The sequence below is a fragment of the Nocardioides sp. REDSEA-S30_B4 genome, assembly GCF_001627265.1.
GTDB lineage: Bacteria > Actinomycetota > Actinomycetes > Propionibacteriales > Nocardioidaceae > Nocardioides.
In genome coordinates this window covers 1-57671 of the sequence record NZ_LUPI01000005.1, presented here as the reverse complement: position 1 = coordinate 57671, position 57671 = coordinate 1, and the positions used below count along the sequence as shown (strand labels likewise).

Genomic DNA, 57671 nt, shown 5'->3' with positions numbered 1-57671 from the left:
CACGGCCGCGGGTCGGGGCATCAGCGTGGACTTCACGATGCCCGAGGACCGGGTCCCGGTGCTCGCCGACCGCGCCATGCTGGGGCGGGCGATGCTCAACATCTTGTCCAACGCGGTGAAGTTCAGCCTCGACGGGGGCAAGGTCGAGGTGGACATCGTCGCCGCCGCACGCCATGTCGTGGTCCGGGTGCGCGACCACGGCATCGGCATCCCCGCCTCGGAGGTGGAGCGTCTGGGGACGCGCTTCTTCCGGGCGTCCAACGCCGTGACGAACGAGATCGCGGGCACCGGGCTGGGCCTGCGCATCGTGCAGACGATCGTCGACAAGCACGCGGGTGAGATGCGCATCGACTCCGAGGAGGGCCGGGGCACCACGGTCTCGGTGCGGCTCCCGCTGCTGGGGGACCCGGACGCCCTGGAGCCGAGCGGTCGCCCCGCCTGGCAGCCCGAGCAGCCGGCCGACGAGCCGGCCGACGAGCAGGCCGATGACCGGGACGACGACCCGGACGACGACCGGGGCGAGCAGGAGCCGGTGGAGGCGAGCGTGGGCGAGCACCCCCGGAATTAGCACCGGGCAGCCGCTGTTGGGCACAATGTCCTGGCTCGGCCCCGGTTCACGCTGCCGCCTCCGACGGCGACCCGGGTCCATCGACGAGAGGAACACCCATGAAGAAGGACATCCACCCGGAGTACGTCGAGACCCAGGTGACCTGCACCTGCGGCAGCACGTTCACCACCCGCAGCACCGCGACCTCCGGCACCATCCGCGCCGACGTGTGCTCGCAGTGCCACCCGTTCTACACCGGCAAGCAGAAGATCCTCGACACCGGCGGCCGCGTCGCCCGCTTCGAGGCCCGCTACGCCAAGGCTGCCAAGAAGTAGCTGTCACCGAGCGCCGGTCCACCCCAGGAGGGGTGGGCCGGCGCTCGTGCTGTCCCCACCCGATCTTCCCGTCCAGCACCGAGGAGCCCGCCCGTGTTCGAGGCCGTCGAGGGGATGCTCGCCGAGCACGGCGACCTCGAGCAGCAGCTCGCCCGTCCCGAGACCCACGCCGACGCGCGGCTGGCCAAGCGGCTCAACCAGCGCTACGCCGCGCTGTCGGCCATCGTCGACACCTGGCGGGAGTGGCAGGGCCTGGGTGAGGACCTCGAGGCGGCGCGCGAGCTGGCCGGTGAGGATCCCGCCTTCGCCGAGGAGGCCGAGGAGCTGGCCGAGCGACGGGTGGTGACCGAGGAGCGGCTGCGCCGGCTCCTGGTGCCCCGCGACCCGGCCGACGACAAGGACGCCCTGCTCGAGGTCAAGTCCGGCGAGGGCGGGGAGGAGTCGGCCCTCTTCGCCGGCGACCTGCTGCGGATGTACACCCGCTACGCCGAGCAGCGCGGCTGGACCGTCGAGGTGCTGGAGGCGACCGAGTCCGACCTGGGCGGCTACAAGTCCGTGACCGTCGCGGTGAAGGCCAAGGGCACACCGGCGCCCGGCGAGGCGCCGTACGCGCTGCTGAAGTTCGAGGGCGGAGTGCACCGCGTGCAACGCGTGCCCGTCACCGAGTCGCAGGGCCGGGTGCACACCAGCGCCGCCGGCGTCCTGGTCCTCCCGGAGGCCGAGCAGGTCGACGTGAGCATCGACGAGAACGACCTGCGCATCGACGTCTTCCGCTCCAGCGGCCCCGGCGGCCAGAGCGTCAACACCACCGACTCGGCCGTGCGCATCACCCACGTCCCGTCGGGGATCGTGGTGTCCTGCCAGAACGAGAAGTCCCAGCTGCAGAACAAGGAGCAGGCGCTGCGCATCCTGCGGGCCCGCTTCCTCGCGGTGGCGCAGGAGGAGGCCGACGCCGCGGCGGGGGAGGCCCGTCGCAGCCAGGTCCGCACGGTCGACCGCTCCGAGCGCATCCGCACCTACAACTACCCGGAGAACCGCATCTCCGACCACCGCACGGGCTACAAGTCCTACAACCTCGACCAGGTCCTCGACGGGGCGCTCGAGCCGGTGCTGGCATCCTGCGTCGACGCCGACATGGCCGCGCGCCTCGCCGCGCTCGAGGAGTGAGGGTGGCCCTCCGACGGGCCCTGCTCGCCGACGCCGCACGCACGCTCGAGGCGGCCGGTGTCGCTAGCCCCGGACCCGACGCTGCCACCCTGCTCGCGCACGTCCTCGGCACCTCGCGCGCCGCGCTCGTGATGGTCGAGGAGGTGGGGGAGGAGCAGGCCAGGACGTACGCCGGACTGGTGACCCGTCGCGCCGCCCGCGAGCCCCTGCAGCACCTCACCGGCACCGCGGCCTTCCGACACGTCGAGCTGGCGGTCGGGCCGGGGGTCTTCGTGCCTCGTCCCGAGACCGAGCTGCTGGCCGGGTGGGCGGTGGAGCGGGCTCAAGCACTCGCCTCGCCGGTGGTGGTGGACCTGTGCACGGGCTCCGGGGCGATCGCGGCGGCGCTGGCCGACGAGGTGCCGCACGCGCGTGTGCACGCGGTGGAGCTGAGCCCGCAGGCGCACGCCTACGCCGAGCGGAACCTCGCCGGGACCGGGGTGGACCTGCGGCTCGGTGACGCGTTCGAGGAGCTTGACGACCTCCTCGGGGCGGTGGACGTGGTGGTCTGCAACCCGCCGTACGTCCCCCTCGAGGCGTGGGAGTCCGTGACGGTCGAGGCACGCGACCACGACCCGCACCTCGCCCTCTTCTCCGGCGACGACGGGCTGGACGCGATCCGGATCCTGGCCCGCCGCGCGGCCGAGCTGCTCCGCCCCGGCGGCGTCCTGGGAGTCGAGCACGCCGACGTGCAGGGCGAGAGCGTCCCCTCGGTGCTGGCGGCGACCGGACGGTGGACCGACGTGCGCGACCACGTCGACCTGGCCGGGCGTGCGCGGTTCGCGACGGCTCGACTGGCACGATGACCCCCATGGAGCGCTACGGCACCGACGGGGACGAGGATCGCGAGAGCGCCATCGAGGCGGCCGCCCTGGCCCTGCAGCGCGGCGGACTGGCCGTCATCCCGACCGACACCGTCTACGGCATCGCCGCCGACGCCTTCGACCCGGCGGCGGTCCGAGCGCTGCTCGCCGCCAAGGGGCGGGGGCGCGAGATGCCCCCGCCGGTCCTGGTCTCGGCGGCCACGACGCTGGACGCGCTCGCCGTCCGGGTGCCCGGCTACGCCCGAGCGTTGGTCGAGGAGTTCTGGCCCGGTCCGCTCACCCTCGTCTGCCACCAGCAGACCTCCCTGCAGTGGGACCTCGGCGAGACGAGGGGCACCGTCGCCGTGCGGATGCCCGACCACGCGCTGGCGCGCGAGGTGCTCGAGCGCACCGGTCCGCTCGCGGTGTCCTCGGCCAACCGGACCGGGATGCCGGCCGCGACCGACGCCGACCAGGCCGAGGACGTGCTCGGCGAGGTCGTCGACGTCATCGTCGACGACGGCGAGTCGCCGGGGGGCGAGGCGTCCACCATCGTCGACGTGACCGGCGGCCAAGGGCGCGTGCTCCGCCTGGGCGCGCTGTCCCTCGAGCAGCTCAACGAGGTCCTCGAACCGCTCGGGGCCACGCTGGTGCTGGAGGGTCCCGACGAGCCGGAGGACCCGGACGACGAGCACAGCGGGGCCTGAGGCGGGTGCGCGAGTACGTCGTCGTCTTCCTCGTCGCGATGGCGGTCAGCTACCTGCTGACCGTGGTCGCCCGCGAGATCGCGTTGCGGACGGGGGCCGTGGCCCGCGTCCGCGACCGCGACGTCCACGACGAGCCGATCCCTTACCTCGGCGGCCTGGCGATGCTCGGCGGGCTGGTCGCGGCCTACCTCGTGGCGCGCGAGCTGCCGTTCCTGTCCACCGGAGCGGGGGAGTTCGTCTTCCGCGACGCCGGTGTGGTCATCGGCGCCGGGGCGCTGATCTGCGCCGTGGGGGTCCTCGACGACCTCTTCGAGCTCGACGCGCTCACCAAGCTGGGCGGCCAGCTGCTGGCCGCGGGGTTCCTGGTCGCGTTCGGGGTCCAGTTCTACTTCTTCACCGTCCCCGGGGGAGAGGTCTTCTCCCTGGACGCGGCCCAGGGCGCGCTGCTCACGGGGTTCCTGGTCATCGCGACTGTCAACGCGGTCAACTTCGTCGACGGGCTCGACGGGCTCGCGGCGGGCGTGGTCGGCATCGGCGCCCTGGCCTTCTTCCTCTACTGCTACCAGCTGACCTCGATCAACGACACCTCGCGGGCGACGACCGCAGCCCTGCTGACGGTCGCGCTCGCCGGGGCGTGCGCGGGCTTCCTCCCGCACAACATCAACCCCGCCCGACTGTTCATGGGCGACTCGGGTTCGATGCTCATCGGGCTCGTGCTGTCGGCCGGCGCCGTGACCCTGACCGGCCAGTTCAACGAGGTGGACCTGTCCCAGGGGAGCGGCTCCGGCGGCGACGCCAGCCTGGTGCTGCTCCTGCCGATCCTGCTCCCGGTCGCCATCTTGGTGGTGCCGCTCCTCGACCTGGTGCTCGCCGTCGTGCGCCGGACCAGGGCCGGTCGCTCGCCGTTCGCCCCGGACAAGCAGCACCTGCACCACCGTCTGCTCGAGATCGGGCACTCCCAGCGTCGCGCCGTCTTCATCATGTGGCTCTGGGCCGGCCTGGTGGCCTTCGGCACCGTCCTCGTCAGCCTCTACTCCGGGCCGGTCGTGGTCGGCGGGGTCGTCGCGGGGACGCTGCTGACGGTCGCGTTCACCTTCCTGCTGCCGAGGCTGCACCGCCCGGGCGTCGAGGCTTGAACGATCCACTTGCCAGCCCTCAGGGGCGCTTGTGATAGTTTTCACGAGCGTTCGGGGGTCCCCTCCGGGCCCGCTCGCCGGGTTCCGGCAGACCCCCTCCCCGACAACGACAAGGCCGCCCCCATGACGACCCCGTCGCAGCGTCGCCCCAGCCCCGTGGTGATCCACGGCGCCGTGGCGATCGCGGCTCTCGTGCCGGCCTCACTGGTCGTCGCGATCGCGGGTCTCGCGGAGGGGGCCGACGCCGCCCTGGCGGTTGCGGCGGGCGCCGGTGTCGTCGCGATCGTGCTGCTGTTCGGGTCGACCACCGTCGACCTGGTCGCCGGAGCGATGCCGTCGGCCTCGCTGCTCGTGGCGATGATGACCTACGGCCTCCAGCTCGCCGTGCTCACGGCGTTCCTGGTCAGCGCCAGCGCCGCTCCCTTCTTTGCCCCGGCGGCGCAGCGTCGCTGGCTCTTCGCCGGTCTCGGCGCCGTCCTCCTGGCCTGGATGGTCGGCCAGGTGGTCGCGGCGATGAAGGTGCGGATCCCCGTCTACGAGCTGCCCGAGTCCGGCGCGGAGAGCGGTTCGGGGACCGCGATGGACCGGACTGGGTCGGCATGAGCAGCGGCTGCTATCGTCCGGATCGCCATGGCGCCGCACGACACGTCCCCCGACCGCACGGTCGAGCCGTCGCCGGACCCCTGGCAGGCGTTCGGCTCCCTGGGAGCGGGCGTCCTGCTGTACGGCGGGGCCGGCTGGCTGGCCGATCGCTGGTTGGAGACCGGGTTCCTGCTGCCGCTGGGGCTCGTGCTCGGGGCCGTGCTCGGGTTCTACACGGTGATCAAGCGCTTCGGTGGCAGCCCGGCTGGCACCGCTCAGGACAGCACGACCCAGACCCAGGACCGGCCGTGACGGCCGGGACCCCGCAGTTGCACTCCGCGGCCGGCCTGCCGGTGCGCACGACGACGGACACGAAGGAGACAGGGCGTTGAACGCTGGCACCCTCGCGGTGATCAAGGCTGAAGGCGGGTTCACGCCCCCCGGGCCGGCTGACTTCGATCTGCCGCCCATCTTCGCCGAGGTGACCAAGCCGATGGTGATGATCAGCCTGTCTGTGCTGCTCATCTTCGGTCTCTTCTACGCGATGTCGCGTCGCGCGGAGGTGGTCCCCGGCCGCCTGCAGTTCGCGGGTGAGTTCGTCTACTCGGGCGTGCGCAACTCCGTGGCGCGCGAGTCCATCGGGTCCGAGCACTTCATGAAGTTCGTGCCGTACCTCTTCTCCCTCTTCCTGTTCGTCCTGGTGAACAACTACTTCGGGATGATCCCGCTGGTGCAGTTCCCGACGTTCAGCCACTCCGGCTACGCCTACGGGCTCGCCGTGCTGTCCTGGCTGCTCTACAACGGCGTCGGGATCTGGAAGCACGGCGCCCTGGGCTACCTCAAGCACGTGGCGGTCCCCGCCGGCGTCGGCGGCGCGATGCTGCTGCTGATCGTCCCGCTGGAGATCCTGTCCAACATCGTCGTGCGGCCCGTGACGCTGGCGCTGCGACTCTTCGCGAACATGTTCGCCGGCCACCTGCTGCTGATCCTGTTCGCCCTCGGCGGGGAGTACCTCCTCTTCGAGGCCGACGTCACGGCCCTGAACCTCCTCGGCGGGGTCGGCGCGATCGTGATGTTCTTCCTGGTCAGCGCCCTGGAGCTGCTGGTGATGTTCCTCCAGGCCTACGTCTTCACGCTGCTCACCGCGATGTACGTCGCCGGAGCGGTCTCCGAGGAGCACTGAGCCGGGTCCCACCCGCTCGACTCCCCACCGAACCCCACAACTTCATATCGTCAGCACCACCCCTACGAGTCCCATCGACGCACCCATGCGTCACGACGAAAGGAAAGCTGTGACCGGCTCTCTGAACATGCTCGGCTACGGCGTCGCCACCATCGGCCCGGCCATCGCCGTGGGTCTGATCTTCGCCGCCTACATCAACGGCGTCGCGCGTCAGCCCGAGGCGCAGGGTCGCCTGCAGTCGATCGCGATCCTCGGCTTCGCGCTCGCCGAGGCGCTGGCCATCATCGGTATCGCGCTCGCGTTCGCGATCTCCTGACCTTCTCGCTCGACCGGACCGACCTCAACGAGGTGACACATGACTGACTCCATCCGTGCCGCGGAGGAGCTGAACCCGCTGGTCCCGCACCTGTCGGAGATCATCCTGGGAGCCGCGTGGTTCCTGATCCTCCTGGTGCTCATCTGGAAGTTCGTCGTGCCGAACTTCGAGAAGGCCTACGCCGAGCGCACCGCCGCCATCGAGGGCGGCATCGCCCAGGCCGAGACCAAGCAGGCGGAGGCCGACGCGAAGCTCGCCGAGCTCGAGTCGCAGCTCTCCGAGGCCCGGCACGAGGCCGCGCGCATCCGTGAGGAGGCGCGCGAGCAGGGTGCGGCGATCATCGCCGAGATGCGCCAGCAGGCGCAGGAGGAGTCGGCTCGCATCGTCGAGCACGGCAAGACGCAGATCGAGGCCGAGCGCCAGCAGGCGGTCACCTCCCTGCGTGCCGAGGTCGGCGCCCTCGCCACGGGTCTGGCGGGACGGATCGTCGGGGAGAGCCTGGACGACGAGGCTCGCCAGAGCCGGGTCGTCGAGCGCTTCCTCGCCGACCTCGAGTCCGGGACGCCGGGGGTCAACTGACATGACCTCGGACTTCCGCGGAGCATCGGCAGACGCCGTCGCGACGCTCACCGGTGAGCTGGAGACCGCGGTCTCCGGCTCGCCGGAGTCCGCCCTGCGGGTCGCGGGCGACCTCTTCCAGGTCGCCTCGACCCTCCGGGCGGAGGGCGCCTTCCGCCGCTTCGCCACCGACGCCTCGATCCCGGTCGAGGCGAAGGGTGGCCTCGTGGCCGAGGTGCTGGGCGGCAAGATCGACGACGCCAGCCTGGCGCTCGTGCGCTCGGCCGTGGGTCGCAGGTGGACCGCCACGCGCGACCTCGCCGACGCCCTCGAGCACCTCAGCGTGGTGGCCACCGTCCGCTCGGCGGCCTCCGACTCCCACCGTCTGGCCGACGAGCTGTTCGCCGTCGCCCAGACCGTCAAGGACAACCCCGCCCTGCGCGATGGTCTGTCCGACCCGGGTCGCTCGGTGGCCGACAAGTCACGACTGGTCGACGACCTGCTCGCGGGCAAGGCGTTGGCCTCGACGGTGTCGCTGGTCAAGCAGGCCCTCCACGGCACCTACCGCACCGTCGGGGTGGCGCTGAACGAGTACCAGAAGGTCGCGGCCTCGGTCGCCGGGGAGAACGTCGCCACCGTCCGCGTGGCCCGTGCCCTCAGCGACGCCGAGCGGCAGCGTCTCGCCGACACCCTGTCGCGCCAGTACGGCCGGCCGGTGCACCTGAACACCATCGTCGACCCGGACGTCCTCGGCGGCATCCGCGTGGAGATCGGCGACGACGTCATCGACGGGACCGTCTCGGCCCGCCTCGACGACGCCCGTCGTCTGCTCGCCGGCTGACCCCACCCACTCCAGGACCACCCAGACTTCCGCCCGCACCGGGCACGAGCACACAAGAGAGAAGGCACGAGAATGACGGAGCTCTCCATCCGTCCGGACGAGATCCGCGACGCGCTGCAGAAGTACGTCGCCGACTACCAGCCCGACGCGGCCAGCCGCGAGGAGGTCGGCACCGTCGCCCAGGCCGCTGACGGCATCGCCCGCGTGAGCGGCCTGCCCTCGGCGATGGCCAACGAGCTGCTGGAGTTCGAGGACGGCACCCTGGGCCTGGCCCTGAACCTCGACACCCGCGAGATCGGCGTCGTCATCCTCGGTGACTTCGACAAGATCGAGGAGGGCCAGACGGTGCGTCGCACCGGCGAGATCCTCTCGGTCCCCGTCGGCGACGGCTTCATGGGCCGCGTCGTGGACCCGCTGGGCAAGCCCATCGACGGCCTCGGCGAGATCGAGTCCGCCGGCCGCCGCGCCCTTGAGCTGCAGGCGCCCACCGTGGTCCAGCGCAAGTCGGTCCACGAGCCGCTCGCCACCGGCATCAAGGCCATCGACGCGATGACCCCGATCGGCCGTGGCCAGCGTCAGCTGATCATCGGCGACCGTGCGACCGGCAAGACCACGATCGCCATCGACACGATCATCAACCAGAAGCAGAACTGGGAGTCCGGCGACCCGACCAAGCAGGTCCGCTGCATCTACGTCGCCATCGGCCAGAAGGGCTCGACCATCGCCTCGGTGCGTGGCGCGCTCGAGGAGGCCGGCGCCCTGGAGTACACCACCATCGTGGCGGCTCCCGCGTCGGACTCGGCCGGCTTCAAGTACCTCGCGCCCTACACCGGCTCGGCCATCGGCCAGCAGTGGATGTACGACGGCAAGCACGTCCTGATCGTCTTCGACGACCTGACCAAGCAGGCCGAGGCCTACCGCGCCGTGTCGCTGCTGCTGCGTCGCCCGCCGGGCCGCGAGGCCTACCCCGGTGACGTCTTCTACCTGCACAGCCGCCTGCTCGAGCGCTGCGCGAAGCTCTCCGACGACCTGGGTGCGGGCTCGATGACCGGTCTGCCGATCATCGAGACCAAGGCCAACGACGTCTCGGCGTTCATCCCGACCAACGTCATCTCCATCACCGACGGCCAGATCTTCCTGCAGTCGGACCTCTTCGCGTCCAACCAGCGTCCCGCCATCGACGTGGGCATCTCGGTCTCGCGCGTCGGCGGTGCCGCCATGACGAAGGCGATGAAGAAGGTCACCGGTTCGCTCAAGGTCGACCTCGCGCAGTTCCGCGCCATGGAGGCCTTCGCGATGTTCGCCTCCGACCTCGACGCCGCCTCGCGCCAGCAGCTGGCCCGTGGTCAGCGCCTGATGGCGCTGCTCAAGCAGCCGGCCTACTCGCCGTACCCGCTCGAGGAGATGACGGTCTCGCTGTGGCTGGGCACCACCGGCCGCCTCGACCGCGTGCCCGTCGAGGACGTCATCCGCTTCGAGCACGAGTTCATCGACTTCCTCAAGCGGAGCCACGAGGGCATCCTCGCCGGCATCCGCGAGACGACGAAGTTCGAGGACGAGGACGCCCTGGCTGCGGCCTACGACTCCTTCACCGACCAGTTCGAGACCTCCGAGGGCGGCAGCATCAAGGCCGGTCGCGAGGAGGCCGAGGCGATGGAGGACGACGAGCTCGGCCAGGAGCAGATCGTCAAGCAGAAGCGGGGCTGATCCCACATGGCCGTATCGCTGCGTGAGTACCGCGCGCGGATCAAGTCGACCGAGTCGATGAAGAAGATCACGCGCGCCATGGAGCTCATCGCTGCCTCGCGCATCATCAAGGCGCAGCAGCGGGCCCAGGCGGCCGCGCCCTACGCCCGGGAGCTGACACGTGCGGTGTCGGCGGTGGCGACGTTCTCCGACGTCGACCACCCGCTGACCAAGGAGGAGGAGAACCCCAAGCGGGCCGCCGTCCTCATCGTGACCAGTGACCGGGGTCTGGCCGGCGCCTACTCCTCCGCGGTGCTCAAGGAGGCCGAGCGCCTCGCCGAGCGCCTCCGCGAGGAGGGCAAGGAGATCGACACCTACATCTGCGGCCGGAAGGGCGAGGCGTACTTCAAGTTCCGCCAGCGTCCGATCGAGCAGGCGTGGACCGGGTTCTCCGACCAGCCGTCCTACGACGTGGCGGCCGAGATCGGTGGCACGCTCATCGAGTCGTTCCTCAAGGAGCAGGGCGAGGAGGGTGACGTGGACGAGGTGCACGTCGTCTACACGCGCTTCGTCTCCATGCTCAACCAGGAGCCGACCGCGGTGCGGTTGCTCCCGCTCGAGGTCGTGGAGGGCACTGAGCCCCCCGCGGAGAGCGAGCTGCTGCCGCTGTACGAGTTCGAGCCCTCCGCCGAGGAGGTGCTCGACGGGCTGCTGCCGCAGTACGTCCAGTCCCGGATCTTCTTCTGCCTGCTGCAGGCGGCCGCCTCCGAGCTGGCCGCCCGCCAGAAGGCGATGAAGGCCGCCACGGACAACGCCGAAGAGCTGATCAAGAAGTACACCCGCATCGCCAACCAGGCCCGCCAGGCCGGCATCACCCAGGAAATCAGCGAGATCGTCGGTGGCGTCAACGCGCTCGCCGACGCGAACGCCGGCGCCGAGTAACCCGGCCGAACAACGGAGTAGAGACATGACTGCCACCATCGAAGAGACCACCCAGGCCGGCGGCGCCAGCGTCGGTCGCATCGCCCGGGTGATCGGCCCGGTCGTCGACGTGGAGTTCCCCGTCGACGCCATGCCCGACATCTACAACAAGCTCACCGCGGAGATCACCCTCGGCGGGGAGACCTCCACGCTCCCGCTCGAGGTCGCCCAGCACATCGGTGACGGCATGGTGCGCGCGATCTCGCTGAAGCCGACCGACGGCCTGGTCCGCGGCGGCCAGGTCGTCGACACCGGCGAGCCCATCACGGTGCCCGTCGGCGACGCGACGCTCGGCAAGGTCTTCAACGCCACCGGCGACGTGCTGAACCTCGCCGAGGGCGAGACCTTCGAGGTCAACGAGCGGTGGGGCATCCACCGCAAGGCCCCGGCCTTCGACCAGCTGGAGTCGAAGACCCAGATGTTCGAGACCGGCATCAAGGTCATCGACCTGCTCACCCCTTACGTCCAGGGCGGCAAGATCGGCCTGTTCGGCGGCGCGGGCGTCGGCAAGACCGTGCTCATCCAGGAGATGATCGCGCGTGTGGCCCGCGACCACGGTGGTGTGTCGGTGTTCGCCGGCGTCGGCGAGCGCACCCGTGAGGGCAACGACCTGATGGTCGAGATGGAGGAGGCGGGCGTCCTCGGGCAGACCGCGCTCGTCTTCGGCCAGATGGACGAGCCGCCGGGCACGCGTCTGCGCGTCGCGCTCTCCGCGCTGACCATGGCGGAGTACTTCCGTGACGTCCAGAAGCAGGACGTGCTGCTGTTCATCGACAACATCTTCCGCTTCACCCAGGCCGGTTCCGAGGTCTCGACCCTCCTGGGTCGCATGCCCTCCGCGGTGGGCTACCAGCCCAACCTCGCCGACGAGATGGGTGTGCTCCAGGAGCGCATCACCTCCACGCGTGGTCACTCGATCACCTCGCTGCAGGCGATCTACGTGCCCGCCGACGACTACACCGACCCGGCGCCGGCGACCACCTTCGCCCACCTGGACGCGACCACCGAGCTCTCGCGCGAGATCGCCTCGCTCGGCATCTACCCCGCGGTGGACCCGCTGACGTCGACCTCGCGCATCCTCGACCCGCAGTACATCGGTCGTGAGCACTACGACTGCGCGATCCGCGTCAAGCAGATCCTCCAGCGCAACAAGGAGCTGCAGGACATCATCGCGATCCTCGGTGTGGACGAGCTCTCCGAGGAGGACAAGGTCATCGTGAGCCGGGCGCGCCGCATCCAGCGCTTCCTCTCGCAGAACACCTACGTCGCCAAGCAGTTCACCGGCATCGAGGGCTCCACCGTCCCGGTGGCCGACACCATCGAGGCCTTCAACAAGATCGCCGACGGCGAGTACGACCACGTGGCCGAGCAGGCCTTCTTCATGTGCGGCGGCCTCGACGACGTGGAGAAGAACTGGGCCGACATCCAGAAGGGTCTCTGATGGCCGCCGAGCTCGGCACGGGACTGCAGGTCGTCCTGGTCGCCGCCGACCGGACCGTGTGGTCCGGCGAGGCGTCGATGGTCATCGCCCGCACCGTCGACGGTGACCTGGGAGTGCTGCAGGGGCACGCGCCCCTGCTCTCCCTGCTCACCGACGCCGCGGTCGAGATCAGCACCCCGGACGGTGTCGTGCACGCCGCCGTCGACGGCGGGTTCATCTCCGTCGCCGACGACCGCGTCTCGATCCTGACCGAGCACGCGCTGCTGGCCGAGGAGATCCACATCGACGAGGCCAAGGCCGAGCTGGAGGCGGCGGAGACGCTGCCCACCGGTGACGAGCGCGAGCTGCGCATCCGTCGTGCCTCGGCCCGGATCCGCGCCGCCGAGAAGGCGAGCTGACCGAGCCGGTCGTCGTGCCCACCCACCGTCCCGCTAGGGTGACCCCCAACCGGGACGGTGGGTGGTCTCATTTCCCGGGTCGTCCGGGAGGGGGAGTGCGGTGCCGCTGTGGCAGTGGCTGCTCGACATCGCCGGCGCCCTCCTCGTGCTGGCGCTGCTGTACGCCGTCGCGCTGGTCGTGCGCCGACGCGTGATCGCCCGCTCGGGGGGCACCTTCGAGCTCTCCCACCGGGTGCGGTCGGGTCGCCCCGGCCGCGGCTGGCTGCTGGGCGTGGGCCGCTACTCCGAGGAGCGGCTGGAGTGGTTCCGGATCTTCTCGCTCTCGCCCCGTCCCAAGCGCTCCTGGGTCCGCGACGAGCTGACCTACGTCGGTCGTCGTGAGTCGGAGGGCGCCGAGCAGGTCTCGCTGTTCCCCGACCACGTGGTGATCTCCTGTCGCTCCGCGCAGGGTGAGATCGAGCTGGCGATGAGCCCCGGCACTCTCACCGGGTTCCAGGCCTGGCTCGAGGCGCGGCCACCCGGCGCGGAGATGCCCGGGTCGCGGGGCACCCGCCGCTAGTGCGACGCTTGATCATTTGACCGGTAAACAACCGAGGGTCATCATGGCGTGGTGAGCACCCCGACCGTGACGCGCCGCGAGCCGCTGGCGCCTGCGCTGCTGACCGCACGCAACGCGGTGGCGCTCTCCTTCGCCCTCAACGGGCTGGTCTTCGCCTCCTTGGTGTCGCGACTGCCCGACCTGCGTGAGCGCCTCGAGCTCAGCAACGGCGGGCTCGGCACGCTGCTGCTGGCGATCTCGTGCGGGTCCCTGCTGGCGCTGCCCAGCACCGGCCGGGTCATCGAGCGGATCGGTGCCGGGGCGACCGTGCACGCGGGCGTGCTGGCCGACACGGTGGGTCTCTCCGCGGCGGCCCTCGGCGCGGTCCTGGGCAGCGTGCCCCTGGCCGCCCTCGGGCTCTTCGTCCACGGGGTGGGCATCGGGGTCTGGGACGTCGCGATGAACGTCCAGGCCGCCGAGGTCGAGCGTCGGATGCGCCGTACCGTCATGCCGCGCTTCCACGCGGGCTGGAGCGCGGGTTCCCTGGCCGGTGCCGGGCTCGGGGTCGTGGTGATCGCCCTCGGGACGCCGCTGCTGGCCCACCTGCTGCTCGTGGCCCTCGTGGTCGGCGTCGTCGCCGTCGTGGGCACCCGCGGCTTCCTGCCCGCCGAGCCCGACCACGCCGATGAGCGAGCCTCGCGGGGGCCGTCGGCGTGGCGGGACCCACGGACCCTGGCGATCGGGCTGATGGTGCTGTGCTTCGCGATGGTCGAGGGCACCGCCAACGACTGGCTGGCCCTGGGGCTGATCGACGGCTACGGGGTGGCGCACTGGGTCGGCGTGGCCGGCTTCGCCACCTTCGTCGTGGCGATGACGTCGGGTCGGCTCTACGGACCCGTGCTGCTGGACCGCTTCGGTCGCCCGGCCGTGCTGTGGGGGAGTGCCTCCCTGGCCGCCCTCGGTGCCGTCCTGACGGTGCAGGGCCAGGTGCTCCCGCTGGTGGCCCTCGGCATCGTGCTCTGGGGCCTGGGTGCCGCCCTGGGGTTCCCGGTGGGCATGAGCGCCGCCGCGGACGGCGGGCCCCGTGCGGCGGCACGGGTCTCCGTCGTCTCCACCATCGGGTACGGCGCGTTCCTGGCCGGACCGCCGCTGCTGGGTCACCTCGGCGACCGGATCGGCACGCTCGAGGTGCTGCTCGCGGTCACCGCCCTGATGCTGCCCGCCTCGCTCAGCGTGCTGGCCACCCGTCAGCCGCGCTGACCTCCGGGCACCCAGAGCACGTCGCCCTGCTCGCGGTTGGCGTGACGGGCCAGGATGAAGACGAGGTCCGAGAGCCGGTTGAGGTAGGTGATCGCGAGCTTGTTCATCGTCTCGCCGTGCTGCTCGTAGGCCGCCCACGCGGCTCGCTCGGCTCGACGCACGACGGTGCGTGCCACGTGCAGGTGGGCGGCCGCCGGGGTGCCGCCGGAGAGGATGAAGGAGCGCAGGGTCTCCAGGTGCTCGTTGTACTCGTCGCACCACGACTCCAGCCGGTCCACGTAGGCCTGCTCGACGCGCAGCGGCGGGAACTCGGGGTCCTCGACGACGGGGGTGCAGAAGTCGGCGCCGACGTCGAAGAGGTCGTTCTGCACGTGCGTGAGCACCGCGACGACGCCGTCGTCGAGGCCGCCGCACGCGATCGCCAGGCCGAGGGTCGCGTTGGCCTCGTCGACGTCGGCGTAGGCGTGCAGCCGCAGGTCGTTCTTGGTGGTCACGCTCATGTCGCCGAGCCGGGTCTCGCCACCGTCGCCGGTGCGGGTGTAGATGCGCGTCAGGTTGACCATGCCCGCGAGCGTAGTCACAGGTCCGGCACAGCCGGTTGAGGGTTCCACCACCGACACGCACGAGAAAGTCGCGGTGCGGGTGCAACCGAAATGAGGTGGCGGGCGTCAGTGTGGTGAGAGCAACCTGGGGGCGCACGTCTCGGGAGGTAGGACATGGACATCACGACCGACGGGCCGACGCTCGTCCTGAGCGGGGACCTCGACGGCCGCTCCACCACGCGGGTGCGCGCCGCCCTCTACGACCACCTGGCCGAGCACCCGCACGTCGTGGCCGACATGAGCGGCGTGGACTCGGTGGACCTCACCGCCCTGCGGGTGCTCGCGATGGCCTCGCGGGCCGCCGCGCGCGAGGGACACCACCTCACCCTGCGCGGCTGCGGTCCGGCCGTGCGCCGGATGCTGCACCTCTCGCACCTCATCCGGGTCGTGGACGTCGAGCGGGAGCCGGCCCGCGCCTGAGTGCGCGCCGGCTCGACGCGGCTCGACCGCCCGAGTGGCATTGGCCACACGGACGGAGGTTACCGACGCGTACAACTCGTTCTACCCTCGGACCATGACCGAGAACGCCACGCCCGCACGCCGTGAGAAGGACCGCCCCTGGGTGATGCGGACCTACGCGGGTCACTCCACCGCGACTGCGTCCAACGAGCTCTACCGCACGAACCTGGCGAAGGGGCAGACGGGCCTCTCGGTCGCCTTCGACCTGCCCACGCAGACCGGCTACGACCCGGACTCCGCGATGGCGCGCGGCGAGGTCGGCAAGGTCGGCGTCCCGGTCATGCACCTCGGCGAGATGCGCAAGCTCTTCGACGGCATCCCGCTGACGGAGATGAACACCTCCATGACCATCAATGCCGTCGCGATGTGGATGCTTGCGATGTACCAGGTCACCGCCGAGGAGCAGAACCCCGACCTGTCCCCGGAGGAGGTCGCCGCCCAGCTGGCCGGCACCACCCAGAACGACATCATCAAGGAGTACCTCTCCCGCGGGACCTACGCGTTCCCGCCCGAGGCCTCCATGCGGCTGATCGCGGACATGATCGCCTACACGGTCCACCACATCCCCAAGTGGAACCCCATCAACATCTGCAGCTACCACCTGCAGGAGGCCGGCGCGACGCCGACGCAGGAGCTGGCCTACGCCCTGTGCACCGCGATCGCGGTCCTGGACGAGGTCAAGAACGCCGGCCAGGTCTCGGAGGAGGACTTCGGCAAGGTGGTGGGCCGGATCTCCTTCTTCGTCAACGCCGGTGTGCGCTTCGTCGAGGAGACCTGCAAGATGCGGGCCTTCGTCGAGCTGTGGGACGAGATCACCCGCGAGCGCTACGGCGTGACCGACCCGAAGATGCGGCGCTTCCGCTACGGCGTCCAGGTCAACTCCCTGGGCCTGACCGAGGCCCAGCCGGAGAACAACGTCCAGCGCATCGTGCTGGAGATGCTCGGCGTGACGCTGTCGAAGAACGCCCGCGCCCGCGCGCTGCAGCTCCCCGCCTGGAACGAGGCGCTCGGCCTGCCGCGCCCCTGGGACCAGCAGTGGTCCCTGCGCCTGCAGCAGGTCCTGGCCTTCGAGTCCGACCTGCTGGAGTACGACGACATCTTCGACGGCTCCCACGTCATCGAGGCCAAGGTGGCCGAGCTGGTCGCCGGCGCCAAGGCCGAGATCGACCGGGTCCAGGCCATGGGCGGCGCCATCGCCGCGGTGGAGTACATGAAGGGCGAGCTCGTCTCCTCCCACGCCGCCCGTCGCGCCGCGATCGAGTCCGGGCAGGAGGTCATCGTCGGGGTCAACAGGTTCGAGACCACCGAGCCCTCCCCGCTGACCGCCGACCTCGACTCCGCGATCATGGTGGCGGACCCCGAGGCCGAGAAGACCGCCCGCGCCAGCGTGGAGGAGTGGAAGGCCCAGCGCGACCCCCAGCAGGTCGAGGACGCGCTGCGCGCCCTGGCCGAGGCCGCCAAGGGCACCGACAACCTGATGCACGCCACCCTGGCGGCCGCCCGCGCGGGCGCCACCACGGGGGAGTGGGCCGGCACCCTGCGCGAGGTCTTCGGCGAGTTCCGTGCCCCGACCGGGGTCTCCGGTGCCGTGGGCGTCGCCGAGGCCGGTGCCGAGCTGACCGAGGTCCGCGAGCGCGTCAAGGCCACCGGCGAGGAGCTCGGCGGGCGGCTGCGACTGCTCGTCGGCAAGCCCGGCCTGGACGGCCACTCCAACGGCGCCGAGCAGGTCGCCGTGCGAGCGCGCGACGCCGGCTTCGAGGTCGTCTACCAGGGCATCCGGCTCACGCCCGAGCAGATCGTCTCCGCGGCCGTCGCCGAGGACGTCCACTGCGTGGGCCTCTCGATCCTCTCCGGCTCCCACATGGAGCTGGTGCCGGCCGTCCTCGACGGACTGCGCGAGGCCGGGCTGGACGACGTACCGGTCATCGTCGGCGGCATCATCCCCGAGTCCGACGGACGCCGCCTCGTCGAGCTGGGCGTCGCCGCGGTCTACACGCCCAAGGACTTCGGTCTCACCGAGATCATGGGCGGCATCGTCGAGGTCATCCGCCGGGCCAACGGCCTCTCGTGAGCCCGGCGGGTCGCACCCGGCGGCCCGTTCCTGAGATGTAGGGCAGGCATACCTAACCTCTTGCTACGCTGCACGCGTGGGCAAGAAGAAGGGGAAGGACAAGCACGGCAAGAAGTCCGTGCTGGTCAAGCTCCCCAAGACCAAGTGCTGCGAGTCCCGGAGCAAGTGCGGGCGCTGCCCGCTGCGCATGCTCAAGGAAGGCACCCTGCCGCCCGGCTACACGGTCAAGAAGAGGAGACTGGTCCGCGTCGACGGCCGCTCCTTCACCAAGAAGGACCTGACGAAGGTCGCCTGAGGAGAGGACGCCCGTGCCTGCCGCACGCTTCATCGAGCAGCTCAACGCCCAGATCGGCCACGAGCTCGCAGCCCACAACCAGTACCTCGCCTGCGCCGTCCACTACGACGCGCTGACGATGCCGCAGATGGCTGCCTTCTTCTACGCCCAGGCTCTCGAGGAGCGCGACCACGCGCTGATGATGGTGCAGTACCTCCTCGACACCGACGCCGAGGTCGCGATCCCCGGGGTCGAGGCGCCGGTCACCGGTTTCGAGGACGTCGTGGCGCCCGTGCGCCTCGCGCTCGACCAGGAGCGCCGGGTGAGCGAGCAGATCAACGCCCTGCTGCGCGTCGCCCGCGAGGAGAGCGACTTCGCCTCCGAGCAGTTCATGCAGTGGTTCATCAAGGAGCAGGTCGAGGAGGTCGCGACGATGTCGGACCTGCTGGCCGTGGTCACGCGCAACGTCGACGACGTCGAGGACATCGAGGAGTACGTCGCCCGCGAGCAGGGCGACGGCGGCGAGGACCCGACGGCTCCGCGCATCGCCGGCGCCTGAGCCCTCGCCTGCCCAGGGCTCCTGCCCGGAGGTCCTGCCCGGCGGTCCTGCCCAGCGCTCCTGCTCAGCGCTCCACGAAGGTGGAGTCGAGCCAGCGGAGCACCGTGCGGCGCACCTTCGGGGCCTGCTTCTCCAGCGGCAGCGCGGACCCGGCCTTCGCGAAGGTGCGTGCCGTCACCGACTCCGCCGAGCGGTAGCGCCCCGCCTGGGTGTCCGCGGACTCGTGGCGGTGCCGCACGTCGGCTCCGCCCTGGAGGACCAGCACGTCGGCCTCGACCGCGTGGGTGCCGAGGTTCAGTGCGCCGACGGTCCCGAGCAGGCTGGTGACGTCCCCGCAGGGCGTGTCGTTGCGCTGGTCGAGCGCCGCGCGGCGCACCCGGCCGGGAGCCGTCGCGAAGAGGAGGGACACGAAGTCCTCGGGCGTGGCGCCGTAGGGCACGTAGTCGTCGCTGAGGCACTCGACGCCCTGGCGCGCGGCCTCGGTGATGGCGTCGGTGGAGGCGCCCGCGTCGCTCCACCCCATGACCACGAGGCCGTCGACGTCGTCGAACTCGGCGGCCTCCAGCTGGGCGACCGCGGCACCCACGCCGTGGCCGTGCAGCACGACCTGGGCGCCGTGCGGGACCGCGGCGCCCGGACGCTCGACGTACTCGTAGATGCCCGACTTCACGTGCTGGACGACCTGGTGGAGCATCGTGGCCTGCGCGCCCAGGCAGGTCGCGCGGCCATCGGCCAGCGGGCTGGCGTCGAAGCCGAGCCGGTCGAGCACCAGCGAGGTCTCGCCGCGGCGGGCGAGCTGGCCCGCGTAGTCGTAGCGGCGTGCGCCCTGGAGGTTCCAGAACCAGCCGCCGGTGCCGGCGTCGTGGACCAGGATGTTGATCCGGGTGCTCCCGGCGTGGCCGAGCACCTCCTCGCGCGGCCCGACCAGGCGGCCGGCGACGGTGTGGACCTCGCCGTCGGCCAGGCAGGGGACGTCGGTGTCGTTGTGGTTGTTCAGCGTGAACACCACCTCGCGCGAGATCACCCGCTGCGGGTCGGCGACCGCGACGGACTGGCCGGCGACCGCCCCGACGAGGGCGCCGGTGAGGGCGCCGACGAGCAGGCCCGCCAGCAGGGTGCGTGCCGTGCGGCGGACGGGGGGCGTCGAGCGCGGGTGGGGGATGCTCATGGTCGTTGAATCTATGTCAACAGCGCACTTGCGAACAAACTGTCGGTATGTGTTCCTGCCCACGTCCGACCGGGTGGGGATGCCAGACTGCGCCCGTGAGCAGGGTGCTGGTGGTCGGTGCGGGCGTCGTCGGGCTCAGCTGCGCGGTGCGGCTGCTGGAGGCGGGCCACCGCGTGGACGTCCTGGCCAGGGACCTGCCAAGGGAGACGACGTCCGCCGTCGCGGCAGCGCTGTGGTACCCCTACCGAGCCCTGCCCCAGGACCGCGTCACGAGCTGGGCCGCCAGCACGTTCGGCGAGCTCGCCGCGCTGGCCCGGCAGCCGCGGACCGGCGTGGAGATGGTGCCGGGAGCCGAGGTGCTGCGTCGCAGCACGGGTGAGCCCTGGTGGGCCGCCGCGGTCCCCGACCTGCGTCGCGGCGTCGAGGTGCCGGCGGGGTACGCCGACTCGTGGTCCTTCACCGCGCCGGTCGTGGAGATGCCGGTCTACCTCGACTGGCTGGCGGACCGGGTCGCGCAGCTGGGAGGGACGATCACGCGACTGAACCTCTCGGCCCTCCCGACCGGGGCCCCGGGCGTGGACCTGGTGGTCGACTGCGCGGGTCTCGGCAGCCGGCACCTCGCAGCGGACCCCAGCGTCGTCCCGGTGCGGGGGCAGGTCGTCCGCGTCGCCCAGGTCGGGATCGACCGGTGGACCCTCGACGCCGACGGGCCGACGTACGTCGTGCCTCGTTCGCGCGACGTGGTCGTGGGCGGGACCGACCAGGAGGGGGAGTGGAGCCGCACCCCGGACCCGGACGTGGCGCAGGAGATCCTCGAGCGGGCGACCCGGCTGGTGCCGGAGCTCGCCGGCGCCCGGGTGCTCTCGCACCGCGTCGGCCTGCGGCCGGTGCGCCCCCGGGTGCGCCTCGAGCGGGTGGGGGACGTCGTGCACTGCTACGGCCACGGCGGGGCGGGTGTGACCTTGAGCTGGGGGTGCGCGGATGAGGTCGCTTCGCTCACCGGGAGCGCGATCCTCGCCTAGGGTGGCACCCGTGGAGGGGACCGACCGGCTGGGCGATGCCGCCCTGTGGCGAGGGGTCGTCGACGCGTCCCCCGACGCGGTCCTGCTCGTGGACGAGGAGGGGCTGATCGCCTCCGCCAACAGCCACTGCCTCGAGGTCTTCGGCACCCACCCCGACGAGCTGGTCGGCAAGCCCGTCGAGGCGCTCGTGCCCGCGGCGGTGCGTCAGCACCACCCTCGACGACGGGCCAGCTTCGAGGGCGTGCACGGGGGGCGCCCGATGGGCCTGCTGCAGCTGGCGGCGGCCCGCGCGGACGGCTCGGAGTTCCCCGCGGAGATCTCCCTGGCGAAGGTCTCGGCCGAGGACGCGACGTACGTCTGCGCGACGGTGCGTGACGTGTCCTCACGGGTCCTGGAGCAGGAGCGGTTCCGCAGCCTCCTGGAGGCCGCCCCCGACGCCATGGTGATCGTCGACGAGTCCGCCGAGATCGTCCTGGTCAACCGCCAGGTCGTGAACCTGTTCGGCTACGAGCCCGACGAGCTCCTCGGGCGTCCCATCGAGACGCTGGTGCCCGAGCGGTACCGCGAGGGCCACCACGCCCTGCGCGAGGGCTTCCTGGGCCGCCCGGGCGTGCGGCCGATGGGCTCGGGACGCGAGCTGTACGCCGCCCGCAAGGACGGCAGCGAGTTCCCGGTCGAGATCTCCCTCTCCCCGCTGCTGACCGAGGAGGGCATCCTCGTCTCCGCCGCAGTGCGCGACATCACCGAGCGGCTGAGGCTCCAGCGCGAGGCGGACCGGCTGCGCGACGAGCTGGTCGCCACGGTGTCCCACGAGCTGAGGACCCCGCTGACCTCGATCATCGGCTACGTCGAGCTGATGATGGACCTCGACGACGACGCCATCAGCGCGCCCGCTCGACGCATGCTCGAGGTCATCGAGCGCAACGCCAGTCGCGAGCTGCGCCTGGTCAACGACCTGCTGGACCTGTCCTCCATCGACGTGACGACCGTCGAGGAGCCGCAACGGGTGTCCCTGGGCAGTGTCGCCCGCTCGTGCGCGGAGGGCGCCGGTGTGGCCGCGCTGACGAAGTCGGTCCCGGTGTCGGTGCAGGTGCCCCCCGGCCTGGTGGTCGAGGGGGACCCGCTGCGGCTCGCGCAGGTGGTGGACAACCTCGTGGTCAACGCCTTGAAGTTCAGCCCCCCGGGCACCGAGGTGGTCGTCGCGGGAGGGCGCGAGGCCGGCGAGGTCTGGCTCGAGGTGCGGGACCGGGGCACGGGCGTCTCCGAGGAGGAGCTGCCGCGCATCTTCGACCGGCTCTTCCGGTCCGCCGACGCCGTGCGTGACCAGGTGCCGGGCGCCGGCCTGGGACTGACCATCGCCCGTGCCATCGTGGACGCGCATCGTGGACGCATCACCGCCACGAGCACCCTGGGGGAGGGGACGACCGTGCGCGTGGTGCTGCCCGAGGCACCCAGCGAGATCGAGGAGACCGGATGACCCGCCTGCACCCCTGCCGCCCCGTGGAGCTCGACTACCTCGACACCGCGCCGGCGGTCTTCTCCAACTCCGTGGACATCGCCCTGTCCCCCGAGGAGCTCTTCGAGGTCCTCGCCCGAGCCGACACCTGGCCCCGCTGGGCGTCGGTCATCACCGACGTCGAGTACACCTCGCCGGAGCCGCACGGTGTCGGCACCACCCGCGTGGTCACCATGCGAGGTGGGATCGTGGGGGACGAGGAGTTCCTCGCCTGGGAGCCGGGTCGCCACCTCGCGTTCCGGTTCAACGCCTCCTCGACGTCGGCGCTCAGCGCGTTCCTCGAGGACTACCGGATCGAGCCGACGGACACGGGGTGCCGGCTGACCTGGACGCTGGCGCAGGAGCTGGCCGGTCCCTCCAAGGTCTTCGCCCCGCTGACCGGCCCGCTGTGCGACCTGGCGTTCCGTCGGTTCCTGAAGAACCTCCAGCGGCTCACGTCCGCGGGCGTCCCCGCCTGAGCACGAGCCACATCAGCAGGAGCCCGACGGCCAGCCCGGCCGCCGCGCCCACCAGGGTCTCCGACCCGCCGTCGACGCCGCCCACGGCGACGGCGCCGATGGCCGAGAGGACGATGAGGCCGAACCCGAGCGCCGCGTTGCGCAGCACCTCGCGCAGGAAGAGCGAGCTGAAGGACGTGGCGGCCAGGGCCTCCTCGACCGGCACTGCTCTGAGCACGGCCGTCACCGGGACAGGGCCCTGGATGTGGGGGAAGGTCTCGGTGCCGCCGGGCTCGCCGGGCTCCTCCACGACCGGGCACCCGAGGCGGTCGGTGTCGATCTCGAGCAGCACCAGCGGTTCGCCGACGTCGGCGTAGAAGCGGGCGTGCACGCCACGCCACTGGTCGGCCCGGCTGGCGTGGATGAAACCCTCCTGCTCCAGGGTCCGGCCGCGGGTGGACGTGGTGTGGACACCGTCGCGGCGGGCCCGGGCCCAGTCCGCGGCGGTCGCCACGTGGTAGACGAGCACGGCGGGTGGCTCTCAGAAGAGCCGGTGCTCGGCGTCGTCGTCCATGCCGCGCAGCGCGTCGTAGTCGACGACGGCGCAGGTGATGCCGCGGTCCTCTGCGAGCACCCGGGCCTGCGGCTTGATGGCCTGCGCGGCGAAGATGCCGCGCACCGACCCCTTGCCGGTGAGGAGGGGGTCCCGGTTGAGCAGCTCGAGGTAGCGGGTCAGCTGCTCGACGCCGTCGATCTCACCGCGTCGCTTGATCTCGACCGCGACGCTGAGCCCCTCGGCGTCCCGGCACATCAGGTCCACCGGGCCGATGGCGGTGGGGAACTCGCGACGCACGAGCGTGAGCCCGGCGGCCAGCGTGGCCGGGTGCTCGGCGAGCAGTTCCTGCAGGTGCTTCTCCACGCCGTCCTTCTGCAGCCCGGGGTCGATGCCCAAGTCGTGCGAGGAGTCGTGGAGGACCTCCTCGATGAGGATCCGCAGCGTGTCGTCGGTCTTCCCGGTCACCGTCCACTCGACCTGGCCGTCCTCGGTGGTGCCCTCGCGCAGGGCGCAGGGCGGCGACATCCAGTTCAGCGGCTTGTAGGAGCCGCCGTCGGAGTGGACCAGGACCGACCCGTCCGCCTTGATCATCAGCACCCGGGTGGCCATGGGCAGGTGGGCGGTCAGCCGGCCGGCGTAGTCGACCTGGCAGCGCGCGACGACGAGTCTCACGCGGCCCGAGGGTACCCGGGGGCAACCGCCCGGGTGGTCCGGGGACCGGACGGGTGGTGTTGCATGGCGGGTTATGACCATTCTCGGAACCGTCCCAGGGACGATCCCGTTGGCCGCCGACGCGGAGAGCGCGTTCATCCCCAGCCTGGAGAAGGCCATCAACGACGCCTTCGAGCCGATCGCGACCGCCGTCACGTCGGTGATCTTCTGGGAGGTCCCCCTGGGGGACTACTCCTTCCCCCTGATCGTGCTGTGGCTCGTGGTGGCCGCGGCGGTCTTCACCGTCTACTTCCGGGGCGTGCAGTTCCGCTCGATGGGCACGGCGTGGGCCCTGGTGCGCGGTCGCTACTCCCGCTCGAGCGATCCAGGCGAGGTCACGCACTTCCAAGCGCTCGCCTCCGCGGTGTCCGGGACCGTGGGACTCGGCAACATCGCCGGTGTCGCGGTCGCGGTGACCGTCGGCGGGCCGGGAGCGACCTTCTGGATGATCCTCGCGGGCCTGCTCGGCATGTGCACCAAGTTCGTGGAGTGCACCCTGGGCGTGCGCTACCGCGAGGTCCACGAGGACGGCACCGTCACCGGCGGGCCGTTCCGCTACATGCCGGTCGCCTTCGAGCGCTTCGGCCCCGGCGTCGGCAAGGTCGCGATGGGCATCTTCGCCGTGGCGCTGATCCTCTTCGGTGCCCTCGGCGGCAACGCCTTCCAGTCCAACCAGACCTACGCCCAGGCGGTCAACGTCACCGGCGGTGACGACTCCTTCCTCGCCTCGAGCGGCGCCGCGTTCGCCTTCGGCGTCGTGCTCGCGCTCCTCGTGGGTGTGGTCATCCTCGGTGGCGTCACCTCCATCGCGAAGGTCACCTCCAAGCTCGTGCCGGTGATGGCGGCGATCTACATCGGTGCCTGCCTGCTGGTCATCGGCATCAACGCCACCGAGGTGCCCGGTGCGATCGGCCGTATCGTCGAGGGCGCGTTCGCTCCCGAGGGCATCACCGGCGGCGCCATCGGCGTCCTCATCATCGGCTTCCAGCGCGCGGCGTTCTCCAACGAGGCCGGCGTGGGCTCGGCGCCGATCGTCCACTCGGCGGTCAAGACCCGCCACCCCGTGAGCGAGGGCTTCGTGGCGCTGCTCGAGCCGTTCATCGACACGGTGGTGATCTGCACGATGACCGCGCTGACCATCGTCATCGCGGCCGACGGCACCAACTACGACGAGCTGGTCGGTGGCGGGCTGGACAGTGCCGGGGGCGTCACGCTCACCTCGGACTCCTTCGACACCTTCCTGCCCGGCTTCGACAACGTCCTCGCGCTCGCGGTGGCCCTGTTCGCCTTCTCCACGCTGATCACCTGGGCGTACTACACGATGCGGGCCTGGACCTCCCTGGTCGGCAAGAGCACGTTCAACGAGACCTTCTTCAAGGTCGTCTTCTGCCTCTTCACCGTGCTCGGTGCCGTGGTGGACCTGGGGTCGGTCCTCAGCTTCGCCGACGCCATGCTGTTCGTGTGCGCGATCTTCAACCTGCTGGCCTGCTACCTCCTGTTGCCAAAGGTGCGCGAGGAGATGCGCTCCTTCCTCGACGGCATCCGCAGCGGGGAGATCTCCGAGGTGCCGGTGGAGGAGCGTGCGACCACGTGAGCCCGGTGGTGGTCCGACGATGACGCTGTCGGTCCACCCGGCGCGGCCCTCCGAGCTGCGGCACCTCGCCGCCATCGAGGACTCGGGGGCCGCGCCCTTCGCCGACTGGTTCGGGGAGGCCGTCGTGCCGGCCCTGCTGGCGCCCGCGCCGAGCGGGACGAGCAGGGACGCGGCCGACGGGGCCCTCCTGGTCGCCGTCGACCCGGCGTACGCCGACGGGCCGGTCGGCTTCGCCCACCTGCTGTGGCTCCGCGCCGACGACGGGGCCCTCACCGCCCACCTCGAGCAGCTCTCGGTACTGCTGCCCGAGCACGGCCGCCGGGGCGTCGGCACCGCACTCGTGCACGCCGCCTGCGAGGAGGCCCGGTGGGCCGGTCACGACTCGCTGACCCTGTGCACCTACCGCGACGTGCCCTGGAACGGGCCGTTCTACCGCCGCCTGGGCTTCTCCGAGGACCCTGCGCCTCCGCCCCACCTGGCCCGGATCCGTCGCCACGAGCAGGACCTCGGGCTGGACCGGTGCGGTGCCCGCGAGGTGCTCAGGCGGCACTTGGATCGATCATCCCGTGCCTGAGCGGCCGCTAAGTTACCGACCAGTGAACCAGGCCACAGGCAGGGTGCCCGACCCGTGCCATGATGCCGCCCATGACCGCTCCCGAGACTCCTGACACCGCCCGCACCTTCACCACCATCGGTGTCGTGGGCCTCGGCACCATGGGTGCCGGCATCGCCGAGGTCTTCGCCCGTCACGGCTACGCCGTGGTCGGTGTGGAGAAGGACGACGAGGGCGTGGCCCGCGGCCGTCGCCACCTCGAGGCCTCCACCGGCCGCGCCGTCGCGCGCGAGAAGCTGACCCAGGACGAGGCAGACGCGCTCCTGGGCCGGATCTCCTTCACCACGACCCTGAAGGACCTCGCCGACGCCGACCTCGTGGTCGAGGCCGTCGTCGAGTCCATGGACGTGAAGGTCTCCATCTTCCGCGACCTCGACGCCATCGTCTCGCCCGACGCGATCCTGGCGACCAACACCTCCTCCCTGTCGGTGACCGAGCTGTCCACCGCGACCTCCGCGCCCGGCCGCGTGGTCGGCATCCACTTCTTCAACCCCGCACCCGTGCAGCGGCTGGTGGAGGTCGTGCGGACCGTCGTGACCGAGCCGGCCGTCCTCGACGACGTGCAGGCCCTGCTGGGGTCGCTGGGCAAGAGCCCGGTGGTCTGCGGCGACAAGGCCGGGTTCATCGCCAACACGCTGCTCTTCGGCTACCTCAACCACGCCGCCTCGATGTTCGAGCAGCGCTACGCATCGCGCGAGGACATCGACGCCGCGATGCGCTTCGGCTGCGGCTACCCGATGGGTCCGCTGGCCCTGCTGGACCTGATCGGCCTCGACACCGCCTACGAGATCCTCGAGACGATGTACCGCCAGGGTCGCGACCGGCTGCACGCGCCCACCCCGATCCTCAAGCAGATGGTCACCGCCGGCCTGCTGGGCCGCAAGACCGGTCGTGGCTTCTACACCTACGAGCAGCCCGACTCCCCGGTGGTGGTCGACGACGCGGCGACGCCCAGCGCCGACGCGGCTCCGGCGCTGCGTCACGAGATCGCCCAGGTCGGCGTGGTGGGCACCGGCACGATGGCATCGGGCATCGTCGAGGTGTTCGCCAAGGCCGGCTACGACGTGCTGTTCGTCGGTCGCTCGCAGGAGAAGGTCGCCGGGGTCGTCGCGGCCATCACCAAGAACTTCGACAAGCAGATCCAGCGTGGCCGCGCCACCGAGGAGCAGAAGACCGAGGTGTTGGCCCGCGTCAGCGGCACCACCTCGCTCGACGACCTGAGCACGGTCGACATCGTGGTCGAGGCCATCGCCGAGGACCTGGCCATCAAGACCACGCTGTTCGAGAACCTCGACGACATCTGCAAGCCCGGCGCGATCCTGGCCACCACCACCTCCTCGTTGCCGATCATCGCGATGGCCAAGGTGACCTCGCGTCCGCAGGACGTCATCGGGATGCACTTCTTCAACCCGGCGACCGTCATGAAGCTGGTCGAGGTCGTCTCGACCGTCTCCACCGACGACGCGGTCACCGAGACCGTCCGGGCGCTGTGCGCGAAGGTCGGCAAGGTCGCGGTCTCGTGCACGGACCGCGCGGGCTTCATCGTCAACGCGCTGCTCTTCCCCTACCTCAACGACGCGGTGAAGATGCTCGAGGCGCACTACGCGACCGCCGACGACATCGACACCGCCATGAAGCAGGGCTGTGCCCTCCCGATGGGCCCCTTCGAGCTGCTCGACGTGGTCGGCAACGACGTGTCGCTGGCCATCCAGCGAGAGCTGTACCTGGAGTTCCGCGAGCCCGGCTTCGCCCCGGCACCGCTCCTGGAGCACCTGGTCACCGCGGGCTACCTCGGTCGCAAGACCAAGCGCGGCTTCCGCGACTACAGCGCTCGCTGACCGTCCGGTCCCGGCGTCACCGGCCCTCGTCTGCTCAGACGGGGGCCGGTCGTCGTTCCACCCTCAGGCGGAGGTCCTGCCGGCCGCGGTGAGCAGTTCCTCGACCGCGCCGACGAGGGTGGCGGAGGTGAACGGCTTGGCCATCACCTTGTCGACGCCGCCTGCCAGTGCCTGGGCGTGGTCGGGGATCGCGGTGACCATGAGCAGGGGAAGACCGGTCAGGCCGAGCTCTCCGCGCACGGCTGCGGCTAGGCCGAGGCCGTCGAGATGGGGCATGTTCCAGTCCAGCACCACCAGGTCCGGTGCCGACGTGCGGATCTTCTCCAGCGCGGCGCGTCCGTCTGCGGCCGTGTCGACCTGGTGGCCGTGCTTGCGCAGGAACAGGGCCATCAGCAGTGACAGGTCGGGGTCGTCGTCGACGACGAGGATCTGCGTGGGCACGGCGCTCCTGGTGGGGGATGGGGGACACGGGCTCCCCGTGCGTCCAGGGTGGCACAGCGTCGGTGACCGCGGGCCGGAACCGGCGGGGGGGGTATGACGGAGGTCCCGCCCCGGGTCGGGGCGGGACCTCCGCGGGTCAGGACGACGGAGTGGTGCCTCGCCTCAGCGTCGCTTCAGCTGGGAGGCCGACACGAAGACGACGCGGCCGTTGATGGAGTCGCTGTCCAGGGTGTCGGGGTCGGACACGTAGTAGCCCCCGAGCTCGAGGGTGTAGTCGCCGGGGGCCACGTCCTCCAGCAGCACCGACCCGGTGCCGTGGCTGAAGAGCAGGTCCGTGCTGGTGGACCCGACCTCGGTGCCGTCGGCGGCGACCAGGGTGGCCGTGACCTCGGCGAGGTTCGCGGCGGTGCCGGGGGTCGGGTAGACCACGGCCAGCTTCACCGCGTCGGTGCTCTTGGCCACCCTCAGCTCGTGGGTGTCGAAGAACGGCAGCGGGTCGACGGCGACCGGCAGGGCGTCGGACTGCCACTGGTCGGTGCGCGCGACCTTCCAGTCGTCCTGGCGTGCGAGGCGGCGGTCGGCCGTGCGCATGGCCCGGGCGATCCTCTTCTTCAGGGCCTTGCCGGAGCGACCCTTGACCAGCGTCACGGCCCGGTCGAGGTTCACGTGCCCGTAGCCGACCTGGTGGGAGCCCAGGATGGTCCCGTCCGGGGTCCGCACCGGGCTGGCGGTCGCCTTCATGGCCAGCTGCACCTGAGCGGGGGTGAGCCTCGGGTTGGCCTGCAGCAGGACGGCCGCCGCGCCGGCGATGTGCGGTGCGGACATCGAGGTGCCGGAGGCCGAGGTGTTGCCGTGGTCGGGGCAGGGCCCGATCACGCTGCCCGTGCTGTCGCACGAGGAGGAGATCGAGACGCCGGGCGCCATGATGTCGGGCTGGGTCAGGCCGATCCGGTCGCCACGGTGGACGGTGTGCCCGTCCGCACCGATCGCGACTGCTCGGCCGTTGTCGAGCTCCAGGCCGTTGGAGGAGAAGCTGCCGCGCTGGCGGGAGAGGTCGCCGGCGGCCACGGAGATCACCCACGGGGCCTGGTTGAAGGGGCTGACGCTCGCCTCGGCGTCCCCGGAGCCGGAGTTGCCGGCGGAGAAGACGACGGTCACGCCCCGGTCGCTCACGGCCTTGGTGGCGACGTTGACCGGGTCCTCGGGGTCGTACTGCCGGAAGCTGTTGCCCCAGGAGTTGTTGATGACGTCGATGCCGAGCAGGTCGGGCTGGTCGAGGATGTAGTCGTAGGCGGTGACCACGGCGGTGGTCGTGATGACGGCACCGATGGCGAAGCACGCCAGCTCGGCGTCCGGGGCCACGCCGAGGTGGTCGGGGCTGCTGGTGCCGTCGGCGGCGACGATGCCCGCCACGTGGGTGCCGTGGCCCGAGCCGAGGTCGGTGTTGGAGTAGGGCGTGTCGCCCATCGGGATCGGCAGCACCGGGGAGGTGCCGGCGTTGGCGTACTCCGGGCTGAGCAGGACCACGTTGTGGACGATGTGGTCGGCGAGGTCGGGGTGGGTCCCGTCGCAGCCGGAGTCGATGACCCCGACGGTCACGCCCTTGCCGGTCAGGCCCCGGCTGCGCAGCTTCTTCGCCGCGGCGGGGGAGGAGGACATGACGTCGGAGGACGCGGTGTCGGCGTAGGCGAGCACCTCGTCGGGCCGCACGTCCAGGCCGAGTCCCTCGGGGACGATGCGGGCCAGGGTCGCCGCGGGGCCGTGGACCACGGCCATCGGCAGGGCGTCCAGGCCGCGGACGGTCAGGCCGAGGCCGCGCAGGGCGCGCAGCTGGGCACGACTGGGGACGTCGGCGAAGCGCACCACGGCGCGGCCGGTCGGGGAGGCCAGTGCCTCGGCGGCGGTGGCCACGGGGCTCGAAGTGGGCGTGGACTGCGGGACCGTCGCGGTGGCCGGCGCAGGGGTGGCGGAGCCGGCCAGGGCGAACGGGGCCAGGCCGGCGCAGGTGAGCGTGGCGAGGCGGCGGAGGCGGGACATCGGGGCCTTTCGGGTCGGGTTCGCCCCCTCAACGGCTCCGGGGCCCTGGCGGTTACGCCTCGCCCGCCTGGCGGGCGCGGTAGGCGGCGACCGCGTTGCGGTTGCCGCAGGTGGTCGAGCAGAACCGCTTCGACCGGTTGCGGGAGAGGTCGAGCACGATGCCGTCGCAGTCGTCGTCCTCGCAGACGCCCAGGCGGGACATCTCGTCGGTGCGGACCACGTCGACCATCGCCATCGCGGTCTCCACCGTGATCCTGGTCGCGAGCGGTGCGTCCGGCGAGCAGGCGTGGATGTGCCAGTCGTAGGGGTCGTGACGCACCAGCTGGGGGACCGCGCCCGCCTCGGCCAGCATGTGGTTGACGATCTCGACCGCCTCTTCGCGACTGGCCGTGAAGAGCTCGCGGAAGCGCGGCCGCAGCGCGCGCACCTCCTCCAGCTCGGCACGGGTGCGCTCGTGGCGACCGGTGTACTCGAAGCCGGTGTAGTACTCGTCGAGCGCCGCCACGGTCAGCAGGGTGTCGGGGTCGCCGGCGGTGTTGGTCAGCTCGACGGCGGCCTGGAGGGACATCTCGGTGTCATGGGCGAAAACCACGTTGACACGTTACTACGCACGGCCTACCGTCATGATCCATGACGACGTTGACTCATGACGTACCGGTCTCGGGCCCGGGTGCGTCCGCTTCCCGGCTGTCCGCGGGACTGACCTTCGCCCTGGTCAGCGCGCTGTCGTTCGGGCTGTCCGGGGCGGTGGCACGCGGGCTGCTCGACACCGGTTGGTCGCCTGGCGCCGCGACGCTCGTGCGGGTCAGCGTCGCCGCGCTGGTCGTGCTGCCGCTGGGCCTGGTCGCGCTGCGCGGTCGCTGGGCGCTCCTGCGCCGCAACGCCACGGTGGTCGTCCTCTACGGCGTCCTGGCCGTGGCCGGGGCGCAGTTCTGCTACTTCTCGGCCGTCCAGCACATGCAGGTGGCGCCCGCGTTGCTGATCGAGTACACCGCGCCGGCAGCCGTCGTGCTGTGGCTGTGGCTGCGCCACGGGCAGCGGCCGGGGCCCATCACGCTGGCCGGCGCAGGGGTGGCGGCGGTCGGGCTCGTGCTCGTGCTCGACGTCGTCTCCGGCGCCGACCTCAGCCTGGTCGGCGTGGCCTGGGCCCTGGGTGCGATGATCGGCGCCACGGCGTACTTCCTGATCTCCGCCGACGAGGGCAACGGTCTGCCGCCCCTGACCCTGGCCGCCGGCGGCCTGGTCGTCGGGTCGGCCTCGCTGGCGCTCCTCGGTCTCGTGGGCCTGCTGCCGATGCGGGTCGCCACGGCCGAGGTGTCCTACGCCGGCCCTGCCGGTACGACGGTGGCGTGGTGGGTCCCCGTGCTCGTGCTCGGCCTGGTGACGGCCGGGGTGGCCTACACCTCCGGCATCGCCGCCGGCCGGCGTCTCGGGTCGCGACTGGCGTCGTTCGTGGCGCTCACCGAGGTCCTGGCTGCGGTCGTGGCCGCATGGCTGCTCCGAGCGGCCCGAGCCGGTCCTGTGAGGCCGGCCGGTCCGGGGGACGTCCGCTAGGAGACGTCCTGGCGGCGGACGTAGACCTCGCGCAGCAGCATCAGGATGCCCGCGGCCGTGGGGATCGCCAGCAGCGCACCGACGACGCCGAGCAGCGCGGCGCCGACGAGCGCGGCGATGACGATGACGGCCCCGGGCAGGTCCACGGAGCGCGACATCACGCGCGGGTAGATCAGGTAGTTCTCGACCTGCTGGTAGACCACGTAGAAGACGATGCAGGCGATGCCGGTCTGCACGTCGGTGGCGAAGCCGATGGCCGTGACGGCGATGGCGCCCAGGGTGGCACCGATCATCGGGATCACGCCCAGCAGCGCCACCACGGTGGCCAGCGCCACGGCGTACTCGCCGAGGCCGATGACGAACAGGAACACCAGCGAGGAGATCCCCGAGATCAGGGCCACGATGAAGGCGCCGGACACGTAGCCGCCGACGCTGGCGAGGATCCGGTCGCCGAGCCGGCTGACGCGGTCACGGCGCGAGGCGGGGGCCAGACGGTAGAGGGCGCCCTTGGTGGTCTCCATCGACGCCAGGAAGTACAGCGTCAGGACCAGCACGATGAAGGCGTTGAAGAACGCGCCGACCAGGGCGAGCCCGAAGCCGAGGACCCCGCCGAAGAGCCCGGAGAGGAAGTCGCCGTTGCTGACGTAGTCGCGGGCGCGGTCGAGGAGCTGGTACTCCTCGTCGAGCGCGCGCACCCGTTCGTTGCGCTGGAGCTGGTCGAACCAGCCGGGCGCGTTGTCGGTGATGGCGCGGACCTGGTCGGCGATGACCGGCACGATCGCCACCACGAAGAGCGTGAGGGCCCCGAGAGCGGCGATGATGACGGCCAGGACCGCGAAGCCGCGCCGCAGCCCGCGCCGCTCCAGGAACAGCACCGCCGGGTGCAGCCCCGCGGCCAGGAACAGCGAGACCACGATCAGCAGCAGCGTCGAACCGATCGCCAGGATCGTGGTGCCCAGCCACCAGGCGGTCAGCGCCCCCAGGCCGCCGAAGAAGCCGAGGTAGAACGGCGAACGCCGGTCCAGCGGGGGACCGGGTGTCCCGAGGTGCTCGGGTCCGCCGACGAGCCCCACGTGGGCGTCGTCGTCGGTGGCCTCCTGCTCGTGCTCCTCGACCATCGCGACGGTGTCGCGGGGGTCGCGGGGGTCACGGGGGTCACGGGGGTCACGGGGGTCGGTCGAGTCCTGCGGCCCGGCGGACCGCTGGTCGTCGGACCCGCCGGGCTCGCTCGTCACGACTCGTCGTTCTGCGGTGCGTCGGCAGGGGCCTCGGGCTCGTCGTTGCCGAAGCCGGACACGATGTCGGCCAGCGAGGAGAGCTGGGCGGTGATGCCGTCGCGACGCTTCTGCAGCCGCTCCACCTCCGCGCGCACCGCGGCCAGCTCGCGCTCGGCCTCGGCGGTGCCGGTCGAGGAGATCGACTCGGCCTGCTTCTGCGCCGAGGACACGATCTGCTCGGCTTCGCGCCGGGCCCGCTGGAGCAGGGCGTCGGCCTCGGCCTGGGACTGCTCGCGGTACTGGGTCGCCGAGGCGGTGGCCTGGCGGCCGCGCTCCTCCGCGGAGGCGGCGCGCTGCTCGGCCTCGGTGACCAGGCGCTGCGTCTCGGCCATCGCGCTCTCGTGGTGCTCGGAGGCCTCGCGGGCCAGCCGCTCCTTCTCCACCGCGAGGGTGCGGCGGGCCTCGGTGACCTCGCGGTCGGCCGCGGCCCGGGCCTTCTCCACCTCGCGCTGGGCGGAGGGACGCATCTCGGTCGCCTCCTGCTGGGCGGCGAGCTTGACCTGGTCGGCCTCGCGCTTCGCGGCGGCGCGCAGGTCCTCGGCCTCGCTGCGGGCCAGCGACCGCTCCTGCTCGGCGTCGGTCAGCAACCGGGTGCGGTGCTCCTCGAGCTCCTGGAGCTGCACCATCCGCATGTCCTCGGCCTCACGGGCGGCGTCGGCCTTGATCGCCTTGGCGTCGCGCTCGGCCTGGTTGAGGATCTCGTCGGCGTCGCGGCGCGCGGCGGCCCGCACGTCGGCGGCCTCCTCCTCGGCCAGCCGGAGCATGGCGCTGGCCCGACCGCCCAGACCGGCGTACGACGGTCGCTCCATCTCCGCGACCTCGGTCCGGACCCGCTCCAGCTCGGCCTCGAGCTCGACGACCCGCTGCTCGGACTCGGTCAGGCTCTGCGCCAGACCGGACTTCTCGCCCAGCAGCTGGCGGACCTTGGCGTCGACGCTGGCGGTGTCGTAGCCGCCACGACGCACCACGGGGAAGCCGGGGGCGGCGGGAGCCGATGGAGCACCGCCGGGCCGTGCCGCGGGGGGCACGACGGGGCGCTGGGGGGCGTTGCCGGAGGCGCCGGACGGCTGGCCGCCCTGGCTGCTCTTGTCGCCCTGGGCGACGGGGATCACCTGGGTCTTGTCGTCGGGAGAGCCCTTGCCGGTCTGGCCGGACTGCTCGTCGAAGATGGACAGGCCCTGGTCGCTCATGCGGGACAACCTACTTCCAGTCGTGGGAGGTCGACGTGAGACCCCATTGTCGAGGATCGCCCGCCGCAGTCCCACCCGTCGACACCTGAATCTTTGCCCAGATTCCAGGCGTCCCCGGCGGGGGAGAGGCCGGGGACGCCAGGGAGGCCAGGGAGGCCAGGGACGCCGCGAGGGCCGTCGGTGCGACCGACGGCCCTCGCGGGTGGTGCAGGTGCCGGACCCTGGGCCCGGCGGGGGATCAGACGCCGCGGAACCGGTTGATCGCGTCGAGGTGCTTCGCGCGCTTCTCCTCGTCGCGCACGCCCAGGCCCTCCTCGGGCGCCAGGCACAGCACGCCGACCTTGCCCTGGTGCTTGTTGTGGTGCACGTCCAGCGCAGCCTGGCCGACCTCGTCGAGCGTGTAGGTCTTGGACAGGGTGGGGTGGATCTTGCCCTGGTCGATGAGGCGGTTGGCCTCGTAGGCCTCGCGGTAGTTGGCGAAGTGGCTGGAGACGATGCGCTTGAGGTTCATCCACAGGTAGCGGTTGTCGTACTCGTGCATGAAGCCCGTGGTCGAGGCGCACGTGGTGATGGTGCCGCCCTTGCGGGTCACGTAGACCGACGCACCGAAGGTCTCGCGGCCGGGGTGCTCGAAGACGATGTCGATGTCCTCGCCGCCGGTGAGCTCGCGGATCTTCTTGCCCAGGCGCTGCCACTCCTTGGGGTTCTGGGCGGTGTTGTCGTCGTTCCAGAACTTCCAGTTCTCCTCGGAGCGGTTGATGATCATCTCCGCGCCCATGGAGCGGCAGATCTTGGCCTTCTCCTCGTTGGAGACCACGCAGATGGGGTTGGCACCGCCGTTGAGGGCGTACTGCGTGGCGAAGCCGCCGAGGCCGCCCGAGGCGCCCCAGATCAGCACATTGTCGCCCTGCTTCATCTGGCCGGCGTTCTTGGAGACCAGCTGGCGGTAGGCGGTGGCGTTGACCAGGCCGGGGGAGGCGGCCTCCTCCCAGGTGAGGTGGGCCGGCTTGGGCAGCAGCTGGTTGGACTTGACCAGGGCGATGTGGGCCAGGCCGCCGAAGTTGGTCTCGAAGCCCCAGATGCGCTGCTGCGGGTCCATCATCGTGTCGTCATGACCGGCCGGGTCCTCGAGCTCGACCGAGAGGCAGTGCGCCACGACCTCGGCGCCGGGCTGCCACTGGGTGACGCCGGGGCCGGTCTTGAGCACGACGCCGGCGAGGTCGGAGCCGACCACGTGGTAGGGCAGGTCGTGGCGCTTGGTGAGCTCGGAGAGCCGGCCGTAGCGCTCGAGGAAGCCGAAGGTGGAGACGGGCTCGAAGATCGAGGTCCACACGGTGTTGTAGTTGATCGCCGAGGCCATGACCGCGACGAACGCCTCGCCCGGGCCGAGCTCGGGGAGGGCGACGTCCTCGACGTGGAGGGACTTGCGGGGGTCCTTGTCGCGAGAGGCCACGCCCTCGAACATGTCGACCTCGTCCTTGTGCACCGTCACGGCGCGGTAGGACTCGGGGAGGGCGAGGCTCGCGAAGTCCTCCGAGGTCGCGTCGCCGGTCTGGCCGGCCTGGATCGCATCGAGGATGTGCTGCACGGGTGGCTCCTGGTCTGGTCGGGAGTCAGTCGGGGCGGACGCCCCGCGCGGAAGATTACTGGTGGGTAACAGTGCCGGGAAGAGTCATCTCGCGGCCACCCCCTGTGATGCACGGCACGATCCGTGCCGCGGTGGGCGGTCGACCGGGCACGGGATCAGTGCGCGGCGGCCGGGTTCGGCTCGACGATCTCCACCAGGATGCCGCCGGCGTCCTTGGGGTGCACGAAGTTGATGCGGCTGTCGGACGTGCCGCGCTTGGGGGCGTCGTACAGCATCCGCAGCCCGCGCTCGCGCAGGATCGCGGCGACCTTCTCCACGTCGGTGACGCGGTAGGCGATCTGCTGGCAGCCGGGGCCGTTGCGGTCGATGAACTTGGCGATCGTGGAGGACTCCGAGAGCGGCGCGAGCAGCTGGACGCAGGAGCCGGAGTCGCCGACGGCCATCATCGCCTCGCGCACGCCCTGCTCCTCGTTGGTCTCCTCGTGGGCCAGCGTCATCCCGAAGGTGTCGCGGTAGAAGGCGATCGCCTCGTCGAGGTCCGGCACGGCCATCCCGACGTGGTCGATGGCGGTGAACAGGTGGCTGGGGATGTCGAGGGGAGTGCTCATGGCCGCATCGTCGTACGCCGGACGTTGCAGCCACAACGCACCCGCCCAGGTTGTGACATGTGCCTCACGACCGGCAGGACGGACGCCCCTCGCCGCGGAGGTGACTCGTGGGTAGCCTGACCGGGTCCCGGCCCGGCGCCCGCGGCCCTCGTCCCGCGCCGGCCCACCCAGCACTGGAGGAGAACCCCATGTCCGGAACCGTCATCGTCGCCGGGGCGCGCACCCCGATCGGCCGCCTGCTCGGCGGGCTCAAGAGCTTCTCGGCCGCCGACCTCGGCGGGATCGCCATCAAGGGCGCGCTGGAGAAGGCGGGCGTCACCGGCGAGCAGGTCGACTACCTGATCATGGGCCAGGTCATCCTCGCCGGCGCCGGCCAGAACCCCGCCCGCGCCGCCGGCCTCGCCGGTGGGCTGCCGGCCTCGGTCCCCTCCATCACCGTCAACAAGGTGTGCCTGTCGGGCCTCAACGCCATCGCCACCGCCGACCAGATGATCCGCGCCGGCGAGGCCGACATCATCGTCGCGGGCGGCATGGAGTCGATGACCAACGCTCCGCACCTGCTGCCGAAGTCGCGTGAGGGCTTCAAGTACGGCGACACCGCGCTGGTCGACTCGATGGCCTACGATGCGCTGTTCGACCAGGCCACCCAGCAGGCCATGGGCGGGCTGACCGAGGCGTGCAACGCCGCGACCGACAAGTTCACCCGTGAGGAGCAGGACGCCTTCGCCGCGGCCTCGCACCAGAAGGCCGCCGAGGCCTGGAAGAACGGGGTCTTCGACGACGAGGTCGTCCCCGTCTCCATCCCGCAGCGCAAGGGCGACCCGGTCGTCGTCTCCTCCGACGAGGGCGTGCGCGGCGACACCACCGCCGAGAGCCTCGGCGGGCTGCGCCCCGCCTTCGCCAAGGACGGCACCATCACCGCCGGCACCTCCTCGCAGATCTCCGACGGTGCCTGCGCCGTCGTGGTGATGAGCAAGGCCAAGGCCGAGGAGCTGGGCCTGGAGTGGCTGGCCGAGATCGGCGCGCACGGCATGGTCGCCGGCCCCGACTCCACCCTGCAGCTGCAGCCGGCCAACGCCACCGCGAAGGCCTGCGCGAAGGAGGGCATCGAGCCCTCGTCGCTGGACCTGGTGGAGTTCAACGAGGCCTTCGCCGCGGTCGGCATCGCCTCCGCGCGGGCCCTCGGCCTGCCCGACGAGAAGGTCAACGTCAACGGCGGCGCGATCGCCCTGGGTCACCCGGTCGGCATGTCCGGTGCCCGCGTGGTCCTGCACCTCGCGCTCGAGCTCAAGCGCCGGGGCGGCGGCACCGGTGCGGCCGCGCTGTGCGGTGGCGGTGGCCAGGGCGACGCCCTGATCGTGCGTGTCCCGTCGAACTGACCCCGCGGCGGTCCCGGACCTGGTCGAGCGCGCACGCGCCGGCCAGGCCCGGGCCGTCGCCCGGCTCGTCTCGCTCGTCGAGGACGAGTCGCCCCTCCTGCGGCCGGTGATGGCGGCGCTCGCGCCGCACACCGGCCGTGCGCACGTGGTGGGCCTGACCGGTGCCCCCGGTGTCGGGAAGTCCACCTCGACCAACGCGCTCATCGGCGCCCTGCGCGCGGCCGGCCGCACGGTCGGCGTGCTCGCGGTCGACCCGTCCTCGCCGTTCTCCGGCGGCGCGCTGCTCGGCGACCGCATCCGGATGCAGGACCACGCCGCCGACGAGGGTGTCTTCATCCGCTCGATGGCGTCCCGGGGGCACCTGGGCGGGCTCTCGTTCACCACGCCCCAGGCCGTGCGCGTGCTCGACGCAGCCGGCTTCGACGTGGTGCTGGTGGAGACCGTCGGCGTCGGCCAGAGCGAGGTCGAGGTCGCCGGGCTCGCCGACACCACGATGGTCCTGCTGGCGCCCGGGATGGGCGACGGCATCCAGGCCGCGAAGGCCGGCATCCTCGAGGTCGGCGACCTCTACGTCGTCAACAAGGCCGACCGCGACGGGGCCGACCGGCTGCGACGTGATCTGCGGTCCGGCCTGGCTCTGACCGAGCGGGCCGCCGACGCCTGGCAGCCCCCGATCCTGGCGACCGTCGCCCAGACCGGACAGGGCGTCGACGACGTCGTCGAGGGCCTGGAGCAGCACCGTGCCTGGCTCGAGGAGACCGGTCAGCTCGCCGCGCGGCGCGCGCGGCGCGCGCGGGCCTAGGTCGAGGCGGTGGCCGTCGCGGCGCTCCGCGCGCGCTGGGAGCTGGGCGACCACTCCGCGCTGGACCGGCTGGCCGAGGCCGTCGCCGCCGGCGAGCAGGACCCGTACGCCGCGGCCGACGCGCTGCTCGGGGACTGAACCGCAGGTGGGTCGGGGCCGGCTCTGCTCCAATGGGGCTGTGGACCTGCCCGCCCTGCTGTCCGGACTGCCCGACGAGCCCCGTGTGGTGGTGACCGGCAACCATGCCACCCCGTGGACGCTGCTCGGCCTGGTGGACGAGTCGCTGGCGTCGTACCGGCTGTGGGTGCTGAACGCCCAGCGCGGCGTGCCCGACCGTGACGGCGTCACCTACGAGACGCCGTTCGTCGGCCCGGGCATGCGGCGCAGCCCGCGGTTGCGCTACACGCCCTCGCGGCTGTCGCTGGTGCCCCGGCTGTTCACCACGACGCAGCCGCCGGACCTCGTGCTGCTGCACACCACGCGGCCCCGCGACGGCAGGGTGTCGCTGGGCACCGAGGTCAATGTGCTGCCGGCGGCGGTCGAGGCGGCGCGCGCCCGCGGTGGGCGGGTGGTGGCGCAGGTCAGTGACCGCGTGCCCTGGACGTACGGCGACGCGGAGCTCGACCTGGCGTCGATCGACGTGCTCGTGGAGGCCGAGGAGCCCGCGGTGGCGGGGCCGTCCGGTGCAGGCGGGATCGACGCCGAGGCCGCCGCGATCGGCGCGCAGGTGGCGGCCCGGGTCGGCGACGGCGCCACGCTGCAGGCGGGCATCGGCGCGGTGCCCGACGCGGCGCTGCGGGGGCTGACCGGCCGACGCGGGCTGCGGGTGTGGACCGAGATGTTCTCCGACTCGGTGCTGGCGCTGGAGCAGGCGGGGGCGCTCGACCGCGACGTGCCGGTACAGGCGTCGTTCCTGTTCGGCTCCCCGGAGCTGCTGGCCTGGGTCGACCGCAACCCGCGGGTGCAGATGATCCGCACCGAGACGGCCAACGACCCGGGACTGATCGCGCGCAACCCGGGCATGACCAGCATCAACACCGCGCTGCAGGTCGACCTCTTCGGCCAGGCCAACGCCTCGCGGATCCACGCCCGGATCCACTCCGGCTTCGGCGGGCAGACCGACTTCATCGTCGGTGCCCTGCACAGCCGGGGCGGCCAGGCGCTGATGGCGCTGCGCTCGTGGCACCCCAAGGCCGACTGCTCCACGATCGTCCCGATGGTCGACGAGCCGGTCACCTCCTTCCAGGTCACGGCCGTGCTCACCGAGCAGGGGGCCGCCGAGCTCGCCGGCCAGGACGAGCGCACCCAGGCCCGGCACCTCATCGAGCACGCCGCCCACCCCCGGGTGCGCGAGGAGCTGTGGGAGGAGGCGGTGGCGCTCGGGCTCGCGTGAGCCCGGCGTGCCCGGCGTGCCCGGCGAGCCCGGCCGTCCCGCGGCGCAGGCCCCCACCCGCCGGGCCGGTGCCGGTTTCCTAGGATTGGCGCCATGACGCAGCAGCCGTTCTCCCGCCCCGGTGCCATCGACCTCTCGGCGCTGAAGAAGCCGGCCCCGGCAGCGCCGTCCTCCGGCGGTCAGGCCTCGTCCGCGGGCGGCGGTGGCGGCTCGGCGTACTCCCTCACCGTCACCGAGGAGAACTTCCAGCAGGTCATCGAGTCCTCGATGACCGCTCCGGTCCTGCTGGCGTTCTACTCCGCCAGCCGGCTGCCCGAGAGCGAGCAGATGGCCCGCGACCTCGCCTCGGCGGTCGACGCCCACGAGGGCCGCTTCCTCGCCGCGCTGGTCGACGTCGACGCCACCCCGGCGATCGCGCAGGCCGTGCAGCTGCAGTCGATCCCCTACCTCATGGCGGTGCTCGACGGTCGCCCGCAGCCGATCGCCCAGGACGTGCTCGGACCCGAGGAGATCAGCGGTCTGCTCGACCAGCTGGCCCAGCAGCTCACCGCCGGCGGCGTCACCGGCCGGCACCAGCCGCGCGCTGCGGCACCCGCGACCGAGGAGGGCGAGGAGCCGGGGCTCGACCCGCGCTACGCCCCCGCCCAGGACGCGCTCGCCGCGGGCGACATCGACCGCGCGGTCGAGGAGTACCAGAATCTGGTCTCGGCCAACCCCGCCGACAGCGAGGCGGTCGCCGGCCTGGCGATGGCCAAGGTGCTCCAGCGCACCCAGGGCGTCGACCTGCAGGCGGCCCGCGCCGCCGCGGCCGCGGACCCCGACGACATCGACGCCCAGACCCTCTGCGCCGACCTCGACATGCTCGGCGGCCACGTCGAGGACGCCTTCGTCCGGCTGGTGGAGCTCGTGCGGCGTACGTCGGACAAGGAGCGCGAGCGGGCCCGCGACCACCTGCTGGGTCTCTTCGCCGCCGTCGGCAACGACGACCCCCGGGTCCTCAACGGACGGCGGGCCCTCGCCTCGGCGCTGTTCTGAGTCCGCCGGTGCGCGGCCCGGGCTACCTCCTGCGCGGCCTCGGGCTCTGGCGCACCCGTCCGGGGCTGATGCTCCTGGGGATGGTGCCGGCGCTGCTGGTCCTGCTCCTGGTGGTGGGCGGCCTCGTCGTCCTGCTGCTGCAGGTCGGCGACCTCGTCGCCTGGGCGACGCCGTTCGCCGCCGACTGGGCCACCGGGGCGCGGGCGCTGGTGCGGGTGGCGCTGGGCCTGCTCGTGGTCGTGGGGTTCCTCATGGTGGCGTCGATGACCTTCACCGCCCTCGCACTGACGCTGGGGGACCCGTTCTACGCCCGGATCTGGGCGGAGACCGAGCGGATGCTGGGTGGGGACGTCCCCGACGCGGGCCCGGGCTTCTGGCGCTCGGCCGTGGACGGCCTCGTGCTGGCGGGGACCGGTCTGCTGCTGGGCGTCGGGGTGCTCGTGCTGGGCCTGCTGCCGGTGGTCGGGACGGCGGTCGGCCTCGTCCTCGGCGTCGCGGTGTCGGGCCGTCTGCTCGCCGCCGAGCTCGTCTCGCGCGCCCTGGAGGCCCGGGGGATGGACCGTGCGGCCCGGGCCGAGGTGCTGGCCCGCGACCGGGGTGCCGTGGGCGGGATAGCGCCCGCTCAGGGGCACGACTCCGATCGGTTCAGTCGGTCGGGTCAGTCGGTCAGCGCGGCCAGGACCGCCTGGAGGGCGGGGGAGGCGGCCATCGAGCGGCGGTGGACCGCCACGACCTCGCGCGTCGGGACGGGGTCGGTGGCGAGGACGGTGGTGAGCGGCGCCTCGATCCGTCCGCGGCCCAGACGGGGGACCAGGGCGATCCCCAGGCCGGCGTGCACGAGGGCGAGGTGGGAGGCGTACTCGAGGGACTCGTGCGCGATCCGCGGGCTGCGGCCGGTCCCGACGTACATCCGGTGCAGCCACTGACGGCAGATCGTGCCGTCGGGGGTGGCGATCCAACCCTCGTCGACCAGGTCGGCCGGGGTCACCCGGTCCCGGCCGGCGAGCGGGTGGTCCTCGCGGACGACGACGTCGGCGACGTCCCGCGCCACGACGGTGCGCGCAAGGTGGTCGGGGACGTGCAGCGGCACGTCACCCCAGGAGTGCACGACCCCGATGTCGAGCCGGCCGGCGGCCACGATCTCCACCGTGTCCCAGGGCTCGGTCTCGGTCAGGGAGAAGGTCAGGTCGGGATGTCGCCCTCGCAGCTCGCCCAGCCGGGGTGCGACGAGCCCGCGCATGGCCGTGGAGAAGGCGGCCAGCCGCACGTGCCCCGTCACGTCGCCCGAGAGCCGGTGCAGGCCGCTCTCGAGGCGCTCGAGGTCGGTCAGCAGACGGCCGCCCTCGTCGACCAGGTGTCGCCCGGCGCCGGTGAGGATGACGCCGCGCCCGACCCGCTCCAGCAGCGCGACGCCGGTCTGCCGCTCGAGCCGCTTCACCTGCTGGCTGATCGCGCTGGGCGTGAAGCCCAGCGCGGCAGCCGCGGCACTGACCGAGCCGTGGTCGGCGACGGCTCGGAGCGAGGACAGGGCGTCAAGGTCGAGCATGAGGTCATCGTCGCAGAACCATGCAGCAACGCTTCACGGTATGGCTCAGCAATAGTCGCTGGTGCTGCATGATCCGGTGCTCCAGGCTGGAGCGGTGAGCCGTCGAGACAACGTCCTGGCCGCCCTCGTGGCGACCCTGTGGGGCCTGAACTTCCTGGCCATCGACCTCGGGATGGGTGACGTGCCGCCGTTGGTCTTCCTGGCGCTGCGCTTCGTCGCGGTGGTGCTCCCGGCGGTCTTCCTGGTGCCGCGGCCGCAGGTGTCGTGGCGGGTGCTCGCGGCGGTCGGGCTGTTCATGTCCGCGGGTCAGTTCGGCTTCCTGTACGTCGCCATGGGGGTCGGCCTGCCGCCCGGCATCGCCGCGCTGGTGCTGCAGGCGCAGGTCGTGTTCACGATCGTGATCGCCGCCGGCGTCCTGCGGGAGCGGCCGACCGTGACCCAGGGCATCGGCGTCGCCCTCGGTGTCGTGGGACTTCTCGTCGTCGCGCTCGGCAGGGGAGGCGACGTGCCCCTGGTGGGGCTGGGCCTGTGCCTGATGGGCGCGCTGTCCTGGGGCATCGGCAACGTGGTCTCCCGCGCGGCGCGGGTGCCGGGCGGACTGTCGCTGACGGTGTGGTCGGGACTGGTGGTCCCGGTCCCCGTGATGGCCCTCGCCCTGGTGGTCGATGGCCCGACCGCCGTCCTCGAGGGGCTCGCCGCGGTGGACGGGGCGGCGCTGCTCGCCACGCTCTACACCGCGGGGATCGCCTCCCTGCTGGGCTACGGCATCTTCAACACGCTGCTGGCGCGCAACCCCTCGGCCGCGGTGGTGCCGTGGGTGCTGCTGGCACCGGTCGTCGCGATGACGGCTGCCTGGGCCCTGCTCGGCGACGTGCCGACCGCCGGGGAGGCGGGCGGCGGGCTGCTGCTGGTGGTCGGCGTGCTGGTGGCGCTGCGTCCGCCCCGTCGAGCGCCGGGGTCAGCGGCCGCTCTCGGTGTAGGCCGATCCCTCGCCGGCGAGGGTCGCGAGCGCGGCGCGGACCCGACGGGCGGTGAAGTCGGCACAGAGCTCGTCGACCTCGTCGAGGGTGCAGAAGCGCGCTGAGCGGATCTCGCGGGCCTGCTTGACCACCCGGTCCAGGATCGCGGGCTCGTGCTCGCCGCCGTCGAAGACCAGGCACAGCGCGTCGTCCCAGCCGCCCCACGGCGGCAGCCAGTCGGTCAGCAGCAGCGGGCCGGCCGGGATCTGCAGCGCCAGCTCCTCCTCGACCTCGCGGGCCACCGCGACCATCGGCGACTCGCCGACCTCGACGACGCCGCCGGGGAGGTCCCAGTCGGTCTTGTAGGTCAGCTGGCACAGCAGCACCCGCTGCTTGGTGTCGCGCACCAGCATCTGGCTGATGGCGCGCTTGCGGGGCAGGAAGGAGTTGAGCAACGCCCGGAACGAGCCGGGCTCGTCGACCGGGCGGTCGGTCGCCAACCGTGCGTAGACGATGCGGTCCACCGGCGTACCGTCGACCGTGACGCCGCGCATCACGCCCTCACGCTGCATGCCCGCCCAGGTCGCGATCCGCTGCCCCTCGGTGTCGTCGGGGTCGACGTGGGCCTCGACCCGGGCGTGGGTGACCAGCGCCCGCGCCAGCTCGCGGCGCACGTTGTCGATCGGCTCGCCGGGCGGCCACACCAGGCGGGCCACCCCGTCGGCGACGGTGCTGCGCGTCGTCGTCGGCTGCTGGGTCATGCGGCCACCCTAGAGGGCGGCCGGTGGTCTCGACGCCCGCTCGTCGCTGGCGCTCCTCGCTGCTCGACCACCGTCAGCGGGCGGCCCTGAACCACACGGTGCCCAACGGCGGCAGGCTGAGCTCGGCGTGGGCCGGGTGGCCGTGGTGGTCGCCCTCGACGGCGGTCACGGCGCCGAAGTTGCCGACCCCGGAGCCGGTGTAGGCCTCGGCGTCGGTGTTGAGCACCTCGGTCCACTCACCGGCCGACGGGAAGCCGACCCGCACGCCGTGGTGCGGCACCGCGGAGAAGTTCGACACGCACACCACGTCGGGGTGCCCGGGCGCGCGGCGCACGAAGGAGAACACGTTGCGTCCCGCGTCGTTGGCGTCGATCCACGCGAAGCCGTCGGGGGAGTGGTCCTGGGCCCACAGGGCGCCGGAGTCGGCGTAGGTGCGGTTGAGGTCGCGCACCAGCCGGTGCACACCGGCGTGCTCGGGGTGGTCGAGCAGCCACCAGTCCAGCTCGCGGGACTCCGCCCACTCCGACTCCTGGCCGAGCTCGGCGCCCATGAAGAGCAGCTGCTTGCCCGGGTGACCCCACATGAAGGCCAGGTAGGCGCGCAGGTTGGCCAGCTGCTGCCACCGGTCGCCGGGCATCTTGCGCAGCAGCGAGCCCTTGCCGTGGACGACCTCGTCGTGGCTGATCGGCAGCACGAAGTTCTCCGACCAGGCGTAGACCAGGGAGAAGGTCATCTCGCCGTGGTGGTAGGCGCGGTGCACGGGCTCGTGGGCCATGTAGGTCAGCGAGTCGTGCATCCAGCCCATGTTCCACTTGAAGCCGAAGCCCAGGCCGTCGGCGTCGGTCGGCTTGGTGACGCCGGGCCAGGAGGTGGACTCCTCGGCGATCGTCACGACGCCGGGGACGCGGCGGTAGACGGTGGCGTTCATCTCCTGGAGGAACTGCACCGCCTCGAGGTTCTCCCGGCCGCCGTACTTGTTCGGCGACCACTCGCCGTCCTTGCGGGAGTAGTCGAGGTAGAGCATCGAGGCGACGCCGTCGACGCGCAGGCCGTCGACGTGGAACTCCTCGCACCAGTAGACCGCGTTGGCGAAGAGGAAGTTGCGCACCTCGGGGCGGCCGAAGTTGAAGATGTGGCTGCCCCACTCCTGGTGCCAGCCGCGCTGGGGGTTGGGGTCCTCGTAGAGCGGGGTGCCGTCGAAGCGGGCCAGCGCCCACTCGTCGGTGGCGAAGTGGCCCGGGACCCAGTCCAGGATCACGCCGATGCCGGCCTGGTGCAGCCGGTCGACGAGCAGGCGGAAGCCGTCGGGGTCGCCGAAGCGGCTGTCCGGGGCGAAGTAGGAGGTGACGTGGTAGCCCCAGGAGCCGCCGAAGGGGTGTTGCATCACCGGCATCAGCTCCACGTGGGTGAAGCCGAGGTCCTGCACGTAGGCGACCAGGTCGGTGGCCAGCTGGTCCCACGACCAGGTGCTGCCGTCGTAGTTGCGGCGCCACGACGCGAGGTGCAGCTCGTAGACGCTCATCGGGGCGCTGACCGGCGGGGTGTCGGCGCGGGTGGTCATCCACTCCTCGTCGCCCCAGGTGTAGTCGGAGGCGAAGACCTTCGAGGCGGTGCTCGCGGGCGGCTCGGCCCACTGCGCCAGCGGGTCGGCCTTCTCGCGCCAGTGGCCGTCCTGGCCCAGGATCGCGAACTTGTACGCCGTCCCCGACCCGACGCCGGGCACGAACAGCTCCCACACGCCCGACGTCCCGAGCTGCCGCATCGGGTGCGCCCGACCGTCCCAGGAGTTGGCGTCGCAGGTGAGCCGGACCCCGCGGGCGGACGGCGCCCACACCGCGAACGAGGTGCCCTCGATCGCCCGCCCGTCGCCGCCCTCGTAGGTGCGGACGTGGGCGCCCAGGACGGTCCACAGCTGCTCGTGGCGTCCCTCGTTGACCAGGTGCAGGTCGACCTCGCCGAGGGTGGGGAGGAAGCGGTAGGGGTCCTCCAGGACGAGCGGCTCGCCGTCGTAGGCGACGGCGAGGAGGTAGTCGGGGACCTCGGCGACCGGGAGGACACCGACCCAGACACCCTCGTGCTCGTGGGTGAGCGCCACCTCGCCGAAGTCGCCGGTGACGCTGACCCGCGAGGCCAACGGGCGCAGGGCGCGGACCGTGACGGCACCGTCGTGCAGGTGCGGGCCGAGGACGGCGTGCGGGTGGCCGTGCTCGCCGCGGACGAGCTGGTCGAGCTCCTCGACGGGGACCGGGCGGGGGCCCGGGTCGTGGCCGGACGGGGGAGTGCTGGAGGTGGTCATGCGGCTCCGATCTCGGCCACGGCCTGCAGCGGGATCTCCACCCAGGTCGGCCGGTTGCGGGTCTCGTAGACGGTCTCGTAGACGGCCTTGTCGGCGACGTAGGCCTCCACGAGCGTGCGCTGCTCGGGGCTGATGTCGCCGCCGGCGTACGCGACGAGGAAGTGGTTCTTGGCGCGGTTGGCCCACTCCTGTGCCTTGGCGGCGCGCACCTCGGCGCCGTCGGGGTCGTCCTCGGCCCAGGTGCGCTCGACGACCCGCGGGGCGTAGTCGAAGGAGCGCAGCATGCCGGCGACGTCGCGCCAGGGGCAGTCGGGCAGCAGGCGCTCGGCCAGCGGCTTGGCCGGCTCGCCCTCGAAGTCGACGATCTTCCAGCCCAGCGAGGTGCGCAGGGTCTGGCCGAGGTGCAGGTCGCCGTGGACGCGGTGGACCGCGACCTCCCCTAGCGCGGCGACGCGGTCGAAGAGCCGCTCGAGGGCCTCGCGGTGCGGGGCCAGTTTGGGCGCCGCGGCCACGGCGGCGGGGAGCCGGTCCCCCATCCGCTCGGCGATCTCGCGGGCCGGCACGTCGCTCTCACCGAAGTGCTCGACGAGCAGGTCGTGCACGGCACGCAGAGTCAGCCCGAGCCGGGTGGCCTCGCCGGCGAAGTCGCCGCCCGCGGCCGAGGCGTGCAGCTCGGGGTCGGAGAAGAGGTTGCGGACGCTGGCCAGGGCGAGGTCCCACCCGTCGGAGGCGGTCCGGAGGAACTGCTGCAGCATCGCGAGCTGCACCACCTCGCCGGACTCCGGGTCGTCGGGGTCCACGGAGTCGGGGTCGACCCAGTCGACCCAGCCGAAGAGGTGCGCGACGTCGGGGGACTCCGCACGGCTGAGGACCTCGTGGACCTGCACGTCCGGGTTGACCCCGGCCGTCACCTTGCGGAACACCTTGAGCAGCGCGTCCTCCCCGAAGGCCACCGAGGAGTTGGACTGCTCGCCGGAGAACAGCGTCGAGTGCGCGGTCAGGTCGAGGTCGTGGCCGGGCAGCCGGTGGAAGGCCAGCGAGCTGTGGTGGTCGACGAGGTTGCCGCCCGGCTCGGCGGCCGCGGCGTGGAACGCGTGCTGCCACCGGGCCATCGCCTCGCGGTCGTGCAGGGCGTCGTAGGCGTGCACCCACCCGAGGCCCGGCTCCTCCCACCAGCCGACGAAGGCGTGGTCGAGGCGGGACTCGGCCTCGGCGTAGAGCGACAACGGCACCTGGTAGCGCTCGACCTCGTCGACGGCGCCCGCAGGCACGTCGGAGTAGGTCAGCTCGACCAGGTGCAGCGCCACGCGGGGCTCGACGGTCGGGTCACCGGGGACCTCCCCGATGCGGCGTACGCCGGTGACGGTGAAGGGGCGGCCCTTCCCCCCGAACCAGCGGGTGCGGACGAGGTAGTCGGCCAGCACCTGGCGGTCCAGGTGGTCCGAGGCCAGGCTCAGGCCCGGGCCGGTGGTCTCCGGCGTGGTCTCTGGGGTGTGCTCGGAAGAGGTCACAGCAACTGGTCCTCCTCGAGGTGCTCGAGCGCGGTCAGCCGGAACCAGTAGAAGCCGTAGCCGGCCAGGGTCAGCAGGTAGGGCAGCTCGCCGATCGTGGGGAACGGGACGTTGCCGAGCAGCTCCACCGGGCGCCGGCCCTCGAAGCGGCGCAGGTCGAGCTCGACGGGCTGGGGGAACCGGGAGAGGTTGTTGACGCAGAGGATGACGTCCTCCTCGCCGGTCTCCGGGTCGGTCCACTCGCGCACGTAGGACAGCACGCAGGAGTTGGAGCCGCCGAGGTCGTGGAACTCCCCGAGCCCGAAGGCCGGGTGGTGGCGGCGGGCCGCGAGCATCCGGCGCGTCCAGTGCAGCAGCGAGGAGGGGTTCTCCATCTGCGCCTCGACGTTCACCGACTCGTAGCCGTAGATCGCGTCCTGCACGACCGGCAGGTCCAGGCGACCCGGGTTGGCCGAGGAGAACCCGGCGTTGCGGTCGCCGGTCCACTGCATCGGGGTGCGGACGCCGTCGCGGTCACCGAGCCAGATGTTGTCGCCCATCCCGATCTCGTCGCCGTAGTAGAGGACCGGGGAGCCGGGCAGCGAGAGCAGCAGCGCGTTGAAGAGCTCGATCTGGTTGGTGTCGTTGTCCAGAAGCGGCGCCAGTCGCCGTCGGATGCCGATGTTGGCCTTCATCCGCGGGTCCTTGGCGTACTCCTGCCACATGTAGTCGCGGTCCTCGTCGGTGACCATCTCCAGGGTCAGTTCGTCGTGGTTGCGCAGGAAGATGCCCCACTGGCAGTTGTCGGGGATGCGCGGTGTCTGCTCGAGGATCTCCGAGATCGGGTATCGCGACTCCCGGCGCACCGCCATGAAGATGCGCGGCATGACGGGGAAGTGGAAGGCCATGTGGCACTCGTCGCCACCGGACGCGAAGTCGCCGAAGTACTCCACGACGTCCTGCGGCCACTGGTTGGCCTCGCACAGCAGCACCCGGCCGGGGTACTCCTCGTCGACGACCCGGCGGACCTTCTTGAGGAAGTCGTGGGTCTCGGGGAGGTTCTCGCCGTTGGTCCCGGGGCGCTCGTAGAGGTAGGGGACCGCGTCGAGCCGGAAGCCGTCCAGCCCCATGTCCAGCCAGAAGCGCAGCGCGTCGATCATCGCGTCGTGCACGGCCGGGTTGTCGAAGTTGAGGTCGGGCTGGTGGTGGAAGAAGCGGTGCCAGTAGTACTGCTGGCGCACCGGGTCCCACGTCCAGTTCGACGGCTCGGTGTCGACGAAGATGATCCGGGCTTCCTGGTAGAGCTCGTCGGTGTCGGACCACACGTAGAAGTCGCCGTACGGCCCGTCCGGGTCGCTGCGGCTGGCCTGGAACCACGGGTGCTGGTCGCTGGTGTGGTTCATGACGAAGTCGATGATCACGCGGATGCCGCGGGCGTGCGCCTCGTCCAGGAAGGTCTGGAAGTCCTCGATCGTGCCGACCGCGGGCAGGACCCCGTTGTAGTCGGCCACGTCGTACCCGCCGTCGCGCAGCGGCGAGGGGAAGAACGGCGGCACCCACAGGCAGTCGACGCCGAGCCACTCGAGGTAGTCGAGCTTCTCGATGAGCCCGGCGAAGTCGCCGGTGCCGTCGGCGTTGGAGTCGCGGAAGGACCGGACGAGGACCTCGTAGAAGACCGCGGTCTTGAACCAGTCCGGCTGCGGGCGGCTGGCCTCCTCGACGTCGACCCCGGAGGCGGTCGTCTCGTGGACGGGGGCGTGCTTGCTCATGCGCCCCTCCTGACCGTCAGCACGTGGGCCGGCTCGTGGTGGGGGTCCAGGCGCACGTAGTTGTGCTGGCCCCAGGACCAGTCCTGGTGGGTGATCCCGTCGTGGACCACGAAGCGCTCGCCCCAGTCCATGCCCAGGGCGGGCAGGTCGAGGTGGACGGTGGTCTCCCGGGTGGCGTGCGGGTCGAGGTTGATCACCACCACGACGGTGTCGCTGTCGGGGTCGCCGACGACCGCCTGCTTGGCGAAGACCAGGATGTTCTCGTCGTCGCTGGAGTGGATGGTCAGGTTGCGCAGCAGCTGGAGCGAGCGGTGCTCGCGGCGCAGCTCGTTGAGTCGGGTGAGGTACGGCGTGAGCGTGCGGCCCTCGGCCTCGGCGGCGTCCCAGTCGCGGATGCGGATCTGGTACTTCTCGGAGTCGAGGTACTCCTCGGACCCCGGCTTGACGGCCACGTGCTCGAACAGCTCGTAGCCGGCGTACACGCCCCAGCTCGGCGAGCTGGTCGCCGCCAGCGCGGCGCGGACCTTGAAGGCGGCCGGTCCGCCGTACTGCAGGTAGGCGTGGAGGATGTCGGGGGTGTTGACGAAGAAGTTCGGCCGCATCAGGTGGTCGGACTCCGTCGAGAGCTCGCGGAGGTACTCCTCGATCTCCCACTTCGCGGTGCGCCAGGTGAAGTAGGTGTAGCTCTGGTGGAAGCCGACCGCACCCAGGCCGTGCATCATCGCCGGACGGGTGAAGGCCTCGGACAGGAACAGCACGTCGGGGTCGGTGCGCCGCACCTCCCTCAGCAGCCACTCCCAGAACGCGACCGGCTTGGTGTGCGGGTTGTCGACGCGGAAGATCCGCACGCCGTGGGACATCCACAGCTTCACCACGCGCAGCACCTCGCGGCAGATGCCCGTGGGGTCGTTGTCGAAGTTGAGCGGGTAGATGTCCTGGTACTTCTTGGGCGGGTTCTCGGCGTAGGCGATCGAGCCGTCGGCCCGGGTGGTGAAGAACTGCGGGTGGGTGGTGACCCACGGGTGGTCCGGGGCGGCCTGGAGCGCCAGGTCCAGGGCCACCTCGAGGCCGAGCTCGCCGGCGCGGGCCACGAAGGCGTCGAAGTCGTCCATCGTCCCGAGGTCGGGGTGGATCGCGTCGTGGCCGCCGTCCTTGGACCCGATGGCCCACGGCGAGCCGGTGTCGTCGGGGCTGGGGGTGAGGGTGTTGTTGGGGCCCTTGCGGTTGACCTCGCCGATGGGGTGGATCGGCGGCAGGTAGATGACGTCGAAGCCTGCCGCAGCCACGGCGTCGAGCCGCTCCGCAGCGGTCCGGAAGGTGCCGGAGGTGATCTTCCCGGTCTTCGGGTCCTTGGTCGCGCCCTCGCTGCGCGGGAAGAACTCGTACCAGCTGCCGAAGAGCGCGCGCTGCCGGTCGGCGTACGCCGGGTACGGGCCCTCGACGGTGACCAGCTCGCGCAGCGGGTGCTCGAGCAGCACCTGCGCCAGCTCGGGGTCGCGGAGCGCGGCGAGGCGGGCCGCCGCGGGACGCTGGGTGTCCTGCGCCGCGAGCACGGCGCCCTCGAGGACCTCGCGGGCCCGCGTGTCCGTGGGGTCCAGGGAGCCGAGGACGCGCTCGAAGAGCAGCCGGCCCTCGAGGAACATCAGCTCCACGTCGACGCCGGCGGGGATCTTGATCCCGGCGTCGTGCTGCCAGGTCGCGAGCGGGTCGGACCACGCCTGCACCTCGAAGCTCCAGGCCCCCTCGACGTCGGGGGTCACCCAGGCCTCGTGCAGGTCGGGCACCTCGGCATGCTTGACCATCCGCACCGGCGCCCGACGGGCCCCGGACGGGTCGGTCAGCACCACCTCGGCGGAGAGCTTGTCGTGCCCTTCCCTGAAGACCGTCGCGGAGACCTTGAAGGGCTCGCCGACGGTCGCCTTGGCAGGTTGCCGACCGAGGTCCACCAGCGGCATCACGTTCATGACGGGGATGCGTCCGACCATGCCCACTAGCCAAGCGGCTGGGCCCCCCTCACGCAAACACCCTCCCGGAGAGCGCGCCTCCGGGGGTCGATGACCGTCGTCGGATGCCGAACCGGCGCGCCCCACGAGGGACGCGCCGGTTCGGCGTGCTGGGTGGCTCGGTGGGCTACTTCTTGAACACCTGCAGCTCGGCCGCGTGGACGACGGTGCCGCGCTCGGAGCCCGTGGCGCAGTCGGTCGTGGTGATCGGGTCGTTGTCCAGCTCACCGGCGTACCCGGCGAACCCGGTGCACTGGTTGTTGAGGACGACGAGCCGCACGGCCGAGGCCTTGGTGGGCTTGAACGAGAACGACCGCATGGCCTGCTTGGGTGCCGTCGGGCGGGGGCGCACGGCCGGGAAGGCATCGGACGTGGAGGTGAGGACGCGCTTCCACTTCGCCTTGCCGCTGGTGCAGCCCTTGACGCAGACCTCGATGGCGAACTGCCGCAGCGCGGTGAAGCGCGAGTTGGACAGCTGGTCGATGTCGTCGGCGCCGTCGACGGGGTTCAGCAGCGCGCTGACCTGGACGCGACGGATCTTCGACTTCTTGCCCGCGAGGTCGACGGCCACGAACGGCTTGGACTCGTCGACGTTGGCCTCGGTCACGCCGGCCCAGTTGGTGTCCTCGGTGCCGTCGATGAGCGCCTCGGTCTTCAGCGAGCCGGCGGTGGCGTCGATGACCTTGGCGCCGGCGGCCGACGCGGCCAGGTTGACGGCCTCGGGGAGCTTCACCGTGCGCTTCTGGCCCGCCTTGACGGTGAGGCCGAACCGGTGGAAGCCGCCCTTGGGCGAGACGTAGAGCAGGTCGTAGCTGCCCGGCGCCATCGTCGCGGTCGCCTTGGTCCTCGTCTTCGGGAACGTGTCGGCCAGCGGCGAGGTGCGCGCCTCGAACATGCCGACGTAGACCGAGCCCGGACCCGAGCCGCCCTTGAACGTCACGGTGGCGTTGCCGCCCTTGGGCGAGGCGAAGCCGCCGGTGACGTCGTTCTCGTCGGCCGGGTCGATGCTGGCGTTCTTGCCCATGCCGCGGCGGGCGAACGCCTGCCACATGACCTTGGTGTTCTCGCCGCCGAAGCGCATCCGGTCGGCGGCCAGCATCGCGTCACGCGCGTCGAGCATCGACGTGCTGCCCTGCTGGAGCAGGAACGAGTCGAACATCAGCTGGATCCAGCGTCGGTTGCCCGGGCAGTACTGCGGGGCCACGGGGGAGGCGACGTCGGTGCCCTGGGCGCACTCGAGCTGGAGCGACTTGTTCTTGTACGGGTACTGCTTGTTCCACTTCTTCACCAGCGCCTGGCGGACCTCCCACTGGGTGCCGCTCCAGATCTCGCCGTCGGCGTGGACCTGGACACCGGTGGTGTCGTAGCCGTAGTTGGAGTAGTTCAGCGGGTTCTTGTTGATCGCGAAGTTGCGGATCGCGGTCTTCTTGTTGCCCGTGGCGTACACACCGACGGCGAAGATGTTGCCGCCGTTCTTGTAGCCGTGGCTGAACTGGTACTCAGCGGCGGTCAGGTCGCCCCACGACTCGCCCATCGCGCCACCCTGCTGGGAGCCGATGCCCTCGTCCGGGCCGGCGATCATCCGGTTGGAGATGGCATGGGTGTACTCGTGGCCGACGATGCCCATGTCCAGTGAACCGTCGGTGCACGGCGCGTAGAACGCGCCGGCGGCCGGCTGGAAGAGGTACTGGTTGGTGATGCCGGGGACGCCGTCCTGCAGGGTGATCTGATTGGCGTTGTTGCGGCCCGTGGCGACGCCGGTGGCCTCGAAGACCGGGCTGGTCAGAGCACCGGCCTGCACGTTGCCGACCTCCATGTCGGCCGGGACGCCGCCGCGACCGAAGTTGTCGAGCTGGAGGTTGTAGTTGGCCTCGGTGAAGCCGAGGTAGTAGCTGTAGTCGTGCATCCGGTTGTGGGACACGAACAGGTTGCCGGTGGCGAAGTCGATGTCGTTGCCGCCCGGCACCAGGTTGGTCGGGTCGCAGGCCGACTCGTTCCACGCGTCGGTGAACTCACCGGTGTAGGTGCGGGTGGGGGATACCGGCGCCTGCAGCAGGCCGCCCGGGGTGAGCGGGCTGGCCCAGGCCTCGTGGGTGTTGGCGTTGTTGCCGATGGTCGTCATCGACGACGCGCCGGCCACGTTGACCTGGTCCCACACGAAGGGGGAGGCCACGTTGGCGAACGGGCCGCTGGGCATCGTGCAGTCGGCGGTCTCGACCCAGCAACCGATGACGTCGTTGCCGGGGGTCTTGCCGATCTTGGTCGACGACATCGACGGGTTGGCCGGGAAGTAGCTCCAGGTCGGGTCGAAGCCGAGGCCACCACCGACACCGGGGGTGCCGGTGTCGCTCGTGGCGACGAGGAGCGCGTACGCGCCGATGACCGCCGAGGCGTCGTCGAAGGGGCAGACCTGGGCGCTGTAGACGCCGGCCTTGAGCGGCTCCGGGGACGTCCAGGTGACGACCTCGGGGCTGGTGAGCAGGTCACCGGTGTAGAGGAGCTGGTCCTTGGGGCCGAAGAACTTCACCACGACGTCGTCGACGGGCAGGGCCAACGCCGCGGCGTTGAAGGTGGTGGTCAGGTCGTCGGTGAGCTCGAAGGGGTGCTTCGGGCCGCACTCGGTGTTGCTGAAGGTGCCCTGGTAGACCTCCTGGACCGAGTCGTTCTCGACCTGGTGGGCGCGGTGCAGGACGTCGCCGGTGACGGCGTCGACCATGAGGGTGTAGGCGAAGGCGAGGCCGTCCTGGTTGTCCACGACGTTGGCCTCGTAGACCGGACGCACGGTGCCGTCGGCCAGCGCGAACGCGCGCAGGCGGACCTGCTGCTGCTCGGAGAAGCCGGGCACGGCGAGACGCGTCCAGGGGGCGACCGAGCCGACGGCGCGGTCGACGACGGTGCCGATCTTCTTCAGCGTGGAGGCGGTGATGGAGCGGCCGACGTTGCCGGCGGCCTCGACCCAGGCCTCGAGCGGGGTCAGCGTCGCGGCCGGAGCCGTCTGCGTCGTACGGACCAGGGAGGAGGAGACGTAGGCGATCTCGCCACCGGAGACACCGACGGTCACCATCGAGCCGAGCGCGGGGGAGAGGTCGCCGAAGCGCTGGCGGAACAGCACGGCGTGCCCGGCCGGGGCGGTCGGACGGCCCTTCGCGTCGGGGTAGTCGGCCAGCTTCTGCTCGTTGACCAGCTCCAGGTCGGCCATGGCGGCACGCGAGAGGCCGAACAGGGCGGCGTTGTCCTCCAGGTACGCGCGAGCGGCGGTGACGGGGTTCTTGGAGGTCGCGCGGGCCAGGACGCCGTCGGCGGGCAGCAGCGACCCGGGCGTGCCGAAGTCGTTCCAGCGCAGGGTGACGGCGCCGAGGCGGTCGGCGGCGCTGCGCTGGGCCGCGGTGGGCAGGACGCTGCCGCGCAGGTCGAGGTCGGACAGGCCGGGCACGGTGTCGCCGAGGGTGGCGACCACGCCGTCGACGATGTGCGGCAGGTCGGTGGTGGCGACCGTCGAGGGGGCGGCCAGGGCGGGGATCTGCGCGAGGCCCGGGACCAGGGTGGCGGTCATCAGGGCGAGGGCGGCCGTCTTGCGGCGCCGTGCGCGGGAGGGGGTGTTGGGCATGGCCTGCTCAACGGCTCCGGGGACCGGTGGTTATGCGGACGGGGGCATGAAACGCGGAGTTCACAGGAACACGAGTGGTCCAGAGGTCTTGGATCGTTCAAGTGATCGCGTTAGCGTTCGCCCGTGCGTGCCATCCGACGGTTCACCGTCCGCCCCGTCCTGCCCCCCGAGCTGGCTCCGCTCAGCGACCTGGCGCTCAACCTGCGCTGGTCCTGGCACCCGCCGACCCAGGATGTCTTCGCGGCCGTGGACCCCGAGCTGTGGGAGTCCTCCGGGCGCGACCCGATGCGGCTGCTGGGCTCGGTCTCCCGCGAGCGCTTCGAGGAGCTGGCCGGAGACGAGGCCTTCCGGGCTCGGCTCGAGGAGGCCCGGGCGGACCTGGACGCCTACCTGGCCGGCGACCGGTGGTTCCAGCGCACGGCTGCCGCGGACCCCGGGATGCCCCGGGCCATCGGCTACTTCTCCCCGGAGTTCGGCATCACCGCCGTGCTCCCGCAGTACTCCGGCGGCCTCGGGATCCTCGCGGGCGACCACCTCAAGGCCGCCAGCGACCTCGGCGTGCCGATCATCGGCGTCGGTCTGCTCTACCGCCACGGCTACTTCAAGCAGTCGCTCTCCCGCGAGGGCTGGCAGCAGGAGACCTACCCCGTGCTCGACCCCGACGAGCTCCCGATCTCGGTGCTGCGCGAGCCCACCGGGGAGCCCGCGACCATCTCCATCGCCATGCCCGGCGGCACGGACCTGCTGGCCCGGATCTGGGTGGCACGCGTCGGACGCGTGCCGCTGCTCATGCTCGACACCGACGTGGAGGGCAACAGCCAGCAGTACGTCGACGTGACCGACCGCCTCTACGGCGGCAACTCCGAGCACCGGCTGCGCCAGGAGCTGCTGCTCGGCATCGGCGGGGTCAAGGCGCTGCGGGCGTTCTCGCGCATCACCGGGCACGAGGCGCCCGAGGTCTTCCACACCAACGAGGGTCACGCGGGGTTCCTGGGACTGGAGCGCATCCGCGAGCTCACCGTCGACCCCGCCGGGCCGGGCCTGGACTTCGACACCGCGCTCGAGGTCGGACGCGCCTCGACGGTGTTCACCACGCACACGCCGGTGCCCGCCGGGATCGACCGGTTCCCCCGGTCGCTCGTCGAGCAGTACTTCGCCGACGCCGGCGCCTGCCCGGGCGTCCCCGTCGAGCGGATCCTGGCGCTGGGCGCCGAGGACTACGAGGGCGGCGACCCGGCGGTGTTCAACATGGCCGTCATGGGCTTCCGCCTGGCCCAGCGCGCCAACGGCGTCTCCCAGCTGCACGGGCACGTCTCGCGCGGGATGTTCCAGGGGCTCTGGCCGGCCTTCGACGAGGCCGAGGTGCCGATCGGCTCCATCACCAACGGCGTCCACGGTCCCACCTGGGTCGGCCGGGAGGTCTTCGAGCTCGCCGCGCGCGCCGGCGTGGCGCCGGACTCCGAGGACGTCGACGCCTTCTGGGACGTCGTGGACTCGATCCCCGGCGAGGCGGTGTGGTCGACCAAGCGGGTGCTGCGCCAGCGGCTCGTCGAGGACGCCCGTCGTCGCTTGGCCAAGTCGTGGACCAAGCGGGGTGCGGCCAGCGCCGAGCTCGCCTGGATCGACGACGCGCTGGACCCTGACGTGCTGACCATGGGCTTCGCGCGGCGCGCCGCGTCGTACAAGCGTCTGACGCTGATGATGCGCGACCCCGAGCGGCTCAAGCGGCTGCTGCTCGACCCCGACCGCCCCGTCCAGCTGGTGATCGCCGGCAAGGCGCATCCGGCCGACGACGGCGGCAAGAAGCTCATCCAGGACATCGTCCGGCTCTCCGACGACCCCGAGATCCGGCACCGCATCGTCTTCCTGCCCAACTACGACATCGCCATGGCCCAGCCCCTCTACCCCGGCTGCGACGTCTGGCTCAACAACCCGCTGCGCCCCTACGAGGCCTGCGGCACGTCCGGGATGAAGGCGACGCTCAACGGCGGGCTGAAC

Annotated in this window: 51 protein-coding genes and 3 pseudogenes (1 of these 54 running past the window's edge); 36 read left to right on the top strand and 18 right to left on the bottom strand. The window is 71.7% G+C overall.

Annotated elements, in window-relative coordinates; translation table 11 throughout:
• From A6R01_RS00910 to A6R01_RS00825, 18 genes are all read left to right on the top strand, one after another.
• Positions 1-568, top strand: the end of a protein-coding gene (locus A6R01_RS00910; protein ID WP_292602508.1) for a HAMP domain-containing sensor histidine kinase. It extends 1097 nt beyond the left edge of the window; the window shows 568 of its 1665 coding nt (coding positions 1098-1665); the start codon falls outside the window, past its left edge; the stop codon is at positions 566-568.
• A gap of 98 nt (positions 569-666) precedes the next feature.
• Positions 667-882, top strand: a complete 216-nt coding sequence (gene rpmE / locus A6R01_RS00905; RefSeq protein ID WP_179530560.1) for a 50S ribosomal protein L31 — start codon at positions 667-669, stop codon at positions 880-882.
• A gap of 93 nt (positions 883-975) precedes the next feature.
• Positions 976-2049 carry a peptide chain release factor 1 gene (prfA, locus tag A6R01_RS00900; protein ID WP_292602505.1) on the top strand — a complete coding sequence of 358 codons (1074 nt, stop codon included), beginning with the start codon at positions 976-978 and terminating at the stop codon, positions 2047-2049.
• A gap of 2 nt (positions 2050-2051) precedes the next feature.
• On the top strand, positions 2052-2894 hold the full coding sequence (prmC, locus tag A6R01_RS00895; RefSeq protein WP_292602502.1) for a peptide chain release factor N(5)-glutamine methyltransferase: 843 nt from the start codon (positions 2052-2054) through the stop codon (positions 2892-2894).
• The gene (locus A6R01_RS00890) at positions 2891-3598 is read left to right on the top strand and encodes an L-threonylcarbamoyladenylate synthase (RefSeq protein ID WP_292602499.1); all 708 of its coding nucleotides are present in this window, start codon (positions 2891-2893) and stop codon (positions 3596-3598) included. The genes prmC and A6R01_RS00890 overlap by 4 nt, the downstream gene beginning before the upstream one ends.
• Before the next feature lie 5 nt (positions 3599-3603).
• The gene (locus A6R01_RS00885) at positions 3604-4734 is read left to right on the top strand and encodes a glycosyltransferase family 4 protein (protein WP_292602496.1); all 1131 of its coding nucleotides are present in this window, start codon (positions 3604-3606) and stop codon (positions 4732-4734) included.
• Between the two features lie 123 nt (positions 4735-4857).
• Positions 4858-5337, top strand: a complete 480-nt coding sequence (locus A6R01_RS00880) for a hypothetical protein (RefSeq protein ID WP_292602493.1) — start codon at positions 4858-4860, stop codon at positions 5335-5337.
• Between the two features lie 27 nt (positions 5338-5364).
• On the top strand, positions 5365-5628 hold the full coding sequence (locus tag A6R01_RS00875; protein ID WP_292602490.1) for an AtpZ/AtpI family protein: 264 nt from the start codon (positions 5365-5367) through the stop codon (positions 5626-5628).
• Positions 5629-5704: 76 nt separating this feature from the next.
• The gene (gene atpB, locus A6R01_RS00870; RefSeq protein WP_292602487.1) at positions 5705-6499 is read left to right on the top strand and encodes a F0F1 ATP synthase subunit A; all 795 of its coding nucleotides are present in this window, start codon (positions 5705-5707) and stop codon (positions 6497-6499) included.
• Between the two features lie 109 nt (positions 6500-6608).
• The gene (locus tag A6R01_RS00865) at positions 6609-6815 is read left to right on the top strand and encodes a F0F1 ATP synthase subunit C (protein WP_292602484.1); all 207 of its coding nucleotides are present in this window, start codon (positions 6609-6611) and stop codon (positions 6813-6815) included.
• Between the two features lie 51 nt (positions 6816-6866).
• Complete coding sequence (locus A6R01_RS00860; protein WP_292602602.1) at positions 6867-7394, top strand: F0F1 ATP synthase subunit B; 528 nt, start codon at positions 6867-6869, stop codon at positions 7392-7394.
• 1 nt (position 7395) lies between these two features.
• On the top strand, positions 7396-8214 hold the full coding sequence (locus tag A6R01_RS00855) for a F0F1 ATP synthase subunit delta (RefSeq protein ID WP_292602481.1): 819 nt from the start codon (positions 7396-7398) through the stop codon (positions 8212-8214).
• Between the two features lie 72 nt (positions 8215-8286).
• Positions 8287-9921 carry a F0F1 ATP synthase subunit alpha gene (atpA, locus tag A6R01_RS00850; protein ID WP_292602478.1) on the top strand — a complete coding sequence of 545 codons (1635 nt, stop codon included), beginning with the start codon at positions 8287-8289 and terminating at the stop codon, positions 9919-9921.
• A 6-nt stretch (positions 9922-9927) separates the two neighbouring features.
• A complete protein-coding gene (locus tag A6R01_RS00845) occupies positions 9928-10842 on the top strand; it encodes a F0F1 ATP synthase subunit gamma (RefSeq protein ID WP_292602475.1) in 915 nt (304 codons plus the stop codon).
• Positions 10843-10867: 25 nt separating this feature from the next.
• Positions 10868-12322, top strand: coding sequence for a F0F1 ATP synthase subunit beta (gene atpD / locus A6R01_RS00840; RefSeq protein ID WP_292602471.1), 1455 nt, complete (start codon positions 10868-10870; stop codon positions 12320-12322).
• Positions 12322-12720, top strand: a complete 399-nt coding sequence (locus A6R01_RS00835) for a F0F1 ATP synthase subunit epsilon (RefSeq protein ID WP_292602467.1) — start codon at positions 12322-12324, stop codon at positions 12718-12720. The genes atpD and A6R01_RS00835 overlap by 1 nt, the downstream gene beginning before the upstream one ends.
• A 100-nt stretch (positions 12721-12820) precedes the next feature.
• Positions 12821-13279, top strand: a complete 459-nt coding sequence (locus A6R01_RS00830; protein WP_292602464.1) for a DUF2550 domain-containing protein — start codon at positions 12821-12823, stop codon at positions 13277-13279.
• A gap of 51 nt (positions 13280-13330) precedes the next feature.
• A complete protein-coding gene (locus tag A6R01_RS00825) occupies positions 13331-14518 on the top strand; it encodes an MFS transporter (protein ID WP_292602461.1) in 1188 nt (395 codons plus the stop codon).
• Here the strand turns inward: A6R01_RS00825 and A6R01_RS00820 are convergent.
• Complete coding sequence (locus A6R01_RS00820) at positions 14506-15081, bottom strand: cob(I)yrinic acid a,c-diamide adenosyltransferase (protein ID WP_292602458.1); 576 nt, start codon at positions 15079-15081, stop codon at positions 14506-14508. The two genes, A6R01_RS00825 and A6R01_RS00820, sit on opposite strands and share 13 nt — an antisense overlap.
• A gap of 153 nt (positions 15082-15234) precedes the next feature.
• Between A6R01_RS00820 and A6R01_RS00815 the strand changes: the two genes are divergently transcribed.
• The 4 genes from A6R01_RS00815 to A6R01_RS00800 all read left to right on the top strand — a co-directional run bounded on the left by A6R01_RS00815 (position 15235) and on the right by A6R01_RS00800 (position 18483).
• Positions 15235-15540 (top strand): STAS domain-containing protein, encoded by a 306-nt coding sequence (locus tag A6R01_RS00815; RefSeq protein WP_292602454.1) that lies wholly within the window; start codon positions 15235-15237, stop codon positions 15538-15540.
• Positions 15541-15574: 34 nt separating this feature from the next.
• Positions 15575-17650, top strand: coding sequence for a protein meaA (locus A6R01_RS00810; protein WP_292602451.1), 2076 nt, complete (start codon positions 15575-15577; stop codon positions 17648-17650).
• Between the two features lie 76 nt (positions 17651-17726).
• On the top strand, positions 17727-17945 hold the full coding sequence (locus tag A6R01_RS00805; protein ID WP_292602448.1) for a hypothetical protein: 219 nt from the start codon (positions 17727-17729) through the stop codon (positions 17943-17945).
• A gap of 13 nt (positions 17946-17958) precedes the next feature.
• On the top strand, positions 17959-18483 hold the full coding sequence (locus A6R01_RS00800) for a ferritin (RefSeq protein ID WP_292602445.1): 525 nt from the start codon (positions 17959-17961) through the stop codon (positions 18481-18483).
• A gap of 64 nt (positions 18484-18547) precedes the next feature.
• Here the strand turns inward: A6R01_RS00800 and A6R01_RS00795 are convergent, their stop codons facing one another.
• A complete protein-coding gene (locus A6R01_RS00795) occupies positions 18548-19651 on the bottom strand; it encodes a hypothetical protein (protein ID WP_292602442.1) in 1104 nt (367 codons plus the stop codon).
• A 95-nt stretch (positions 19652-19746) separates the two neighbouring features.
• On the opposite strand from A6R01_RS00795, the gene A6R01_RS00790 reads away from it, so the two are divergent.
• Genes A6R01_RS00790 through A6R01_RS00780 form a run of 3 tightly spaced genes read left to right on the top strand, consistent with a single transcriptional unit; the run spans position 19747 to position 22647 of the window.
• The gene (locus tag A6R01_RS00790) at positions 19747-20673 is read left to right on the top strand and encodes an FAD-dependent oxidoreductase (RefSeq protein ID WP_292602439.1); all 927 of its coding nucleotides are present in this window, start codon (positions 19747-19749) and stop codon (positions 20671-20673) included.
• Between the two features lie 10 nt (positions 20674-20683).
• Positions 20684-22150: a PAS domain S-box protein gene (locus A6R01_RS00785; protein WP_292602436.1), complete on the top strand. Its 1467-nt coding sequence runs from the start codon at positions 20684-20686 to the stop codon at positions 22148-22150.
• On the top strand, positions 22147-22647 hold the full coding sequence (locus A6R01_RS00780) for an SRPBCC family protein (protein WP_292602433.1): 501 nt from the start codon (positions 22147-22149) through the stop codon (positions 22645-22647). The genes A6R01_RS00785 and A6R01_RS00780 overlap by 4 nt, the downstream gene beginning before the upstream one ends.
• Here the strand turns inward: A6R01_RS00780 and A6R01_RS00775 are convergent.
• Both A6R01_RS00775 and nucS read right to left on the bottom strand, forming a co-directional pair.
• A complete protein-coding gene (locus A6R01_RS00775; protein ID WP_292602430.1) occupies positions 22622-23155 on the bottom strand; it encodes a DUF952 domain-containing protein in 534 nt (177 codons plus the stop codon). The two genes, A6R01_RS00780 and A6R01_RS00775, sit on opposite strands and share 26 nt — an antisense overlap.
• A 12-nt stretch (positions 23156-23167) precedes the next feature.
• Positions 23168-23854: an endonuclease NucS gene (gene nucS, locus A6R01_RS00770; protein ID WP_292602427.1), complete on the bottom strand. Its 687-nt coding sequence runs from the start codon at positions 23852-23854 to the stop codon at positions 23168-23170.
• Positions 23855-23927: 73 nt separating this feature from the next.
• Here nucS and A6R01_RS00765 point away from each other — a divergent pair, with 73 nt between their 5' ends.
• From A6R01_RS00765 to A6R01_RS00755, 3 genes are all read left to right on the top strand, one after another.
• On the top strand, positions 23928-25487 hold the full coding sequence (locus A6R01_RS00765) for a sodium:alanine symporter family protein (RefSeq protein WP_292602424.1): 1560 nt from the start codon (positions 23928-23930) through the stop codon (positions 25485-25487).
• A gap of 19 nt (positions 25488-25506) precedes the next feature.
• Positions 25507-26061, top strand: a complete 555-nt coding sequence (locus tag A6R01_RS00760; protein ID WP_292602421.1) for a GNAT family N-acetyltransferase — start codon at positions 25507-25509, stop codon at positions 26059-26061.
• 71 nt (positions 26062-26132) lie between these two features.
• Entirely contained in the window at positions 26133-27938 is a 1806-nt protein-coding gene (locus A6R01_RS00755) for a 3-hydroxyacyl-CoA dehydrogenase family protein (RefSeq protein WP_292602418.1), read from the top strand.
• A gap of 63 nt (positions 27939-28001) precedes the next feature.
• On the opposite strand, the gene A6R01_RS00750 is transcribed toward A6R01_RS00755, so the two are convergent.
• The 3 genes from A6R01_RS00750 to A6R01_RS00740 form a co-directional block, all read right to left on the bottom strand.
• Positions 28002-28379 carry a response regulator transcription factor gene (locus A6R01_RS00750; protein WP_292602415.1) on the bottom strand — a complete coding sequence of 126 codons (378 nt, stop codon included), beginning with the start codon at positions 28377-28379 and terminating at the stop codon, positions 28002-28004.
• 162 nt (positions 28380-28541) lie between these two features.
• Positions 28542-30416: a S8 family serine peptidase gene (locus A6R01_RS00745; RefSeq protein WP_292602412.1), complete on the bottom strand. Its 1875-nt coding sequence runs from the start codon at positions 30414-30416 to the stop codon at positions 28542-28544.
• A 52-nt stretch (positions 30417-30468) separates the two neighbouring features.
• Entirely contained in the window at positions 30469-31008 is a 540-nt protein-coding gene (locus A6R01_RS00740; RefSeq protein ID WP_292602410.1) for a CGNR zinc finger domain-containing protein, read from the bottom strand.
• Between the two features lie 38 nt (positions 31009-31046).
• On the opposite strand from A6R01_RS00740, the gene A6R01_RS00735 reads away from it, so the two are divergent.
• Positions 31047-31970 (top strand): EamA family transporter, encoded by a 924-nt coding sequence (locus A6R01_RS00735; RefSeq protein WP_292602408.1) that lies wholly within the window; start codon positions 31047-31049, stop codon positions 31968-31970.
• Here A6R01_RS00735 and A6R01_RS00730 read toward each other — a convergent pair.
• From A6R01_RS00730 to mce, 4 genes are all read right to left on the bottom strand, one after another.
• A complete protein-coding gene (locus A6R01_RS00730) occupies positions 31967-33205 on the bottom strand; it encodes an AI-2E family transporter (RefSeq protein WP_292602405.1) in 1239 nt (412 codons plus the stop codon). The genes A6R01_RS00735 and A6R01_RS00730 overlap by 4 nt on opposite strands.
• Positions 33202-34437, bottom strand: coding sequence for a hypothetical protein (locus A6R01_RS00725; protein WP_292602402.1), 1236 nt, complete (start codon positions 34435-34437; stop codon positions 33202-33204). The genes A6R01_RS00730 and A6R01_RS00725 overlap by 4 nt, the downstream gene beginning before the upstream one ends.
• Before the next feature lie 238 nt (positions 34438-34675).
• Positions 34676-36025 carry a crotonyl-CoA carboxylase/reductase gene (gene ccrA / locus A6R01_RS00720; RefSeq protein WP_292602399.1) on the bottom strand — a complete coding sequence of 450 codons (1350 nt, stop codon included), beginning with the start codon at positions 36023-36025 and terminating at the stop codon, positions 34676-34678.
• A 155-nt stretch (positions 36026-36180) separates the two neighbouring features.
• On the bottom strand, positions 36181-36633 hold the full coding sequence (gene mce / locus A6R01_RS00715) for a methylmalonyl-CoA epimerase (RefSeq protein WP_292602396.1): 453 nt from the start codon (positions 36631-36633) through the stop codon (positions 36181-36183).
• Between the two features lie 188 nt (positions 36634-36821).
• On the opposite strand from mce, the gene A6R01_RS00710 reads away from it, so the two are divergent.
• The 5 genes and pseudogenes from A6R01_RS00710 to A6R01_RS00690 all read left to right on the top strand — a co-directional run.
• Positions 36822-38012, top strand: coding sequence for an acetyl-CoA C-acetyltransferase (locus tag A6R01_RS00710; RefSeq protein WP_292602393.1), 1191 nt, complete (start codon positions 36822-36824; stop codon positions 38010-38012).
• Positions 37996-38952: pseudogene (meaB, locus tag A6R01_RS00705) on the top strand (methylmalonyl Co-A mutase-associated GTPase MeaB). Before A6R01_RS00710 ends, meaB begins: the two are co-directional and overlap by 17 nt.
• A gap of 40 nt (positions 38953-38992) precedes the next feature.
• Entirely contained in the window at positions 38993-40207 is a 1215-nt protein-coding gene (locus A6R01_RS00700; protein WP_292602389.1) for an acetyl-CoA hydrolase/transferase C-terminal domain-containing protein, read from the top strand.
• A gap of 93 nt (positions 40208-40300) precedes the next feature.
• Positions 40301-41242 carry a tetratricopeptide repeat protein gene (locus tag A6R01_RS00695; protein WP_292602386.1) on the top strand — a complete coding sequence of 314 codons (942 nt, stop codon included), beginning with the start codon at positions 40301-40303 and terminating at the stop codon, positions 41240-41242.
• A gap of 8 nt (positions 41243-41250) precedes the next feature.
• Positions 41251-41841, top strand: a pseudogene (locus tag A6R01_RS00690) (EI24 domain-containing protein); the annotation flags it as partial.
• Between the two features lie 59 nt (positions 41842-41900).
• On the opposite strand, the gene A6R01_RS00685 reads toward A6R01_RS00690, so the two are convergent.
• Positions 41901-42788, bottom strand: a complete 888-nt coding sequence (locus A6R01_RS00685; RefSeq protein ID WP_292602383.1) for a LysR family transcriptional regulator — start codon at positions 42786-42788, stop codon at positions 41901-41903.
• A 172-nt stretch (positions 42789-42960) separates the two neighbouring features.
• Between A6R01_RS00685 and A6R01_RS00680 the strand changes: the two are divergent.
• A pseudogene (locus A6R01_RS00680) lies at positions 42961-43662 on the top strand (EamA family transporter); the annotation flags it as partial.
• 84 nt (positions 43663-43746) lie between these two features.
• Here the strand turns inward: A6R01_RS00680 and A6R01_RS00675 are convergent.
• The 6 genes from A6R01_RS00675 to A6R01_RS00650 all read right to left on the bottom strand — a co-directional run bounded on the left by A6R01_RS00675 (position 43747) and on the right by A6R01_RS00650 (position 55673).
• Positions 43747-44508 (bottom strand): NUDIX hydrolase, encoded by a 762-nt coding sequence (locus A6R01_RS00675; RefSeq protein ID WP_292602380.1) that lies wholly within the window; start codon positions 44506-44508, stop codon positions 43747-43749.
• 73 nt (positions 44509-44581) lie between these two features.
• Positions 44582-46804: a 1,4-alpha-glucan branching protein GlgB gene (gene glgB, locus A6R01_RS00670; protein ID WP_292602377.1), complete on the bottom strand. Its 2223-nt coding sequence runs from the start codon at positions 46802-46804 to the stop codon at positions 44582-44584.
• The gene (locus A6R01_RS00665; protein ID WP_292602374.1) at positions 46801-48315 is read right to left on the bottom strand and encodes a hypothetical protein; all 1515 of its coding nucleotides are present in this window, start codon (positions 48313-48315) and stop codon (positions 46801-46803) included. Before A6R01_RS00665 ends, glgB begins: the two co-directional genes overlap by 4 nt.
• Entirely contained in the window at positions 48312-50063 is a 1752-nt protein-coding gene (gene treS / locus A6R01_RS00660; RefSeq protein WP_292602371.1) for a maltose alpha-D-glucosyltransferase, read from the bottom strand. The genes A6R01_RS00665 and treS overlap by 4 nt, the downstream gene beginning before the upstream one ends.
• Positions 50060-52048 (bottom strand): alpha-1,4-glucan--maltose-1-phosphate maltosyltransferase, encoded by a 1989-nt coding sequence (locus A6R01_RS00655; RefSeq protein WP_292602368.1) that lies wholly within the window; start codon positions 52046-52048, stop codon positions 50060-50062. Before A6R01_RS00655 ends, treS begins: the two co-directional genes overlap by 4 nt.
• Positions 52049-52193: 145 nt before the next feature.
• A complete protein-coding gene (locus A6R01_RS00650; protein WP_292602365.1) occupies positions 52194-55673 on the bottom strand; it encodes a M36 family metallopeptidase in 3480 nt (1159 codons plus the stop codon).
• Positions 55674-55796: 123 nt separating this feature from the next.
• On the opposite strand from A6R01_RS00650, the gene glgP reads away from it, so the two are divergent.
• A partial coding sequence (gene glgP / locus A6R01_RS00645) for an alpha-glucan family phosphorylase (RefSeq protein ID WP_292602361.1) occupies positions 55797-57671 on the top strand: 1875 nt, incomplete at its 3' end.

Excerpts from the sequence above, each read along its gene's own strand:
- A6R01_RS00780 (WP_292602433.1), top strand. The coding sequence starts at position 22,147 with ATGACCCGCCTGCACCCCTGCCGCCCCGTGGAGCTCGACTACCTCGAC.
- A6R01_RS00655 (WP_292602368.1), bottom strand. The coding sequence starts at position 52,048 with ATGGTCGGACGCATCCCCGTCATGAACGTGATGCCGCTGGTGGACCTC.
- A6R01_RS00745 (WP_292602412.1), bottom strand. The coding sequence starts at position 30,416 with ATGTCCCGCCTCCGCCGCCTCGCCACGCTCACCTGCGCCGGCCTGGCC.
- A6R01_RS00880 (WP_292602493.1), top strand. The coding sequence starts at position 4,858 with ATGACGACCCCGTCGCAGCGTCGCCCCAGCCCCGTGGTGATCCACGGC.
- A6R01_RS00835 (WP_292602467.1), top strand. The coding sequence starts at position 12,322 with ATGGCCGCCGAGCTCGGCACGGGACTGCAGGTCGTCCTGGTCGCCGCC.
- mce (WP_292602396.1), bottom strand. The coding sequence starts at position 36,633 with ATGAGCACTCCCCTCGACATCCCCAGCCACCTGTTCACCGCCATCGAC.
- A6R01_RS00795 (WP_292602442.1), bottom strand. The coding sequence starts at position 19,651 with ATGAGCATCCCCCACCCGCGCTCGACGCCCCCCGTCCGCCGCACGGCA.
- A6R01_RS00710 (WP_292602393.1), top strand. The coding sequence starts at position 36,822 with ATGTCCGGAACCGTCATCGTCGCCGGGGCGCGCACCCCGATCGGCCGC.
- A6R01_RS00675 (WP_292602380.1), bottom strand. The coding sequence starts at position 44,508 with ATGACCCAGCAGCCGACGACGACGCGCAGCACCGTCGCCGACGGGGTG.
- A6R01_RS00725 (WP_292602402.1), bottom strand. The coding sequence starts at position 34,437 with ATGAGCGACCAGGGCCTGTCCATCTTCGACGAGCAGTCCGGCCAGACC.
- treS (WP_292602371.1), bottom strand. The coding sequence starts at position 50,063 with ATGAGCAAGCACGCCCCCGTCCACGAGACGACCGCCTCCGGGGTCGAC.
- A6R01_RS00855 (WP_292602481.1), top strand. The coding sequence starts at position 7,396 with ATGACCTCGGACTTCCGCGGAGCATCGGCAGACGCCGTCGCGACGCTC.
- A6R01_RS00890 (WP_292602499.1), top strand. The coding sequence starts at position 2,891 with ATGACCCCCATGGAGCGCTACGGCACCGACGGGGACGAGGATCGCGAG.
- A6R01_RS00875 (WP_292602490.1), top strand. The coding sequence starts at position 5,365 with ATGGCGCCGCACGACACGTCCCCCGACCGCACGGTCGAGCCGTCGCCG.
- A6R01_RS00765 (WP_292602424.1), top strand. The coding sequence starts at position 23,928 with ATGACCATTCTCGGAACCGTCCCAGGGACGATCCCGTTGGCCGCCGAC.
- atpD (WP_292602471.1), top strand. The coding sequence starts at position 10,868 with ATGACTGCCACCATCGAAGAGACCACCCAGGCCGGCGGCGCCAGCGTC.
- A6R01_RS00735 (WP_292602408.1), top strand. The coding sequence starts at position 31,047 with ATGACGACGTTGACTCATGACGTACCGGTCTCGGGCCCGGGTGCGTCC.
- rpmE (WP_179530560.1), top strand. The coding sequence starts at position 667 with ATGAAGAAGGACATCCACCCGGAGTACGTCGAGACCCAGGTGACCTGC.
- A6R01_RS00820 (WP_292602458.1), bottom strand. The coding sequence starts at position 15,081 with ATGGTCAACCTGACGCGCATCTACACCCGCACCGGCGACGGTGGCGAG.
- A6R01_RS00650 (WP_292602365.1), bottom strand. The coding sequence starts at position 55,673 with ATGCCCAACACCCCCTCCCGCGCACGGCGCCGCAAGACGGCCGCCCTC.
- atpA (WP_292602478.1), top strand. The coding sequence starts at position 8,287 with ATGACGGAGCTCTCCATCCGTCCGGACGAGATCCGCGACGCGCTGCAG.
- A6R01_RS00685 (WP_292602383.1), bottom strand. The coding sequence starts at position 42,788 with ATGCTCGACCTTGACGCCCTGTCCTCGCTCCGAGCCGTCGCCGACCAC.
- A6R01_RS00695 (WP_292602386.1), top strand. The coding sequence starts at position 40,301 with ATGACGCAGCAGCCGTTCTCCCGCCCCGGTGCCATCGACCTCTCGGCG.
- A6R01_RS00815 (WP_292602454.1), top strand. The coding sequence starts at position 15,235 with ATGGACATCACGACCGACGGGCCGACGCTCGTCCTGAGCGGGGACCTC.
- A6R01_RS00760 (WP_292602421.1), top strand. The coding sequence starts at position 25,507 with ATGACGCTGTCGGTCCACCCGGCGCGGCCCTCCGAGCTGCGGCACCTC.
- A6R01_RS00845 (WP_292602475.1), top strand. The coding sequence starts at position 9,928 with ATGGCCGTATCGCTGCGTGAGTACCGCGCGCGGATCAAGTCGACCGAG.
- glgB (WP_292602377.1), bottom strand. The coding sequence starts at position 46,804 with ATGACCACCTCCAGCACTCCCCCGTCCGGCCACGACCCGGGCCCCCGC.
- A6R01_RS00755 (WP_292602418.1), top strand. The coding sequence starts at position 26,133 with ATGACCGCTCCCGAGACTCCTGACACCGCCCGCACCTTCACCACCATC.